The following is a 57671-nucleotide window of genomic DNA, read 5'->3' as shown; positions in this document are numbered from 1 at the left end:
CGGTTCGCGGTCCAACACCCAGTGTAACGACGTGAGTCTCAGCAATCTGGCGAGCTCCGTGGGTGTGGGTGTGACCTGGGTGACCGCGCTGGGCCCATTGAGCTTTGCTCTGGCCATGCCGATCAAGAAACCGGATAACGCTGAAACCCAGATTTTCCAATTCTCCCTTGGCCAGACGTTCTAAGCGTCTGACCTAAGATAACGACAACGGATTCTGTAGGAGTACATCGTGCGTAAGTTGACTCAATTGGTCCTGCTGGCCACTGTGCTGGTAACCACCCCGGCCTTCGCCGAAATGAAAATTGCCGTGCTGAACTATCAGATGGCCCTTCTGGAATCTGACGCGGCCAAGCGTTACGCCGTGGATGCTGAGAAGAAATTCGGTCCGCAACTGACCAAGCTCAAAACCCTGGAAAGCAGCGCCAAGGGCATCCAGGACCGTCTGGTTGCCGGTGGCGACAAGATGCAGCAAGGCGAGCGCGAACGTCTGGAGCTTGAGTTCAAGCAAAAGGCCCGTGACTACCAGTTCCAGTCCAAGGAGCTGAACGAAGCCAAGGCGGTTGCCGACCGCGAAATGCTCAAGCAGCTCAAGCCCAAGCTCGACAGCGCCGTGGAAGAAGTCATCAAGAAGGGTGCCTTTGACCTGGTGTTCGAACGTGGCGCCGTGATTGACGTCAAGCCTCAATACGACATCACCCGCCAGGTGATCGAGCGCATGAACCAGCTGAAGTAAACCATGACTGCGACTATCAAGCTCGGCGAGTTGGCCGAGTTCCTGGGGGCCACCTTGCGTGGCTCCAAGGAGAAGGAAATCACTGGGCTAGCCACCTTGCAGGAGGCTGGCCCAGCTCAGTTGAGCTTCCTGGCGAAGCCCCAATACCGTAAGTATCTGGTCGACTGCCAAGCCGGCGCCGTGTTGCTTACGGCCGTCGATGCCGAAGGGTTTACTGGGGACGCGCTGGTGGTGGCTGACCCTTACCTGGCTTTTGCCCGGGCGTCGCACCTGTTCGCTCCAAAATCCAAGGCCAGCGCTGGTATTCATCCGTCTGCGGTGATCGCCGATGATGCCCAGGTTGATCCCTCGGCCAGCATTGGTGCCTTTGCGGTGATCGAGAACGGCGCACGTATTGGCGCGGGTGTAACGGTCGGCGCTCATTGCTTTATCGGCGCGCGTTGTGAAATCGGTGTCGATGGCTGGCTTGCTCCTCGCGTGACCCTTTACCACGACGTGCGTATCGGTGAGCGGGTGGTTCTGCAGTCGGGCGCTGTGATCGGTGGTGAAGGTTTTGGTTTTGCCAATTCCAAAGGTATTTGGCACAAGGTTGCCCACGTCGGCGGCGTATTGATCGGCGATGACGTGGAAATCGGCGTGAATACTGCCGTTGATCGTGGGGCCTTGGCCGATACGGTCATAGGCAACGGCGTGAAGCTCGACAACCAGATCCATATCGCTCACAACGTGCAGATTGGCGACCACACCGCCATGGCGGCATGCGTGGGCATTTCCGGCAGTACCAAAATCGGCAAGCATTGCATGCTCGCCGGTGGCGTCGGGCTGGTGGGGCATATCGATATTTGCGACAACGTCTTCATCACCGGCATGACCATGGTCACCCACTCGATTACCGAGCCGGGTTCCTATTCTTCCGGTACCGCCATGCAGCCCTCGGCTGAATGGCGCAAGAGTGCAGCACGCTTGCGGCAGATCGACGACATGGCTCGACGTCTCAAACAGCTGGAAAAGCGTGTTGGGGACGTGACCCCTGGCGGTGATGCTTCATCAGAAGGCTGATACCATTTCCATATCAAGTGTGCACAGCCGATAGACTGCCTCCTTGATTTGCTAGCGGGGCGTGCTTTTAGTCCGCCCGCCCCCAATCTTTATTACAGGCTTCCCCCCGAAATGATGGACATCAACGAGATTCGCGAATACCTGCCTCACCGTTATCCGTTCCTGCTGGTGGATCGTGTAGTGGACCTCAATGTTGAGGAAAAGCGCATTCGTGCCTACAAGAATGTCAGCATCAACGAACCGTTTTTCAATGGTCACTTTCCTGCGCATCCCATCATGCCGGGCGTGTTGATCATCGAAGCAATGGCCCAGGCTGCCGGTATCCTTGGTTTCAAAATGCTTGACCTCAAGCCTGCCGACGGCACGCTTTACTATTTCGTGGGTTCCGACAAGTTGCGTTTCCGCAATCCGGTCACTCCGGGTGACCAGTTGATCCTGGAAGCCAAGTTCATCAGCTGCAAGCGCCAGATCTGGAAGTTCGAATGCCAGGCTTCGGTGGATGGCAAGCCGGTGTGCTCAGCCGAGATCATCTGTGCGGAACGCAAACTATGAGTTTGATTGACCCTCGCGCAATCATCGATCCGTCGGCCGTACTGGCCGCCGACGTTGAGGTCGGCCCCTGGTCGATCGTCGGCGCAGGTGTGGAAATCGGCGAGGGGACTGTCATCGGGCCACACGTGATCCTCAAGGGTCCGACCCGCATTGGCAAACACAATCGTATCTACCAGTTTTCCTCGGTAGGCGAAGACACCCCGGACATGAAGTACAAGGGTGAAGAAACACGGCTGGTCATCGGTGACCACAACATCATCCGTGAAGGCGTGACCATTCACCGTGGCACCGTGCAGGACCGCGCCGAGACCACGCTGGGTGATCACAACCTGGTGATGGCCTACGCGCATATCGGCCACGACAGCGTGATTGGCAACCACTGCATCCTGGTCAATAACACCGCGCTGGCCGGGCATGTGCATGTGGATGACTGGGCAATCCTGTCCGGTTTCACCCTGGTTCATCAATACTGCCATATCGGCGCCCACAGCTTTTCCGGCATGGGCACCGCCATCGGCAAGGATGTCCCTGCATTCGTCACGGTGTTCGGCAACCCTGCCGAAGCGCGCAGCATGAATTTTGAAGGCATGCGCCGTCGCGGTTTCAGCGACGACGCAATCCAGGCCCTGCGCCGTGCCTACAAGACGGTTTACCGTCAAGGGCTGACGGTTGAGCAGGCCCTGATCGAACTGGCCGAGCCGGCAGCGTCGTTCCCGGAAGTCGCGGTGTTTCGTGACTCGATCCAGGCGTCGACTCGCGGCATTACCCGCTGATCATGGCTAAGTTGCGTATCGCATTGGTCGCAGGGGAAGCTTCCGGCGATATTCTCGGCGCCGGCCTGATGCGGGCGCTGAAAGCCCGGCACCCGGCCATCGAGTTTATCGGCGTCGGCGGCCCCTTGATGCAGGCTGAAGGCCTTACCTCCTACTTTCCGATGGAGCGCCTGTCGGTCATGGGGTTGGTCGAAGTGCTGGGGCGCCTGCGTGAATTGCTCGCGCGGCGCAAGTTGCTGATCCAGACGCTGATCGACGAAAGACCCGACGTCTTTATCGGTATCGATGCCCCGGATTTCACCCTCAACATCGAACTCAAGCTGCGCCAGGCCGGGATCAAGACCGTGCACTATGTCAGCCCGTCCGTATGGGCGTGGCGGCAAAAGCGTGTGCTCAAGATTCGCGAAGGCTGCGACTTGATGCTGACCCTGCTGCCGTTCGAGGCCAGATTCTACGAAGAGAAGGGCGTGCCGGTGCGGTTCGTCGGCCATACCCTGGCCGATGCCATTCCTTTGCAGGCTGACCGTGACGCGGCGCGTACCGAACTGGGGCTGGTTGCCGGCCCGCTGGTCGCACTGATGCCGGGTAGCCGAGGGGGCGAGGTCGGACGACTGGGCAGCCTGTTTTTTGATGCCGCCGAACGTCTGCAGGCACTCAAGCCAGGCGTTCGTTTTGTGCTGCCGTGCGCCAGCCCGCAGCGCCGCGCGCAAATTGAAACACTGCTGCAAGGGCGCAACCTGCCGCTGACCCTGCTCGACGGTCAGTCCCATCTGGCCCTGGCCGCTTGCGACGCCGTATTGATCGCGTCGGGTACCGCGACCCTGGAAGCCCTGCTGTACAAGCGTCCGATGGTCGTGGCCTATCGCCTGGCGCCGCTGACTTTCTGGATTCTCAAGCGGATGGTCAAGAGCCCGTATATTTCATTGCCCAATCTGCTGGCCCAACGGTTGCTGGTGCCGGAGTTGTTGCAGGACGATGCTACGCCCGAAGCGCTGGCGCAAACTCTACTACCCTTGATTGACGACGGCGCCGAGCAGACCCGTGGTTTCGACGCTATTCACCGCACCTTGCGCCGTGATGCCTCGAACCAGGCGGCGGATGCCGTGCTGGAGCTGATCGGCCATAAACAGGAAGCCTTATGAGCACGCAGATGGGCCTGGATTTCAGCCTGGTTGCACAAGCCCACGAACTGGTGGCGGGTGTCGACGAAGTCGGACGCGGCCCGTTGTGCGGTGCGGTCGTAACGGCGGCAGTGATCCTCGACCCGAGCCGTCCGATCCTGGGCCTGAATGACTCGAAAAAACTCACTGAAGCCCGTCGTGAAAAACTCTATGACGAGATCTGTGAAAAGGCTTTGAGCTGGCATATCGCCCGGGCGGAAGTCGAGGAAATCGACGAGTTGAACATCCTGCACGCCACCATGCTTGCCATGCAGCGCGCGGTTGAAGGGCTGCATATCACGCCCAGGCTGGCGATGATTGACGGTAACCGTTGCCCCAAACTGGCGATGCGCGCCGAGGCCGTGGTCCAGGGCGACAGCAAGGTGCCGGCGATTGCGGCGGCGTCGATTCTGGCCAAGGTCAGCCGCGACCGCGAAATGGCGGCTTTCGATCTGGTTTACCCGGGCTACGGCATGGGCGGCCATAAAGGCTACCCAACGCCCGTTCATCTGGAAGCCCTGGCGCGACTCGGTCCTACGCCGATCCACCGCCGCTCGTTCGCCCCGGTGCGCCAGGCTTATGAGCTGCGCGAGAGCCTCAGCGAGGTGTAGTCGCGAGGCTGATGTTTTGCTCCAGGCCCGGTACAATCCCGGGCCTTGTCGTTTCCAAGTTATTGCACAGGATCACTATGCCGGCTTCATTCGTTCATCTACGCCTGCACACTGAATACTCCCTGGTCGACGGCCTGGTACGGATCAAGCCGCTGGTCAAGACCCTGGTGGGCATGAACATGCCGGCGGTGGCGGTTACCGACCAGAACAACATGTGCTCCCTGGTCAAGTTCTACAAAAACGCCATGGGCGCAGGTATCAAGCCGATCTGCGGCGCCGACCTGTGGTTGTCCAACAAGGACCCGGATAACCCGCTGAGCCGCATCAGCCTGCTGGCGATGAACGGCGTGGGTTATCGCAACCTGACCGAGCTGATTTCCCGTGGCTTTATCGATGGTCAGCGCAATGGCTCGATCATCATCGAGCGCGAGTGGGTGGCCGAAGCCAGCGAAGGCGTGATCATGCTCTCGGCCGCCAAGGAGGGCGAGATCGGTATCGCGCTGCTGGGTGGCAATCCGCAGGAAGCCGAAGTGCTGGCCCGCGAATGGATGCAGGTTTTCCCCGACCGCTTCTACCTCGAAGTGCAACGCACCAATCGTCCCAACGATGAAGAGCATCTGCACGCCGCCGTGGCCCTGGCCGACAAGCTGGGCGCGCCGCTGGTGGCGACCAACGATGTGCGCTTTATCAAGAAGGAAGATTTCGAAGCCCACGAAACGCGCGTGTGCATCGGCGAAGGCCGCGCCCTGGATGACCCGCGCCGCTCGAAGAACTACAGCGAAGAGCAGTACCTCAAAAGCGCCGAGGAAATGGCCGAACTGTTCAGCGACTTGCCCGAGGCCCTGGAAAACTCGGTCGAAATCGCCAAGCGCTGCAACATCGAAGTGAAGCTGGGCAAGCACTTTTTGCCCAACTTCCCGATTCCCGATGGCATGACCATTGATGAGTACTTCCGCAAGGTGTCGTTCGACGGCCTTGAGGATCGCCTGCGCGTCCTGTTGCCCAAAGACACTACTGAAGACTACGAAGCCAAACGCCAGGTCTACGTCGATCGGCTGAATTTCGAGCTGGATATCATTATCCAGATGGGGTTCCCCGGTTACTTCCTGATCGTGATGGACTTTATCCAGTGGGCCAAGAACAACGGCGTACCGGTAGGTCCGGGCCGGGGGTCAGGTGCGGGCTCGTTGGTGGCCTACGTGCAGAAGATCACCGACCTTGACCCGTTGGAATATGACCTGCTGTTCGAACGCTTCCTGAACCCGGAACGGGTATCCATGCCCGACTTCGACGTCGACTTCTGCATGGACGGTCGCGATCGGGTGATCGAATACGTGGCCGAGAAGTACGGCCGCAATGCGGTGAGCCAGATCATCACCTTCGGTTCCATGGCCGCCAAGGCGGTAATCCGCGACGTGGCCCGGGTGCAGGGCAAGTCCTACGGCCTGGCCGACCGCCTGTCGAAGATGATCCCGTTCGAAGTCGGCATGACCCTGGAAAAAGCCTACGAGCAGGAAGAAATCCTGCGCGACTTCATCAAGGTCGATGAAGAAGCCGCCGAAATCTGGGACATGGCGCGCAAGCTCGAAGGCGTGGTGCGTAACGTCGGTAAGCACGCCGGCGGCGTGGTGATCGCGCCGACCAAGCTGACTGACTTCTCGCCGATCTACTGCGACGAAGAAGGTGACGGCCTGGTTACCCAGTTCGACAAGGATGACGTGGAGGCGGCCGGCCTGGTGAAGTTCGACTTCCTCGGCCTGCGCACCCTGACGATCATCGACTGGGCGCTCAAGACCATCAACCGCGACCGCGCCAAGGTGGGCGAGGAGCCGCTGGATATCGCGTTCATCCCGCTGGATGACAAACCGACCTACAGCCTGCTGCAGAAAGCCGAAACCACGGCAGTGTTCCAGCTTGAATCACGGGGCATGAAGGAGCTGATCAAAAAGCTCAAGCCCGACTGCCTGGAAGACTTGATCGCACTGGTGGCCCTGTTCCGTCCGGGGCCGTTGCAGTCCGGCATGGTGGATGACTTCATCAACCGTAAGCACGGCCGCGCCGAACTGGCGTACCCGCATTCGGACTATCAGTACGAAGGCCTCAAGCCGGTACTGGCGCCGACCTACGGCATCATCCTGTATCAGGAACAGGTGATGCAGATTGCCCAGGTCATGGCGGGCTACACCCTCGGCGGTGCGGACATGTTGCGTCGCGCCATGGGTAAAAAGAAACCCGAGGAAATGGCCAAGCAGCGCGGCGGTTTCATTGAGGGCTGTGCCACCAACAATATTGACGCTGACCTCGCGGGTAACATCTTCGACCTGGTGGAGAAATTCGCCGGTTACGGCTTCAACAAATCCCACTCCGCCGCCTATGGCCTGGTGTCGTACCAGACCGCCTGGCTGAAAGCCCACTATCCGGCGCCGTTCATGGCGGCGGTACTCTCGGCGGATATGCACAACACCGACAAGGTCGTGACCTTGATCGAGGAAGTGCGCACCATGAAGCTGCGCCTCGACGCGCCGGACGTGAACGCCTCGGAGTTCAAGTTCACGGTGAACGACGAAGGCCGCATCATTTATGGCCTCGGCGCGATCAAGGGAGTCGGTGAAGGCCCGGTGGAAGCTATCACCGAAGCGCGCCAGGACGGGCCCTTCAAGGACCTGTTCGACTTCTGCGCGCGGGTCGACCTCAAGCGCATCAACAAGCGTACCCTCGACGGCCTGATCCGCAGCGGCGCGCTGGACCGTCTTGGCCCGTACTTCCATGACGAGCCGAAGGCCTACCAGGCCAATATCGACCGCAATCGCGCGGTGTTGCTCACCGCTATGGAAGAAGCGATCAAGGCTGCCGAACAGACCGCCCGTACCCATGACAGCGGCCACGCCGACCTGTTTGGCGGGTTGTTCGTCGAAGAAGACGCGGATGTGTATGCCAACCACCGCAAGGCCAAGGATCTGACCCTCAAGGAACGTCTCAAGGGCGAAAAAGACACCTTGGGCCTGTACCTCACCGGTCACCCGATTGACGAGTACGAAGGCGAGATTCGCCGTTTTGCCCGCCAGCGCATCATCGACCTGAAACCGGCGCGCGATACCCAGACCGTCGCCGGCATGATCATCGCCCTGCGCGTGATGAAAAATAAGAAGGGCGACAAGATGGGCTTCATCACCCTCGATGACCGCTCGGGCCGGATCGAAGCCTCGCTGTTTGCCGACGCGTTCCATTCCGCCCAGTCGCTGCTGCAGACCGACGCCATGGTGGTGGTGGAAGGGGAGGTCAGCAACGACGACTTCTCCGGTGGCCTGCGCCTGCGCATCAAGCGGGTGATGAGCATGGAAGATGCACGCACAAACCTGGCCGAAAGCCTGCGCCTGAAGGTCAAGACCGAGGCACTCAAGGGCGATCAGCTACGCTGGTTGGGTGACCTGCTCAAGCGTCACCGTGGCGCATGCCCGGTGACCATGGAGTACACCGGCAATGACGCCAAGGCCATGCTGCAGTTTGGCGAGACCTGGCGAATTGATCCGGCTGACGGCTTGATTCAAGCTTTGCGTGACCAGTTCGGGCGAGACAACGTCTTCCTCCAATACCGTTGACGGTCAGCACCCCTGACCTCGGCTGAACATTTAATCTCGACCTAACCGCGCCTCTCCCTTAAGGTAGGGCGCGAATAGACAACCGGCTGGCCAGGCACCCCTTGGCCGTCGACCCAAGACGGACGCTTATGAACCCGAATTTTCTTGATTTCGAACAGCCGATCGCTGACCTGCAAGCCAAGATCGAAGAGCTGCGCCTGGTCGGCAACGATAATTCGCTGAATATCGGCGATGAGATCGCCCGCCTGCAAGACAAGAGCAGCACGCTCACCGAAGACATCTTCGGCAAGCTGACCAGCTGGCAGATCGCGCGCCTGGCCCGCCACCCGCGCCGTCCGTACACCCTGGATTACATTCAGCACATCTTCACCGAATTCGACGAGCTGCATGGCGACCGCCACTTCTCGGACGACGCGGCCATCGTGGGCGGTATCGCTCGCCTGGACGACCAGCCGGTGATGGTGATCGGTCATCAGAAAGGCCGTGAAGTGCGCGAAAAAGTGCGTCGCAACTTCGGCATGCCGCGTCCGGAAGGCTACCGCAAGGCGTGCCGCCTGATGGAAATGGCCGAGCGCTTCAAGATGCCGATCCTGACGTTCATCGACACGCCGGGTGCCTACCCTGGGATCGACGCCGAAGAGCGCAACCAGAGCGAGGCGATTGCCTGGAACCTGCGCGTCATGGCGCGCCTGAAAACCCCGATCATCGCGACTGTGATCGGTGAAGGCGGTTCCGGCGGTGCACTGGCCATTGGCGTCTGCGACCAGTTGAACATGCTGCAATATTCGACCTACGCGGTGATTTCGCCGGAAGGTTGCGCCTCGATCCTGTGGAAAACCGCCGAAAAGGCGCCGGACGCTGCTGAAGCGATGGGCATCACTGCTGACCGCCTCAAAGGCCTGGGGATCGTGGACAAAGTGATCGCCGAGCCACTGGGCGGCGCACACCGTGACCCGGCTGCCGCTGCCGCCACCATCCGCGCCGAACTGGGCGCGCAACTGGCGATGCTCAAGAAGCTCGATAACGAAGCGCTGCTGGCCCGTCGTTATGAGCGCCTGATGAGCTACGGCCTCTAAGCCGACGCCGTCACTTAATGTGGGAGGAGGCTTGCTCCCGATTGCTGAGTGTCAGTCACAACATCTGTTGACTGGCCCACTGCTATCGGGGGCAAGCCCCCTCCCACATTTGCTTTGTGTATGCTTGACGGACGTATTTCAGATTTGCGGCGGTAACCTGTGATGAAATCAATCCTGCCGGCCCGACTTCTGAAAACCCTGGCCCCCTGGCGCAATGCCCCGGCCTGGCACATCGCGTTCTCTGGTGGGCTCGATTCCACCGTGCTGCTGCATCTTCTGGCCACCCTGGCAAAGTCCGAAACATTACCGCCCCTCTGCGCCGTGCATGTTCATCATGGCCTGCAAGCGGCCGCCGATGCGTGGCCCGCTCATTGCCAGTCGGTCTGCGACAGCCTGGGCGTGCGCTTGCGCATCCTGCGCGTGCAAGTACCACCCGGTGCCAGCCTTGAGCGCGCGGCTCGTGACGCACGTTATCTGGCCTTCGCCGGGGTGATCGGGGCAGGGGAGGTGTTGCTCACCGGCCAGCATCGCGACGATCAGGCCGAAACCCTGTTGTTCCGCCTGCTGCGCGGTGCGGGTGTGCGCGGGCTTGCCGCAATGCCTGCGCATCGTACGTTGGCGGCGGGGCATCTGGTGCGGCCGCTGCTGGAGGTGGCCCGTGGCGAGCTGCAAGCTTACGCCCACCAACATCACTTGAAGTGGATCGAAGACCCTTCGAACGCTGATCCACGCTTCTCCCGTAATTATCTGCGCCATCAAGTATTTCCATTGCTTACGCAGCGCTGGCCCCAGGCAGCCTCAAGTCTGGCCCGTACTGCCGAACACCTCAACGAAGCCCAGGGGCTGCTCGATGAGCTGGCGCACATGGACCTGAACGCCGCCGATCAGCCTTCAGCGTTTCCCTGGTTGCTTTTGCCATCCTTGGCCCTGGCGCCCTTGCGCGAGCTTTCCGACGCCCGCCAGCGCAACGCCCTGCGTCACTGGCTGAACCCACTGACCCGCCTGCCCGACAGCGATCACTGGGCCGGCTGGTGTTCCCTGCGCGATGCCAAGGGCGATGCACAGCCCGTATGGCGCCTGGCCGACGGCGAGTTACACCGTTGCGGCGAGCGCATCTGGTGGTTGCCTTCTATTTGGTCCGAATTCTCCGACGCATCGGTAAGCTGGCCCGATCCGCGAAACCCACTGGAGTTACCTGGCAATGGTCAGCTTCGATTTGTCGGCGAGGCACCTTCAGGTTCTTTGGTGATCCGTTATCGGCAGGGCGGCGAAGTCATCGACGTGCCGGGGCGAGGTCGTCGCGACCTCAAGCGCCTGCTCAACGAAAGTGGCGTGCCCGGCTTCGTCCGTGGCAGATTGCCGCTGGTCTACCGGGGTGAGCAATTGCTGGCTGTCCCAACCATCGCGGGGCCATGGGCCGGGTCGGCAGATCACGGGCAATTAGATTGGTTGCCGCAGACCTGCGATCAAGGTTTGAGCTGATAGCGCCTTTCCGGTAGACTACGCTCCCTTCTTGATACAACTTCTGTGGATTCGCCTGAATCGCAGCAGTTGCCGATTACCAAGCAGTCTTTGCTGGGCGATTCCAAAAAATGTGTAGCGATCAACGTACCGGTGTTCCATTGCTGGTCTGTCACAACGCGGCGGTTTTTTTGAAAGGTGCACTGTGATTAATGCAGGTGATCGGGGGCTTCGGCCTCTCTTCGCTTTCCCCGGCGGCTCGGACCGCTTTAACGCAGACTTCTAGGGTTTTTCATGACGCGCTACATATTCGTCACGGGCGGTGTTGTTTCTTCATTGGGGAAAGGCATTGCCTCCGCTTCATTGGCGGCCATCCTGGAGGCGCGGGGGCTTAAAGTCACCATGCTCAAGCTGGACCCGTACATCAACGTCGACCCGGGCACCATGAGCCCGTTCCAGCACGGTGAAGTGTTCGTCACGCATGACGGCGCCGAGACCGACCTGGACCTGGGCCACTACGAGCGGTTCATCCGCACGACCATGACCCAGAACAACAACTTCACCACCGGCCGCGTCTACGAGCACGTGCTGCGCAAGGAGCGCCGTGGTGACTACCTGGGTGCAACCATCCAGGTGATCCCGCACATCACCGACGAAATCAAGCGCCGCATCATCAAGGGTGCGGGCGATGCCGACGTGGCGATGGTCGAGATTGGTGGCACCGTGGGTGACATCGAATCCCAACCGTTCCTCGAAGCCATCCGCCAGTTGCGTTTCGAAGTCGGCGCCAAGCGCGCAATGCTGATGCACCTGACCTTGGTGCCCTACATCGCGACCGCCGGCGAAACCAAAACCAAGCCTACCCAGCACTCGGTCAAGGAACTGCGTTCCATCGGCCTGCAGCCGGACGTGCTGGTATGCCGCTCCGATCACCCGATCGACATTTCCTCGCGTCGCAAGATCGCGCAATTCACCAACGTTGAAGAACGTGCGGTGATTGCCCTGGAAGACGCCGACACCATCTACAAGATCCCGGGCATCCTGCATTCGCAAGGCCTGGACGATTTTGTGGTCGAGCGTTTCGGCCTGCAATGCAATGGCGCGGACCTGTCCGAGTGGGAAGCGGTGGTCGATGCCAAGCTCAACCCTGAGCACGAAGTCACCATCGCCATGGTCGGCAAGTACATGGAACTGCTGGATGCGTACAAGTCGCTGATCGAAGCGATGAGTCACGCCGGCATCAGCAACCGTACCAAGGTCAACCTGCGCTACATCGATTCCGAAGACATCGAGAACCAGGGCACCGCGCTGCTTGAAGGCGTGGATGCGATCCTGGTTCCCGGCGGTTTCGGCCTGCGTGGCGTGGAAGGCAAGATCACTGCCGTGCAATACGCTCGCGAGAACAAGGTGCCTTACCTGGGTATCTGCCTGGGCATGCAAGTGGCCGTTATCGAGTTCGCCCGTAACGTGATGGGCTGGAAAGACGCCAACTCCACCGAGTTCGATCACACCAGCGGCCATCCGGTCGTGGGCCTGATCACCGAGTGGGAAGACGCCACCGGCGCCGTCGAAACCCGTACCGAAAGCTCCGACCTGGGCGGCACCATGCGCCTTGGTGCGCAGGATTGCCTGCTGGAGCCGGGTTCGCTGGTTCACGATTGCTATGGCAAGGACGTGATCGTCGAGCGTCACCGTCATCGCTACGAAGTGAACAACAACCTGCTGCCGCAAATCAAAGAGGCCGGCCTGAAAATCTCCGGTCGCTCCGGCGATGGCGCGTTGGTTGAAGTGGTCGAGGCGCCGGATCACCCGTGGTTCGTGGCCTGCCAGTTCCACCCTGAGTTCACCTCGACGCCGCGCGACGGTCATCCGTTGTTCAGCGGTTTCGTCAAAGCTGCACTGACGCAACATCAGAAGAAGGCATAACCCTGATGGCCCAGAAGATCATTCGCGTAGGCGACATCGAAATTGCCAACGACAAGCCCATGGTGCTGTTCGGCGGCATGAACGTGCTGGAAAGCCGCGACATGGCGATGCAGGTCTGTGAAGAGTACGTGCGGGTTACCCAGAAACTGGGTATCCCTTATGTGTTCAAGGCCAGCTTCGACAAGGCCAACCGTTCGTCCGTGACCTCCTATCGCGGCCCGGGTCTCGAAGAAGGCATGCGGATCTTCCAGGACATCAAGCAAGCCTTCGGCGTGCCGATCATCACCGACGTCCACGAGCCTGAGCAGGCTGCCGTGGTTGCCGAGGTGTGCGACATCATCCAGCTGCCGGCCTTCCTGTCGCGCCAGACCGACCTCGTTGTCGCGATGGCCAGGACCGGCGCTGTGATCAATATCAAGAAAGCCCAGTTCCTCGCACCCCAGGAAATGAAGCATATCCTGAGCAAGTGCGTGGAAGCCGGTAACGACCAGTTGATCCTCTGCGAGCGTGGCTCGAGCTTCGGCTACAACAACCTCGTGGTGGACATGCTCGGTTTCGGCATCATGAAACAGTTCGAATACCCGGTGTTCTTCGACGTGACCCACGCGCTGCAAATGCCCGGTGGTCGCTCGGACTCCGCCGGTGGGCGTCGTGCCCAGGTCACCGACCTGGCCAAGGCGGGCATGAGCCAGTCCCTGGCCGGCCTGTTCCTGGAAGCCCACCCGGACCCGGACAACGCCAAGTGCGACGGCCCTTGTGCCCTGCGCCTGGACAAGCTGGAGCCGTTCCTGGCCCAGCTCAAGCAGTTGGACGAGCTGGTCAAGAGTTTTCCGACGGTAGAGACCGCGTAAGCGGCGTTTCTCCGGTAGAATTTCCCACGCTTTATGCTCAGGCCCCAGGCCTGGGCCTTGTCGTCTGCAAGCCTGCCCTGTTGTTCCACCCTTGCGGTCGGTCAAAAGATTTCCTTCAGCTGCGTCGTTTTCGTCAACTTTGGAGTGTTTACAACAATGGCAAAAATCGTCGACATCAAAGGTCGTGAAGTTCTCGACTCCCGTGGCAACCCCACCGTCGAAGCCGATGTGCTTCTCGATAACGGCATCATCGGCAGCGCCTGCGCGCCGTCCGGTGCTTCCACAGGTTCCCGTGAAGCGCTGGAACTGCGTGATGGCGACAAGAGCCGTTACCTGGGCAAGGGTGTACTCAAGGCAGTAGCCAACATCAACGGCCCGATCCGTGATCTGTTGCTGGGCAAGGACCCGCTGGACCAGAAAGCCCTGGACCACGCGATGATCAAGCTCGACGGCACCGAAAACAAAGGCAGCCTCGGCGCCAATGCGATCCTCGCCGTATCCCTGGCCGCTGCCAAGGCGGCTGCCCAGGATCAGGACCTGCCGTTGTACGCGCACATCGCCAACCTGAACGGCACTCCGGGTGTTTACTCGATGCCGGTCCCGATGATGAACATCATCAACGGTGGCGAGCACGCTGATAACAACGTCGACATCCAGGAATTCATGGTGCAGCCAGTGGGCGCCAAGACCTTCTCCGAAGGCCTGCGCATGGGCACCGAGATTTTCCATCACCTCAAGGCTGTACTGAAGGCCCGTGGCCTGAGCACTGCGGTGGGTGACGAAGGTGGTTTCGCGCCCAACCTGGCGTCCAACGAAGATGCACTGAAAGTGATCTCCGAAGCCGTGGCCAACGCCGGCTACAAGCTGGGCACCGACGTGACCCTGGCCCTGGACTGCGCCGCCAGCGAATTCTATGAAGACGGCCAATACAACCTGTCCGGCGAAGGCCAGGTGTTCAACTCCGAAGGTTTTGCCGACTACCTCAAGGGCCTGACCGAGCGCTACCCGATCATCTCGATCGAAGACGGCCTGGACGAGTCCGACTGGGACGGCTGGAAAATCCTCACCGACAAGATCGGCGAGAAAATCCAGTTGGTAGGCGACGACCTGTTCGTGACCAACACCAAGATCCTGAAAGAGGGCATCGACAAGAAGATCGCCAACTCGATCCTGATCAAGTTCAACCAGATCGGCACCCTGACCGAAACCCTGGAAGCCATCCAGATGGCCAAGGCTGCCGGCTACACTGCCGTGATCTCCCACCGCTCCGGCGAAACCGAAGATTCCACCATTGCCGACCTGGCCGTGGGTACCTCGGCGGGCCAGATCAAGACCGGTTCCCTGTGCCGTTCGGACCGTGTGTCCAAGTACAACCAATTGCTGCGCATCGAAGAGCAATTGGCGGGTAAAGCCAAGTACAACGGTCGCGGCGAGTTTCGCGGCTGAGCAGTAAATGGTAAAAAGTCGGCGGATTGCGTCGGAAATCTCACGACAGTGGGCATTTCGGCGCTAATCTGCTGACTGACAAGCACAAGCCTGGTTTTTCCAGGCTTCGTGCTATCAGTTGCTGCAAAAGGTTTGCATGACGGTCTTTTTTCACTGGATACCCGGATTTCGATGCGCAGTCCCAATTGGTTGTTCCTCGTCTTGCTCTTGTTGCTGGCTGGCCTGCAGTACCGCCTATGGGTCGGTAATGGCAGCTTTGCGCAGGTGGAAGAGCTGACCCAGCAAATTGCCGACCAGCACGCCGAAAACGAACGTCTGCTGGAGCGCAACCGCGTCCTCGATGCTGAAGTGCTGGAGCTGAAAAAAGGTACGGAGACCGTTGAAGAGCGGGCTCGCCATGAGTTGGGCATGGTCAAGGAGGGCGAGACCCTCTACCAGTTGGCCCAATGAACGCTGATTTACCGGCCTTCTGGGCCGTGATTCCTGCCGCGGGCGTCGGTGCCCGTATGGCCGCGGACCGTCCCAAGCAATACCTGCAACTGGGCGGGCGCACTATTCTCGAACACAGCCTCGGCTGTTTTCTCGACCATCCCTCGCTCAAGGGCCTGGTGGTCAGTCTGGCTGTCGATGATCCCTATTGGCCCACCCTGTCGTGCGCCACCGACCCGCGTATCCAGCGTGCGGACGGTGGCTCGGAACGCTCGGGCTCGGTGCTCAACGCGCTGCTGCATCTCAACGCCCTGGGCGCCAGTGATGACGACTGGGTGTTGGTGCACGATGCCGCGCGGCCCAATCTGAACCGTGACGACCTCGACAAGCTGTTGGCTGAACTGGCGGACGACCCAGTGGGCGGTCTGCTGGCGGTGCCCGCTCGCGACACCTTAAAGCGTGTCGACAAGCAAGGCCGCGTGGTCGAAACCGTCGACCGTCGCCTGATCTGGCAGGCGTACACGCCGCAGATGTTCCGCCTGGGCGCCTTGCACCGCGCCCTGGCCGACAGCCTGGTTGCCGATGCCATGATCACCGACGAAGCCTCGGCCATGGAATGGTCCGGCCAGGCGCCGCGGCTGGTCGAAGGGCGTGCGGACAACATCAAGGTCACCCGCCCCGAAGACCTCGAATGGCTGCGTCAGCGCCGGGGTTATCAAAGGTCCTGACCCTTAGCGGTAGACTTGCCGCATCCCGGGCTGGGTTTTCAGCTCGCTGACCAATGCCTCAATGCTGTCGAATGGCTTCTGATCGATAGACCAGCCGGACGCCTCGATGAAGTACCTACCCGCCTGGCTATTGATCCTGATATTGCGCAGTTCCCCACGTCGGGAGCGATAGTCAATGTGGCTGGCCTCGCGGAGCATGAATTGGCCCGGCTGCATCAGCAATGTCTCGGCCGACGACACCACGCGACTGTGCGAAGGGCCGGGCTGGGGTTCCATCGAGTGCTGCAGGGCGGCAGGGTCAACGCGCAACACCAGGTTGGCTTTGACTGTGCCTTCCCCTTTATTGAGGCCCAGGCTGGCAGTGCGCCCCGGGTCGACTTCGATGCCTAAAGGTTGGGCGCCCACTCTATCTTCTATCCGCAGGCCGATGCTGCCGGTGAGTTCTGCCAGCCCAGGGATACCCTTGAAGGTATTGGTATGGGTATCGCCCACCAGTGCGATCCATTTTCCTGGTCTGCGCTTGAAGGTCTGGACCCACTGAATCACCTCGGTGGCGTAATAGTTCATCATCCGCTGGCGCAGGGTGCCCGTGCTGTCGCGGATATCGCGAAGTATGTAGCTCACGATGCAGTCGATCGGCTGAACCTTGATCCCGGCGTCTCGGGCTGTGCTCACGACGTGTCTGAATGAGTAATAACGGTTTTGGGGCAATGGGTAGATCCCGTTCAGAAAATTTGTCAGCTCCTCGGCCATTGGTGCGTTCTTGGACCGGTAAAACGCCCTCAGCATCGGAATATGCACATCCGTCAGCAGATGTTCGAAGTAGAGGCGTTTGACGCCCTGGCTGGCGAGTAGCTGCATGTTATCGATCAGAAAGGCTTTGCTCGATTCGGCGCTGTGGCTTTCGCCGATCACGAGGCCATCACTGGCGCGCAGCAATTTCTCGATAATACTTTGCTGCGGCTCGTTCAAGCTCAAGCGCGGGAGTACCGGCTGCAGGGGTGAATAGGGCAGGCGGTTAAAGAAGATCGCCGAATCGCGGTTTAATTGGCTTCTTTTCTCGAAAAACAGTTTCCGGGTGCTGTTGATCGATTGTGCAGCCGTGCCGACGGGTTCGAAGTCTTCCGAAAACAAGCTGGTGTCAGTGAGCATTTCCACGAGCGTCTCGCGAACGTGCGCAGGCATCTCGTAGAGGCTGAAGAAGCTTGCGTTCTCGGCGCCGCCGAACAGTGTGTAAACCCGTTGCCAGGCATTGCGAAATGCCCCGCCTCCGGCCAGCCCGGCACGTCGCCATTGCAGGTCGGCGCTTTGAATCGCGTAGAGACCGGTGGATTGGATCTTTTCCGGGGCTTCTGGATTGTTTACGAATAACTCGAAAAGGCCCCCGGCATTCGGTTTTTTGTAGGTCAGGAAGGTCTCGCCCTGAATCCTGACGCTCTGCAAGCCACTGGGGGCGGTCGTAGCGATCAGGGGGCGAGTCTCGGTTTCGGCCGACGCGGGGGCTTCAGTCATAACCCGGACACTGATCTGGCCTTCCTCTGCCCGCGTGGCCTGGCCAAGCCCAGGTCGCAACGTCTCAAAATTGCTCACCCCTTTACCGATGCCGTGGATAACCACCGGGAGCGCGTTCAAGGCGCCGAACACAATGCGCTCGACGGCGTGGGTTTTGTCTTTGATCACGTCATCGGCGCCGATGGCCATTGCAGTCAAGCCCGATGTCACGAAGCAAAACTCCGCCAGCAACGCCGTGCCCATGGTCAGCGCCACGGGGATCGCCAGCATGCAGGCCTTTTCCAGAACGTCGAGGGTATCGGCCTTGAACGTGTCCAGAGGCGAGACAATGGTTTTTGCCGCCAGCTTGGCAATGCGAGTGCGGATCTGGCGTGCGATGAACGCAAATGGGTCACTTCTGAGCGCCGGATACAGCGGGTTATTGATGTATTGCTCCGGGTCCCAATAGCCGTTGTGCAACAAACTGTTGAAAAAACCGGGAGGGCTGGAGGATTTCGGGTACATCGCCATGCCGATCAATGCTTCCTCGACACCCCTGTAGAGCAGGCCGGAGTCAACCGAGTCGGGTTCAAAGTGGTTGGTCAGGGCTTTGCGCAGGGTCGGATCCCCGGCCAGTTTCACCAGCGCACTGCGCATGTCTTTCGGGGTATTGAAACCATGGATGGGCGAGGAGTTTCCCGGGATGTACGCCAGCGTGATCTGGCTCTGGTTGTCGGTAATCGTGAGGATGTCGGTGGCTTCGAATTGATGGATGCGCAGCACCCGTACGGTCAGGTTTGCATCCGGTGAGTAAGGCGCCTGGAAGTCTTCGAGGGTCAGGTTGCCGGCGTCCTTGTCGACGCCGATACCTGCCGCTCGGGCGGCGAGCTGCCGTTCTGCCAGGGTGAGGGTGAATTCTGCGTACTGATGGAGGTAGGCCTTGGTAAATGCGATGCGCATCAGGGTGGTGTAGTTGTCCCGATGCTCGTCCCAGAACAGTGTGACGGCCTTGTCGTAGGTGTGTTCGAAGTGGCTTGAATCGATGACCCTCCTGAGAACGGCAGGCGCAATCGCCAATTGGGTAGTCGGATCGTAGACCTGAGGGTCGCTTTGCCGGTAGAGCGCTTCATAACGCCTGGGCGGTATCCAGCCGGACGTAATGAACTCTTCGTTGAACATTTGCGGTATGCGGTTATCCATCAGGCGCGGCAGTTCGGTCACGATCTTGAAGTAAGGCGCGGTGGTGGAAAAACCCGTGGTGTTGATCATGCCGCCTGGGGCATGGGGGGCATTGCAGATCATGGCCTCGGTCAGGCTCATGGATTGGATGATCTGTGCGTTGTACGCCGCGTCGGGGTGGTCGGTGTTGTATTCAAGCGTGGTCAGGAATGTGGTGTCCGGATCCAGTGTTTCCTGGCTGAACGGTTGCAGATGCTCACACAGCAATTGAGCGGCAATGGCGCTGGGCACTGGAAAGTCCGCCAGGACCTTGCGGACAAAGTGATTGATATGCTGGAGCTGTTGGGCGTTGGACGTCATCGGCTTGCCTGGTTTGTGCAGTCAAAGCGGCTATTGACCGCTAACCAGGCAATACACGGGCGGTAATTGTTTATGCTCGATAAACCGGATGGTCACCCAAGCCTTCCTTGAGAAAATCCACCAGCTTCCTGACTTTCGGCGACAAATGCCGTTGCTGCGGGTACAGCGCCCACACCGCGGTATTTGGCGGTTGGTGGGCCTCGAGCAACGACACCAGCGTCCCGTGTTGCAAATGCTCCAGCACGTAATAGTCCGGCAACTGGCATAACCCCACACCTTGCAGCGCTGCATCCAGCACCGCCTGCCCACTGTTGCAGCGCCAGTTGCCCTGCACCCGCTGGGAAAATTCGCGTCCGTCCTGGGCCAGTTGCCAGATATCCGAACTGCCGATCAGGCAGTTGTGCCGACTCAGTTCCGACAAGCTATGTGGCCGACCATACCGTTCGAGGTAGGAAGGTGACGCGCACAGGTACATGCGCCGAGGGGCCAGGCGACTGGCCACCATGCGCGAGTCTTGCAGGCGCCCGAGGCGAATCGCCAGGTCGAGGCCTTCGTGCACCAGGTCCAGCGGGCGGTTGCTCAGCTCGATATCGACCCGCAACTGCGGATAGAGCGCCATGAACCTTGTGACGAGGGGCACGATAAAACGTTCGCCATAGGCCACCGCGCAGGTCATGCGCAACATGCCCTTGGGTTCGCTGGTCAGGTCGCCCACTGCGCGCAGGGCTTCTTCGCGACCGTCCTGCAAACGTTGGCAGTGGTGCAGGAAGGTCTGGCCCGCTTCGGTCAGCGTCACCTTGCGCGTACTGCGATACAGCAGGCGCGTTTGCAGGCGTTCTTCCAGGCGCGCCACCTGGCGGCTGATATGGGACGACGACACCCCAAGGCGCTCGGCCGCTGCCGTGAATTGGCTGCATTCGGCCACGGCGACGAACTCATCGATGCCTTCCCAGCGGTTTTCCGACACGTTGATTGTCCCTGTATGGCAATAATGTTTTGCTTTTGCCTGGATTATTAATCAATAAGCCATGGTTTACACTCATTCCATCAATGTTCAACTCCATGGAGAAACCCGGATGATCAAGTCCCGCGCCGCCGTAGCCTTCGAAGCCAATAAACCCCTCGAGATCGTGGAAGTCGATGTCGCCATGCCCAAGGCGGGTGAAGTGCTGTTGCGCGTGGTCGCCTCCGGCGTGTGTCACACCGACGCCTATACGCTGTCGGGCGCGGACCCGGAAGGCATCTTCCCGTCGATTCTGGGTCATGAAGGTGGCGCAGTGGTCGAGGCCATTGGTGAAGGCGTGACCTCGGTTGCCGTTGGCGACCATGTGATCCCGCTGTACACCCCGGAATGCGGCAAGTGCAAATTCTGTCTGTCAGGCAAGACCAACCTCTGCCAGGCCATCCGTGCCACCCAGGGCAAAGGCCTGATGCCTGACGGCACCACGCGTTTCTCCTACAAGGGCGAGTCGATTTTCCACTACATGGGCACCTCGACGTTTTCCGAGTACACCGTGCTGCCGGAAATTTCGGTGGCCAAGATTTCTAAAGAAGCGCCGCTGGAAAAAGTCTGCCTGCTCGGTTGCGGCGTCACCACCGGTATCGGTGCGGTGCTCAACACCGCCAAGGTCAAGCCGGGCGACACCGTGGCCATCTTCGGTCTGGGCGGTATCGGCCTGTCGGCGGTGATTGGCGCGGTGAAAGCCAAGGCGGGTCGCATCATTGCCATCGACATCAACCCGGCCAAATTCGAAATCGCCAAGCAGCTGGGTGCTACCGACTGCATCAACCCGAAAGACTACGACCGCCCGATCCAGGACGTGATTGTCGATTTGACCGATGGCGGCGTGGACTTTTCCTTCGAATGCATCGGCAATGTTCAACTGATGCGTGCGGCCCTGGAGTGCTGCCACAAAGGCTGGGGTGAGTCGGTGATCATCGGCGTGGCCGGCGCCGGCCAGGAAATTTCCACCCGTCCTTTCCAGCTGGTGACCGGTCGCGTCTGGCGCGGGTCGGCATTCGGCGGCGTACGCGGACGCAGCGAATTGCCAAGCTACGTGGACATGGCCCAGACCGGCGAGATCCCGCTGGACACCTTCATCACCCACACCATGGGCCTGGAAGACATCAACAAAGCGTTTGACCTGATGCATGAAGGCAAGAGCATTCGTACCGTCATTCATTTTTGAAGCAGCGGTAAGTGACAAGCTACAAGCTGCAAGTGACTGTACGCGTTCTTGCCGCTTGAAGCTTGCAACTTGCAGCTGGGAGAATTCCCATGCCCCTGGAAAATATTTCCTGCCAGAAAAGCTTCGGCGGCTGGCACAAACGCTATAAGCATCACTCCGATGTGCTCGATTGCGACATGACCTTCGCGGTTTACCTGCCGCCGCAAGCGGAGCAGGGCGGCAAGCTGCCGGTGCTGTATTGGCTGTCCGGCCTGACCTGCACCGACGAGAACTTCATGCAGAAGGCCGGCGCCCAGCGCATGGCCGCCGAGCTGGGCTTGATCATCGTGGCACCGGATACCAGCCCGCGCGGCCCCGGTGTTGCCGATGACCCGGACAATGCCTGGGACTTCGGCCTCGGCGCGGGTTTTTACCTCAATGCCACCCAGCAACCCTGGGCCAGGCATTATCGGATGCATGACTACGTGGTGCAGGAATTGCCGGCGCTGGTGGAAGCGCACTTCCCGGCTTCGGACAAGCGCGGCATCAGCGGTCACTCGATGGGCGGCCACGGTGCGTTGGTCTGTGCGCTGCGCAATCCCGGACGTTACCAGTCAGTGTCGGCGTTTTCGCCGATCAGCAATCCGATGGATTGTCCCTGGGGCCAGAAAGCCTTTTCCCATTACCTGGGAGAGGAGCGCTCGAAGTGGCGTGAATGGGATGCCTGCGTACTGATCAGCGAAGCCTCGGAACGGTTGCCGCTGTTGGTGGACCAGGGCGATCGCGACGATTTCCTCGCCGTGCAGCTCAAGCCCGAGGCCCTGCAGCAAGCGGCCAAGGCCGCCGGCCATCCGCTGGAACTGCGCCTGCAACCTGGCTATGACCACAGCTACTTCTTTATCGCCAGCTTCATCGATGACCATTTGCGCCATCATGGTCGTGCTTTGCTCGGTTAATGTGAGGCAAAAGTAGGTAGAATCACGCCCTGAATTAAATCGGGGCGTTTTTTTATGCGTATTGGCCACGGCTACGATGTGCACCGTTTCGCTGAAGGCGATTTCATCACGTTGGGCGGCGTGCGTATCGCGCATCATCATGGGCTGCTGGCTCATTCCGACGGCGACGTTGTCCTGCACGCCTTGAGCGATGCATTGCTCGGCGCAGCGGCGTTGGGTGATATCGGCAAGCATTTTCCGGACACCGATCCAACCTTCAAGGGTGCGGACAGTCGTGTCCTGCTGCGCCATGTCGTGGGTTTGATCCATGCCAGGGGCTGGAAAGTCGGTAACGTTGATAACACCATCGTGGCCCAGGCGCCAAAAATGGCCCCGCACATCGAATCCATGCGTGCCCTGATTGCCGCAGACCTGCAAATAGAATTGGACCAAGTCAACGTGAAAGCCACCACCACCGAAAAGCTCGGGTTCACCGGTCGTGAAGAGGGCATCGCCGTGCACTCCGTCGCCTTGTTGCTGCGCGCATGAACGAATTTGAATTACTCGGCCCGCGTGCCTATGGCGAGGCCTTGGGCAGCGCGGTGCTGAAGGCCACTGCCGAAGATTTCCAGGTAGACGAAGTGCTCGACATCCCGCTGACCGGCGAGGGCGAACACTTGTGGTTGTGGGTGGAGAAGCGCGGCCTGAATACCGAGGAAGCGGCGCGGCGTATCGCCAAGGCGGCGGGCGTGCCGTTGCGCACCGTCAGCTATGCCGGGCTCAAGGATCGCCAGGCGTTGACCCGCCAGTGGTTCAGCGTGCAACTGCCCGGCAAGGCCGACCCGGACATGAGTGCCGCCGAGAACGACACCCTCAGGATCCTGAAAACCGCCCGGCACAAACGCAAGCTGCAGCGCGGCGCCCATGCAGCCAACGGCTTCACCTTGCGCCTGACCCAGTTGGCCGGTGATACCGCCGCCCTCGATGTGCGCCTGCAATTGATTGCCCGGCACGGCATTCCCAACTATTTCGGCGCCCAGCGCTTTGGCCACAACGGCGGCAATGTCGTCGATGCCCGTGACTGGGCTGCGCGCAAGGCCTTGCCGGAACAGCGCAATGTGCGTTCGCGGCTGCTGTCCACCGCCCGAAGCTTTCTGTTCAACAAAGTGTTGGCGGCACGCGTCGCTGACGGCTCGTGGCAACGCGCCCAGGTCGGCGACCTGCTCGCCTTCACCGACAGCCGCAGCTTTTTCCCGGCCGGGGAGGCTGAATGCAGCGATCCGCGCCTGGCGATCCTGGACCTGCACCCCACCGGCCCGCAGTGGGGCGAGGGTGAGTCGCCGGCGAAGGGTCCTACGTACGAACTGGAACAATCTGTCGCCGCCGCAGAAGCTGACCTGCGTGATTGGCTAGTGAATGCGGGCATGAGCCAAGAACGTCGCATTCTGCGACTGCCCATTGGCGGGTTGACGTGGCATTATCCCGGGCCTGACATTCTGCAATTGGAATTCGTCCTGCCGGCCGGATGCTTTGCCACTGTATTGGTGCGCGAGCTTGTTGATCTGGTGCCGGTGGGGCCGACGGACAACCCATGCGTATTCTGATATCAAACGATGACGGTGCCACCGCACCCGGTCTCGCCGCGCTTCATGCTGCGCTGGCGGATTACGCCGAGTGCGTGGTGGTTGCCCCCGACCAGGACAAGAGCGGCGCCAGCAGTTCGCTGACGCTCGACCGTCCGTTGCACCCCAAGGTCCTGGCCAATGGCTTTATCAGCGTGAACGGCACGCCCACCGACTGTGTGCACCTGGCGATCAACAGCCTGCTGGAGCACGCGCCGGACCTGGTGGTGTCGGGCATCAACCTGGGTGCGAACCTGGGCGACGATGTGCTGTATTCCGGCACCGTGGCGGCAGCCCTCGAAGGGCGCTTTCTGGGTGGGATCGGGTTCGCGTTTTCCTTCGCCTCCCGGCAACTGGATAACTTGGCCACGGCGGCGTATTACGCGCGCAAGCTGGTAGAGGCGCACGGTTCCCTGGACCTGCCGCCGCGCACCGTGCTCAACGTCAATATTCCCAACCTGCCTCTGGACCATATTCGCGGCATCCAGCTGACGCGGCTGGGGCACCGTGCCCGTGCGGCGGCCCCCTTGAAGGTGGTCGACCCGCGTGGCAGGGAAGGCTATTGGATCGCGGCGGCCGGCGACGCCGAGGATGGTGGCGAGGGCACGGACTTTCATGCGGTGATGCAAGGTTATGTATCGATTACCCCGTTGCAATTCGATCGCACCTTCAGTGATGCCTTCAGTGGTCTGGATGGCTGGCTGGAGGGACTGCGCTGATGGCTCGTGAACAGGACGACCTGCTGCGCCGTGGCATCGGGATGACCTCCCAGCGCACCCGCGAGCGTTTGATTCAGCGTCTGTACGAAGAAGGCCTGTCCAATGCGCAGGTGCTGGAAGTGATCCGGCGCACGCCTCGGCACCTGTTTGTCGACGAAGCCCTGGCGCACCGCGCCTATGAAGACACCGCGCTGCCTATTGGCCACAACCAGACCATCTCCCAGCCCTATATGGTCGCGCGCATGAGCGAGCTGTTGCTGGCCGCGGGCCCGTTGGACAAGGTGCTGGAAATCGGCACCGGCTCCGGCTACCAGACCGCCGTGTTGTCCCAGTTGGTCGAGCGGGTGTTCTCGGTTGAGCGCATCAAGGTGCTGCAGGACCGCGCCAAGGAGCGCCTGGTGGAGCTGAACCTGCGTAACGTGGTGTTTCGTTGGGGAGATGGCTGGGAAGGCTGGCCTGCATTGGCGCCCTACAACGGCATCATCGTGACTGCAGTGGCCACCGATGTGCCGCAAGCGTTGCTGGACCAGTTGGCGCCTGGCGGTCGACTGGTCATCCCGGTGGGCTCTGGCGAAGTGCAACAATTGATGCTCATCATTCGCGAGGACGACGGCTTTTCCCGGCATGTGCTTGGCGCCGTGCGGTTCGTGCCGTTGCTCAACGGCCCGCTGGCCTGACATTTATTCCCTGATAGTGAATTCCATAGACGCGGATGTGTCTTACAGCGGGGTTTATAGATTCAACAACGGTGAGAGCCGGCATTAAACACGATGAATTTTTCGTTTCAGCCGTGTGCCGGTAATAAGCCAATGCCCAGTTATACTTGCGTCATATTTCAAGCCTGATACGGGCGTTAATGTTCAGCCACCACAAAGGGAGCGGCGGGTGAGTCTCACAGGTCCTGCGCAGCGAATGAGTAAAACAAGCTTTCAGCGACTGGTGCTTGGCCTTGTCTTGAGTTCCTTACTGGCCGCCTGCTCGAGCACGCCATCCGGTGGTGCGCGGGTGGTCGACCGCACGAATGCGGCACCGCAAAAGCCGATGGTGACCACGGGCCAGTACGTTGTACGCAAGGGCGACACGTTGTTCTCGATTGCCTTCCGTTACGGTTGGGATTACAAGGCGCTTGCAGCTCGTAACAACATTCCCCTGCCTTATACGATACATCCGGGGCAGACGATTCGTTTCGATGGTCGCACCGGTTCGGCGCCTACGGCCGTTGTGACAAAGTCCGGTTCTTCGTCTTCCTCTTCGAGCAAAACCACGGTCTTCACACGGCCGGCAGGCACCGCCTCGCCTTCGGTCGCGACCAAGCCGGCACCCGCGCCATTGCCTCCTGCGGGGCCTGCGCCGACCGGTTGGGGATGGCCCTCAAACGGTGTGCTGATTGGAAAATTCTCTTCAAACGGCAGTTTGAATAAAGGCATTGATATCGCCGGGGATTTGGGACAGCCTGTTTTGGCTGCGTCTGATGGGACAGTGGTGTACGCCGGGAGTGGTCTACGGGGCTACGGCGAGCTGGTCATCATCAAACACAGCGATACCTACGTCAGTGCCTACGGTCATAACCGCAGGTTGTTGGTTCGGGAGGGGCAGCAGGTCAAGGTCGGACAGACGATTGCCGAAATGGGTTCAACGGGGACAGACCGGGTGAAACTGCACTTTGAGATTCGCCGTCAGGGCAAACCTGTAGATCCACTGCAATTCCTACCCCGTCGTTGATGTGTTGCCAGCCTGTTCCCTCACGTAGAAGGAACAGGCTCCAGCGTTGCCAAGGATAAAGGCGTCGCTTGAGCTTGAGGTCGAACTCACCAAAGGACTATAACAATGGCTCTCAGTAAAGAAGCGCCGGAGTTTGACATCGACGATGAGGTTCTCCTTATGGAGACCGGCATCGCTACGGAAACGATGTCAGATAATGAGAGGGCTTCACCCCCCTCGGTTCGCACCAAATCCAAGAACTCCTCCGCGTTAAAGCAACACAAGTACATCGACTACACCCGGGCGCTCGATGCGACCCAGTTGTACCTCAATGAAATCGGCTTTTCCCCTCTGCTTACCCCCGAAGAAGAAGTCCATTTTGCGCGTCTGTCGCAGAAGGGTGATCCGGCTGGGCGCAAACGCATGATTGAAAGCAACCTGCGCCTGGTGGTTAAAATCGCCCGACGCTACGTCAATCGCGGATTGTCGCTGCTGGACTTGATCGAGGAGGGCAACCTGGGCTTGATCCGGGCGGTGGAGAAGTTCGACCCTGAGCGGGGCTTTCGCTTCTCGACCTACGCCACCTGGTGGATTCGCCAGACCATCGAACGGGCGATCATGAATCAGACCCGCACGATCCGGTTGCCGATCCATGTGGTCAAGGAGCTCAACGTCTACCTGCGGGCAGCACGGGAGCTGACACAGAAACTCGATCATGAACCTTCGCCCGAAGAAATCGCCAACCTGCTGGAAAAACCGGTAGGGGAGGTCAAGCGCATGCTCGGCCTGAACGAGCGCGTGTCTTCGGTTGACGTCTCGCTGGGTCCGGATTCGGATAAAACCCTGCTGGACACCCTGACGGATGATCGTCCGACGGATCCTTGCGAACTGTTGCAGGACGACGATTTGTCCCAAAGCATCGACCAGTGGCTGTCGGAACTCACGGACAAGCAGCGTGAGGTGGTGATTCGCCGCTTCGGCCTGCGCGGCCATGAGAGCAGTACCCTGGAGGACGTAGGCCTGGAGATCGGCCTGACCCGTGAGCGGGTTCGGCAGATTCAGGTAGAAGGTCTCAAGCGCTTGCGCGAGATCCTGGAGAAGAACGGCTTGTCGAGTGAGTCGTTGTTTCAATAACGACCCTGCTTGAAGGCTTGAATGTGGGAGGGGGCTTGCCCCCGATGGCGGCGCTTCAGTCGATATAGGCTTCGACTGACACACCGCTATCGGGGGCAAGCCCCCTCCTACATTTTCCCAGGCATAAAAAAACCCCGCTTTTGAGGGCGGGGTCTTTTCGACTAAGTCAGTACAAGTTAGATAACTTGAACTTCTTCAGCTTGCATGCCTTTCTGACCGCGGGTAGCGATGAAAGAAACCTGTTGGCCTTCTTTCAGGCTTTTGAAGCCGTCGGATTGGATAGCTTTGAAGTGAACGAACAGGTCGTCACCGGATTGTGGAGTGATGAAGCCGAAGCCTTTTTCATCGTTGAACCACTTAACGGTACCAGTTTGGCGATTAGACATGGTGTAACTCCTTGAACAAAGTTAACTGCGACTCAGGAAAAGCCCTGGCCGAGACTGAGTGCAAAGAGCAGGAAAAATTCTTGGAGATGGTTGGATCGAAATTCAACATATCGTGTAGAGATTCTCAGTGACACAAGCAACACAGTGACGCCACCTTAACCCTTTTTCCGGAACGTGCCAATGGTATTTCCGCAGGTTTCTCTAATTTCGTCACTGGCGGTGGTATTTATTGTCCCGTAAAACTGCGCCAGGAGCCCCGGCCCCGTTGGCTGGGGGTTATGGACACCGGTGCATTCGTCATTAAAAGCGGTGCGCCCTTTGAACCCCACCGCCGGCCCCGGTAAGATGCCCCACAGAATTTTTCCACCTCGCTATTCAGGACACCGCCATGAGCATCAAATCGGACAAGTGGATTCGCCGCATGGCGCAGGAAAACGGCATGATCGAACCGTTCGTCGAGCGCCAGATTCGTGGCGAAGGTGACGAACGCGTGATTTCGTACGGGGTTTCCAGCTATGGCTACGACGTGCGTTGCGCCGATGAATTCAAGGTGTTCACCAATATCAACTCGGCGATCGTCGATCCGAAGAACTTCGACGAAAAAAGCTTCGTCGACGTCAAGAGCGACGTATGCATCATCCCGCCAAACTCCTTCGCCCTGGCCCGAACCGTGGAATTCTTCCGTATTCCACGCGACGTCTTGACCATCTGCCTGGGTAAAAGCACTTATGCCCGTTGCGGCATCATCGTCAACGTCACGCCGCTGGAACCCGAGTGGGAAGGCCACGTGACCCTGGAGTTCTCCAACACCACCACCTTGCCGGCGAAAATCTACGCCAACGAAGGCGTGGCACAGATGCTGTTCCTGCAGTCCGACGAGGCATGTGAAGTGTCCTATAAGGACCGTGCGGGCAAGTACCAGGGCCAGCGCGGCGTTACTCTCCCACGCGCTTGATAGAAAGCTCCTACGCTTAAAGGGAATTAGTCTGCAGAAAGTGACTCTATCTAGGTGTACTGCCTCGGCGCGTGTGAAACGCGTCGAGCCACGCTTGAGGAGTGCCTTATGAAGATCAACCCGCGAATCAGCGCAGAACTTGCCCGGCTTGAACCCAACCAGATTGGTGTTCTGGCCTGGTCCTTGATGGCCGACCCTGCTTATGCGGGCGGCATCCCCGGCCAACCTGAGCCGGACTATCCGCAACCTACCGAACCTGGTGAGCCGACCCTGCCGGATGAGCCACCACCCGCGCCCGTGGCCTGATCCACGCACGCCCAACCGGCGTTCACTGAACGGGCCATACCTGGTGATCGCCGATCACGAAGATTCGGCGCTCACTGTCCTGTTCCACTGCATACCCTCCGGTAAATGCGCCAAACGCCGGCAGCAGGCTGACGCGATCGCCTATCTGGAAGCACGGCAGGCGCAGGCTCTGCCGACCTCTGCCGCGCAAGCGATACACCGGATGGACATGCCCGGCCAGCACATGATGGCTGGGGTGGGCGTCCGGTTCGTGCTGCAGCGCGAACGGGCCCATTAAGAGAGGCTCGGAAACGACCTCAATGCCCAAGTCGGCAGGCGGATCGCCAGCGCGTTGATCGTGGTTGCCGCGAATCAACGTGATGGGCAACTCGGCATGCCGCGCTCGCCAGGCCCTCAGCGCGCCCAGGGTGCCGCTGGCGTGGGAGCCGGGGCCGTGGAGGAAGTCGCCGAGAAAGATCACCTCATTGCAGGGAAACGCCGCCAGCAGCCGGTCCAGGCGCTGCAGGTTTTCGCTGGTGGTGCCCTGGGGGACCGGTTGCCCGAGGCTGCGGTAGGCCGAAGCCTTGCCAAAGTGAGCGTCGGCGATCAACAGGCTGTGGCGCGCCGGCCAGTACACCGCTTTGTCCGCCAGCAACCACAACTGCTCACCCTCAAGCGTTATCGAACAAGCCATTAACCTTTTCCTTTGTCCGCAATTTTTTCCAGGTCCTTGACCATCCGCGCAATGCGCTCCGAGAGTTTTTCCGAACTCAGGCTTTCACGCATCCGCTCCACCAGCAGGGGGAAGGCCAGCGGCGTAGGTCGTTGGATCACATGCAGGTCCAGTTGCAGCCCCGACAGGCGCAGCAACGTCTCCTCCAGGCGCTGAATGTCGAGTTCGTTGCGCAGGACTTCTTCCCCCGCCTGGGCCAGTAACAGGTTCTGCGGGTCGTATTGCTTGAACACTTCGAAGAACAACCCGCTGGAAGCCTGCACCTGGCGAGTACTTTTCGGCGCACCGGGATAGCCGGCGAACACCAGCCCGGCAATGCGCGCGATTTCGCGAAAGCGGCGCAACGCCAGTTCACCGGCATTGAGGCTTTCTGCCACATCCGTCAGCAGCTCCTGCGGGCTGAGCAGTGCCTCGTTGAAGATATCCGGCCAGTGCACCTCGGTGGCGCTCAGCAGCTCCAGCCCGTAATCATTGACCGCGATGGAAAAAGTCACGGGTTGCCGCCGGCTGACGCGCCACGCCAGCAAACTTGCCAGCCCCAGATGCACCTGACGCCCCGCGAAGGGGTAGAGAAACAGGTGCCAGCCCTCGCGTGACTTGAGAAACTCCGCCAGCAAGTGGTCGCGGGTCGGCAGGCCGGACCAGCGCAATTGCGTCTGCAACAGCGGCTGCACCGCACGCATTTCCGGCCCCTCGAAGCGACCCTGAGCCGCCGCGTCAAAGCGCTCGATCACCGCCTGCGCCAGTTCATTGGAAAGGGGCATGCGCCCGCCATTCCAGCGCGGCACGGCGGCTTTTTTTGCGGTGCTGCGGCGGACATAGGCAGTCATGTTTTCCACGCGCACCAGCTCCAGCAGGCGCCCGGCGAACAGAAAGCCATCCCCCGGCTTGAGCCGTGCAATAAAGCCTTCCTCGACACTGCCGAGGTTCTTGCCGCCGCCGCCCTTGCTCCAGTACTTCAGATGAATACTCGCATCGCTGACGATGGTGCCCACGCTCATGCGATGGCGGCGTGCCAGGCGCGCATCGGGGACGCGCCAGATGCCCTGTTCGTCGGGCTCGACGCGGCGGTAATCCGGATAGGCGGTGAGCGACAGCCCGCCATGGCGCACAAAGGCGAGGGCCCAGGCCCAATCGGCGTCGGTCAGGTCGCGGTAGGCCCAGGCACCGCGTACCTCCGCCAGCAGCGCGTCGGGAGTAAACCCACCGCCCAGGGCCATGCTGACCAGATGCTGCACCAGCACATCCAAGGGTTTGTGCGGCGATTCGCGGGCTTCAATGCGCCGCTGGGCAATCGCATCCTGGGCGGCGGCGGCTTCCACCAGCTCCAGGCTGTGGGTCGGTACCAATGTCACCCGTGACGGCCGCCCCGGTGCATGCCCCGAGCGGCCGGCGCGTTGCATCAGGCGCGCCACACCCTTGGCCGAACCGATCTGCAGCACTCGTTCCACCGGCAGAAAGTCCACGCCCAGGTCCAGGCTTGAGGTACACACCACCGCCTTGAGTTGGCCTTCTTTCAACGCACGCTCCACCCAGTCACGGGTTTCCCGCGACAGCGAACCGTGATGCAGCGCAATCAGGCCGGCCCAGTCCGGCCTGGCCTCGAGCAACGCCTGATACCAGATTTCCGATTGCGCGCGGGTGTTGGTGAATACCAGGCAACTGCTGCTCGAGTCCACTTGCGCCACGACTTGCGGCAGCATCTTCAAACCGATATGTCCGGCCCAGGGAAAGCGTTCGGCAGTGGGCGGCAGCAGTGTGTCCACTTGCAGCTGTTTGGCGGTCTGCCCCTGCACATTTATCCCGCCACCCTGTGGGACCAACACCTCCAGCGCGTGCGCCTGATTACCCAAGGTTGCGGAAATACCCCACACCAGCAAATCCGGGTGCCAGCGCCGCAGACGCGCCAACGCCAATTGCAGTTGCACGCCGCGTTTATTGCCGATCAGTTCGTGCCACTCATCCACCACCACCATGCGCAGATGCCCCAGGCTGACCTCGCTGTCGGCGCGCGCGAGCATCAGTGTCAGGCTTTCCGGCGTAGTGATCAGCGTGGTGGGCTGGCGGCGGGTCTGGCGCGCACGTTCGCTGCTGCTGGTGTCGCCCGTGCGCAGGCCGACGCTCCAGGGAATCTGCAATGCCGCCAACGGCGCCTCGAGGGCGCGCGCGGTGTCGGCGGCCAACGCACGCATGGGTGTGATCCACAGCACGGTCAGGGGTTCGGCCGCAGGCTTGCGCTTGCCGGTAGCGGGTGGGCGCGTTACGGCGAAACGATTGAGGGCTGCGAACCACAGCGCGTAGGTTTTACCCGCGCCGGTACTGGCATGCAATAAGCCTGACTGACCCTCCTTGACGGCCTTCCACACGTCTTTCTGAAAGGCGAACGGGCGCCAGCCGCGGGTGGCAAACCATTGTTTGGCGAAGTCGACGGGTTTTGCCATGCGGCAGCGGACGCTCTGGAGGCTCTAATGCACAGACCCCCCAGGCGCCCCAAAGGTTTACTTCAAGTTGCCGCTCAGAAATTGCTGCAGACGCTCGCTCTTCGGATTGCCCAGTACGTCCGCCGGCGCGCCTTGCTCTTCCACGCGGCCCTGGTGCAGGAACAGCACCTGGCTTGAGACTTTGCGCGCGAAGCTCATTTCATGGGTCACCATGATCATGGTGCGGCCTTCTTCGGCCAGGCCCTGGATCACTTTCAACACTTCACCCACCAACTCCGGGTCCAGCGCCGAGGTGGGTTCATCGAACAGCATCACCTCGGGCTCCATCGCCAAGGCGCGGGCAATCGCGACCCGTTGCTGCTGGCCGCCGGAGAGGAACGCCGGGTATTGATCAGCCACCCGCGCGGGCAGGCCGACTTTATCCAGGTAGCGGCGGGCGCGGTCTTCGGCGTCTTTCCTGCTGCACCCCAGCACGCGGCGCGGGGCCATAGTGATGTTTTCCAGCACGCTCATGTGGCTCCACAGGTTGAAGTGCTGGAATACCATGGCCAACCGCGTGCGCAAACGTTGCAACTCGGCATCGTCGGCCACGCGCATGCCGTGGCGGTCGCTGATCATGCGGATCACTTGACCATCCAGGGTCATGGCGCCGTCATTGGGGGTTTCCAGGAAGTTGATGCAGCGCAGGAACGTGCTCTTGCCCGAGCCGCTGGCGCCGATCAGGCTGATCACGTCGCCGGTTTTGGCCTTGAGCGAGACACCTTTGAGCACTTCATTGTCGCCATAGCTTTTATGCAGGCCTTCAACGGTCAATTTGTACATGGGGCGTGCATCCTCAAGGCGAAAGTAGGTAGCCGCTGCGGTAGGCCTCTGCGCCGGCGACATGGCTGATCACCATCCCGGCGGTGGCCATGCGTCGCAGCGAACGCGCGTAAAGCAGGCCGGCATTGCGGCAATGCACGGGCGTTACGCGGTCGGTGATAGGGTCGATGATTTCGGCGATAAGCTGCCCGGCCTCCAGGTATTCCCCCGGCAAGGCGTGGAACACCAGCAAGCCGCCCACCGCTGTGGTCACAGGCTCCACGCCCGCCAGGGGCGTGGCCGGGTAGGGCAGTGCGGGCTGTGCTGGCGCGTCCCCTTCAATCGCGCCGAGGTGGGTCAGGTAATTGATGATCGCCTGGCAGTCCAGGGCCGCCAGGCCGTGGTTGACATCGCCTTGGCCGCGCAATTCGACGGTCACGGAAAAGCTGCCCATGGGGATCGGGAAGCGCGTGCCGAAGCGTTGCTGCAACTGCCACCACACCAGGGTGAAACATTCATCAAAGGACTGCCCGCCGGAATCGGTGGCCAGCAGGTTGGCCTCCGACCCCAGGTAACGCGCCAGCGGCTCCACCTGCGGCCAGGCCTCGGGCGTGGTGTAGAGGTGCGCCACGGCTTCGAAGTCACAGTGCAGGTCCAGCACCACGTCGGCATCGCACGCCAGGCGCTGCAGCACCAGGCGCTGGGATTGCAGTTGAGTCGACGCGGTTTGCGCGGCCAGGGCGGCGGATAACGCGGTGCGGATCAACCGCGCGTTGTGTTGGGGATCACTGCCCAGCAAGTCTTCAACCTGATCGCCGACCGCGTCGCTGAGGTCGACAAACAGACGATTGAAGTTCTGTCCGCTTTCCAGCTCGTAGCGGCCCAGGGGGACGTCCATCAGCACCTGTTCCAGCCCCACTGGGTTGGCGACCGGCACCAGGACGATTTCGCTGCGCACGCGCCCGGTCGCCGCCAACTGTGCCAGGCGCGCCTTCAAGTGCCAGGCCACCAGCATGCCCGGCAGTTCATCGGCGTGCAGTGATGATTGGATGTAGACCTTGCTTTGCGCCTGCTCCGGGCCGAAGTGGAAACTGTGAATCTGTCGCGCCGTGCCGGGCACCGGCGCAATCAGGTCATGTTGCTGATGACGCATGAGCGCTCCTTAATGGCTCGGCCCGAGAAAGGCCAGCCAGCGGCGTTCCGCCAGTCGAAACAGGCCGACCAGGGCAAAGGTCACCGCCAGGTAGATCAATGCCGCGATGCCGAATGATTGAAAGGTCATGAAGGTGGCCGAGTTGGCGTCCCTGGCGACTTTGAGGATATCCGGAATGGTCGCGGTAAACGCCACCGTGGTCGAATGCAGCATCAGGATCACCTCGTTGCTGTAGTAGGGCAACGAACGGCGCAGTGCCGACGGCATGATCACATAGGCGTACAGCTTCCAGCCGCTGAGGCCGTAGGCCTTGGCCGCTTCGACTTCGCCGTGGGCCATGCTGCGGATCGCCCCGGCGAAAATTTCCGTGGTGTAGGCGCAGGTGTTGAGGGCGAAGGCCAGGATGGTGCAGTTCATCGCATCGCGAAAGAACCCATCGAGTACCGGTTGCGCACGCACGGCGGCAAGGCTGTAGATGCCGGTGTAGCAAATCAGCAACTGGATATACAGCGGCGTGCCGCGAAACAGGTAGGTGTAGAACTGCACCGGCCAGCGCACCAGGCGCCTGCGCGATACCCGGGCGATAGACAGTGGAATCGACACCAGGAAGCCGATCACCAATGCCGCGCTGAGCAGCCACAGGGTCATGGCCAGGCCGGTGATGTGCTGGCCGTCGCTATAAAGGAACGGGCGCCAGTATTCCTGCAAAAGCTCGATCATCGCACGGCCTCCCGTGAACCTGCGGCGTAGCGACGTTCAAGACGGCGCAAGACAAAATTGGAGGCGCTGGTGATCAACAGGTAGATCAGCGCGGCCAGTACCAGGAAGTAGAACAGTTGATAGGTGCTCTTGCCGGCATCCTGGGCTGCTTTCACCAGATCGGCCAGGCCGATGATCGACACCAGCGCGGTGGCCTTGAGCATCACCATCCAGTTATTGCCGATGCCCGGCAGGGCAAACCGCATCATTTGCGGGAAGGTCACGTAGCGAAACCGTTGCCCGCGCTTGAGCCCGTAGGCGGTGGCGGCTTCCAGCTGGCCACGGGGCACGGCCAGGATCGCGCCTCGAAAGGTCTCGGTGAAATAAGCACCGTAGATAAAGCCCAGGGTGATGACCCCGGCGCTGAATGGGTCGATCTCGATGTATTCCCATTCCATGAAGTCGGTGAGGCCGGTCAGCCAGGTTTGCAGGCTGTAGAAAATCAGCAGCATCAGCACCAGGTCGGGGACGCCGCGAATCAACGTGGTGTAGAGCTGGGCCGGGATACGCAGCACGGGCAGGCTGGACAGTTTGGCGCTGGCGCCGAGCAGGCCCAGCAACACGCTGACGGCCAGGGACAGCACCGACAACTTGATAGTCATCCAGGTGCCTTGCAGCAACAGCGGGCCGAAACCCTTCAAGCTGAACGCGCTCAGCCCGAGGGTTTGCAACAGATCTTCGAACATAAATCAGGACCTATGGCGATAAAAAAGCGCCCCTTGAAAAAGGGGCGCCCCAGGCATTATTTGCCGCTGTACAGGTTCAGATCGCCAAAGTGTTTTTTCTGGATGGTGGCGTAGGTGCCATCATCGTGTAACGCTTTGATACCTTTATCCAAAAGCGCCTTGAGCTCAGTGTTACCTTTTTTGATACCGATCGCGGTTTTCGAAGGCAGCAGTGGGTCGTCGATGGCGGCGCTGACCTCGTAACCGGCACCGGCCGGCGACTTGAGGAAGCCCAGTTCGGCTTGCAGCATGTCCTGCACGGAAGCGTCGAGGCGCCCGGACGTCAAGTCGGCATACACCTGGTCCTGGTTGGCGTAGGCCTTGGTGGTCACACCGGCCTTGTCCAGCACGGCCTTGGCGTAGGCTTCCTGGATGGTGCCTTGCTCATAGCCCACGGATTTGCCCTTGAGCGATTCAGGCGTCGAATACCCTGCACCTTTTTTGAACACCAGCGAAGTAGGGCCCGAGAACAGCTCGTTGGAGAAGTCGATTGCCTTCTCGCGCACCGGGGTCACGGTCATGGAAGAAATCACACCGTCGAACTTGTTGGCTTTGAGGCCCGGAATCATGCCGTCAAAGTCGCTTTCAACCCATTTGCACTTGACCTTCAGCTCCGCGCAAATGGCATTGCCCAGGTCAATATCGAAGCCCACCAGGCTGCCGTCGGCGGCCTTGGATTCGAACGGTGCGTATGAAGGATCGACACCGAAACGCAATTCCTTGTATTCCTTGGCGGTTGCAACACCTGCAGCCATGCACAGAGCCAGTGCAGAAAGGGTCAGCAATGCTTTTTTCATTATGTGTTCCCTGGAAACCAAGATAAGCGCTTGTGGCGCGTTTAGGACTGTTACTGAACGGTGTCAGACGCAGCACAAGTAGCAATTTCTGCACCATAGTTCCGAATGATCGTTTTAAAAGGTGGGATAAGGGATTTATAAGTGTAGGAAATGCCCACTAGTGTGCATTGAAAGAGTAGCGCACCATTTCAGGTCGAGCGTAAATCCAAATGTGGGAGGGGGCTTGCCCCCGATGGCGGTGTGTCAGTCAGAGCATCTGTGTCTGACCCTCCGCTATCGGGGGCAAGCCCCCTCCCACAGGAGTCCGGTGTCAGGCCAACAAGTCCTGCAGCGTGGCGAGACTGTCGGCTTCCTCCACCGGCTTATCCTGGCGCCAGCGCAACATCCGCGGAAAGCGCACCGCAATGCCGCTCTTGTGCCGCTTTGACAGGGCGATCCCTTCAAAGCCCAACTCAAACACCATGCTCGGCGTGACGCTGCTGACCGGGCCGAATTTTTCCACGGTGGTCTTGCGCACGATCGCATCGACCTTGCGCATTTCTTCGTCAGTCAGCCCCGAATAGGCCTTGGCGAACGGCACCAGGGTGCGCTCGCTGCCCGGCGGGCCATCCCAGACCGCGAAGGTGTAATCGCTGTACAGGCTCGCGCGCCGGCCATGGCCGCGCTGGGCGTAGATCAGCACGGCGTCGATGCTGAACGGGTCCACCTTCCACTTCCACCACAGGCCCATGTCCTTGGTGCGGCCCACGCCGTAAAGGCCTTTGCGATCCTTGATCATCATGCCTTCGACGCCGAGGCTGCGGGAGGCTTCGCGTTGCACGGCCAACGCTTCCCAGGTTTGCCCCTCGAGCAGTGGCGAGGGCAGCAGCGCGGGTTGGTTGCACTGCGCGATCACGCGTTCCAGCTGCGTACGGCGTTCAGCCAAGGTGTGGTTGCGCCAGTCGTCGCCCTGGTATTCGAGCAGGTCGTAGGCGAGCACCGCCACCGGTGCATCCTCCAGCACTTTTTTACTCAATGTCTTGCGGCCGATCCGCTGCTGCAGCAGGGCGAAGGGTTGCACCGCCTCTTTCCAGACCACAATTTCACCGTCGATCACCGTGCCGTCGGGCAAGCCGCTGACCAGGCTGTGAAGCTCGGGGAACCGCTCGGTCACCAGTTCTTCACCGCGCGACCAGACCCACAAGCGGCCCTCACGCTTGACCAACTGCGCGCGAATGCCATCAAACTTCCATTCCACTTGCCAGTCGGCGGGAGAGCCGAGCAGGGCGTCAAACTGCTCCACTGGTTGCGCCAGGCCATGGGCGAGAAAAAACGGATACGGCTGCCCGCCGCGTTGCGCATGCTCGTCGGATGATTCGGCGGCAATCAGCTTGAGATAGCCTGCGGCCGTAGGGCGATTGGACAGGTCGGTGTAGCCCACCAGCCGTTGGGCCACGCGCTTGCTGTCGAGCCCGGCCATGGCGGCAAGCGCACGGGTCACCAGCAGTTTGGACACGCCCACGCGAAAGCTGCCGGTGATCAACTTGATGCACACCATCAGGCTCGGTTGATCCAGTTGCACCCACAGCGCCGGCAAGCGCTCGGCCAGTTCAAGCGGCGCAAGGCCACGCAGCGGTAACAGTTTGTCTTCCAGCCACACCGCCAGGCCATCTTCAGAGGTGTAGGTGGATTCGGGTAACAGCAAGGAAATGGTCTCGGCCAGATCGCCGACGGACTGGTAGCTTTCTTCGAACAACCACGGCTCGATGTTCGCCGCTTGCGTCGCCATGTCCCTGAGCAGGCGGGTCGGCACCAATTGCCGCGGGCGCCCGCCGGAGAGGAAGTACACCGCCCAGGCCGCATCCTCTGGCGGTGCCTGTCGGAAATACGCTTGCAGTGCCGCCAGCTTGGCGTTGCTGGAGGTCGTGGCATCGAGGTTGGCGTACAGCTCGGCGAAGGCTTTCATGCGCTGGCCTCTTCTTCGTCGTCGCCGTATTCGGTGCTGAAACCTTGGGCATCCAGGCCTTTCTCGCGCAGATGGCGCACCAGCACGCCGACCGAACCGTGGGTGACCATCACCCGCTCGGCGCCGGTCTGCTCAATCGCCCACAACAGCCCGGGCCAATCGGCATGGTCCGACAGCACAAAGCCGCGATCGACCCCGCGCCGCCGCCGCGTGCCGCGCAGGCGCATCCAGCCGCTGGCGAAGGCGTCGCTGTAGTCGCCAAAGCGACGTATCCAGGTGCTGCCACCGGTGGAGGGCGGGGCGATGATCAGGGCCTGGCGCAGCAGCGGGTCGTTTTTTTTGAAGTCGCCGGCGTATAGCGTCTCGGGGATGTAGATACCCGCTTCGCGGTAGACCCGGTTCAATGGCTCGACGGCGCCATGGCTGAGGATCGGACCGATGCTGGCATCGATACCGTGCAGAATGCGTTGTGCCTTGCCGAAGGAATAGCAGAACAACACGCTGGCTTTGCCGGCGGCGATATTGGCCTGCCACCAGTCGTTGATACCGGAAAAAATCTGCGCCTGCGGCTGCCAGCGGTAGATCGGCAGGCCAAAGGTGGATTCGGTGATAAAGGTGTGGCAGCGCACCGGTTCGAAAGGCGCGCAGGTGCCATCGGGCTCGACCTTGTAATCGCCGGACGCGACCCACACCTCGCCCTGGTATTCCAGACGCACCTGGGCCGAACCGAGCACATGCCCGGCCGGGTGGAAACTCAATGTGACGCCGTGGTGCACGAGTTTTTCGCCGTAGGCCAGCGTCTGCAAGTTGATGTCCTGGCCCAGGCGCGAGCGCAGGATGCCTTCGCCGGGCGCGGCGGCCAGGTAATGCTCGTTGCCGGTGCGGGCGTGGTCGCCGTGGGCGTGGGTGATGACGGAGCGTTCCACCGGGCGCCAGGGATCAATGTAGAAATCCCCGGCGGGGCAATAGAGGCCTTCGGGTCGGGCGATGACGAGGTCCATGGGGTGACCGGGGAGATGGGCTTGTTACTTATGAGGCGGGGGGCTGTGCAGAAGTTCTATCAGAATGCATGGGGTCCAAATGTGGGAGGGGGCTTGCCCCCTCCCACAGTTGAAAACCGGGTTATTTGCCAGGTGTGAGGGTTAGCCGGCTTTTGCCATACACCTTGTCAAAGTTCTGCGGCTGCATCGGGAAGCTCAGGTATTGCGCCTTGAGCGACGGATCGATGCCGTTGGCATAGTTAGGGCTGGCCGGGTTGCCGGACTGGCCGGTGCCGCCCTGGCCCATCATCGGTTCGGGCTGGCCGAAGTCGACAATCATGCGCAGCGCTGACGTCTGGGCCACATTGAAATCCTGCCCCCAGTTGTACGGTGCCGGGTTCAGGGTGTTGTGGTCGCCACCGCTGGCGAAAGGCCCGCGAATAACCTGGCCGCCGGCGTTTTCCCAGGCGGTGGTGTGCAGCTTGCCCCATTGCCAGGCCTTGTGATCGGCGCCCAGCAGGCTGTCGCCGCTGCTGATCGCAGCGGCCAGGGTGCGTGCGAGAATCGCCGGCTTGTCTTCTTTTTGCGGTGTGCGCGTGTCATCCCAGAGCGGGCTGTCTTCACGGCCCAGCAAATGGTCTGCGATGGCGGAGTAGGACAGGCTGGCGTTGCTGACAAAGGCTTTCCAGCTGGCGCTGTGTTCCGGGCCGAGTTTGTCGAGGAAGATCTGCCTGGCGCTTTCCTGCAGGAACAGTTCGTAGACCGCCGCGTCGGCGGACGTCGGTGCAAGGCGACCATCAAAGGCCATCAAGCGGCCCAGTGCTTCGCGCGCCTTGGCCTGTTCGGCGGCGGGCAGCGCGTCGATTGCCTGTTTCAGCGGCTGGGCCATGCCCGGAGCCTGGAACATACCCTTGAGTTTGGCGGCAAACAGGGTGGTCTGGTCGTATTGCATGGCGATCAGGCTGCGGCTGTCGTGCTTGCCGGCGTTGGCCAGTTGCGCCAGGCGCTCGCTGCGCTCCGGTGCGTCCCAGGAATTGGACAGTTGCATGCCATAGCCACGCGGGGCTGTGCGCTGGTTGGCGGTGCCGATCCAGCCTTGAGCCGGGTCCTGGTCATAGGGGTGCAGCATGGCGTCGGCGTAACCGTCCCAGTCAAAGCGCGTGTCCCAGCCCGGCGACGGCAGCAGGCCTTGGCCTTCGCGGCGGTTGGGGAAGCGGCCGGTGACTTGCCAGCCAATGTTACTGGCGTCGGCGAAGATCATGTTCAGCGCAATGGCGCGAATTTCGCGGGTAGCGTCCGAGGCCTTGCCGGCGTTCTGCGCGCGGGACAGGTCGAAGAACGCATCCAGGCTCTTGTCGTCCTTCAAATCGGCGGTTTGCAGGGCCAGGCCAAAACCGCTGGTGAGCGCCTGGCTGCTGTTGAGCAAGGCGCCGTGGCGGGTTTCGTACACCACGTCGCGAATCGAGCGTTGGCCTTTGATGAAGAAGGTCTCGTTACGCACGCCGGCCGGTAGCCATTTGCCGTTGTTCTCGTAGTACAGCGCGCTGCCCTGGCGTTTGACCTTTTCCAGGAACAGGTCCTGGGTATCGCCCTTGACCGCGCTCATGCTCCACGCCACCTTGCCGTTGAAACCCGACAGCAGGGTCGGCAGGCCGGCGATCGACGCTCCGACCGCCTGATATTTCGGCGCACGGATCTGCACGTAGCTCCAGGGCGTTGGTGCTTGCGGCTGGGCGGCGATGTCGTTGGCCAGCAGGCTTTTGCCGCTGCGGCTGCGTTGCGGCCCGATGGCCCAGTTGCTCGACGTGGTCACGCCCAGGGCATTGAGGCTGTTGAGTTGCTGGCTGACGGTGTCCAACCCGGCAAGACCGTTGATCTGGCTCAGGTTCACGCCCTTGAGCTTGTCGGCCTCGGCCAGTGGGATCGCTTCGTCCGGCGCGCTGGGGATAAGCCAGGCGAGCTTGTCGACGCCGACTTTTTGCGCCAGCACCAGCGATGAGATTTCTTCCTGCAGGTTGCTCGACTCACTGAAGTTCAGCAGGCAGAACAGTAGCGCCGAATCTTCCGGTTTCCAGTATTCGGGTTTGTAGCCGGTCTGGGCCAGGTCGGTCGGCAGCTTGTCGCGGTAGCGGAACAGGTAGGCGTTGACGCCCCGCGCGTAGACTTCAAAGAAACGCTTGAGCCTCGGCGACGAAGCGTTGTACAGCTCGCCGGCGCTCTTTTTCAGGTTGACTGCGCGCATGAAGCGGTCGACATCAAGGACCTCGGGACCGGACATTTCCGCCAGGCGGCCCTGGGCCAGCAGCCGCAGGGTGACCATCTGGGTGATCCGGTCGCTGGCATGCACATAGCCGAGGCTGAACAACGCGTCGTGGAAGGTGTTGCTTTCGATCAGCGGCATGCCCTGGGCATTGCGGCGTATCGACACGTTTTGCGCCAGGCCCTTGATCGGCTCTACGCCGGCTGCGGGGGGCAGGGTGTCCTGGGTGTTCTGGAGCTGGCAGCCGGACAGGCTCAACGCACTGACCACTGCCGCGGCAACGCCGAACCGGGGAAGAAAATGTGTAAGGGCTGGCGAGGCCATGGCAAAGCTCCTGCGGGGGGGTAGCGTCATTAAAGGCGCTACGTTAGTGAGCGCGGCGAAACGACGCAAGCGGGAGTTGTGTAATTGCATGAGTACTCATGTGGGAGGGGGCTTGCCCCCGATAGCGGTGGGTCAGTAACAGATAGGCTGACTGACGCACCGTATCGGGAGCAAGCCCCCTCCCGCATTGAGTGTCGAGTGGCTTAAGCGCCGTGGCACTTCTTGAATTTCTTCGCGCTGCCGCATGGGCAAGGATCGTTGCGACCCACGTCTTTCAACGCATTGCGCACCGGCTCCTGGTGAGCGTGGCCGCAGTTCGGGCCGTGGACATGGCCGTGGTCGTGATCCTGGTGATCGTGATCGTGGTTGCAGTCGGGACCATGGACATGGGGTTGCTGAGTCATCGATGTCGCTCCGGAATAAAATCGCCGGGGATTATCTCGCCATTGTGAGCCACCTGCACGTCATTACCGATGAATAATCCGGTTTTCAACTCGCCTTCAAGACGATAGGGCACGGGGCGCTCGGGGTTTTTCAGCATTTGCACCACATCGCGTATTCGCGGCCACAGGTTGGTTCGTACCGACACCCGGAAGTATTTATGGCCGCGCGGCGGTACGGTCAGCCATTCGTTGGACTCGCCTTCGGTCAGCACCAGGTCGCCGAGGGTGACCTTGTAGATCAGGCCGCGCACGGTCAGGTCGGCGTCGTCGCGGTTATCCACGCGAAAGTAGAGCTTGAACTTCTGCTCCAGCAACTTGGCACGCACCACTTCGACCTTCACCAGTGATACATGGGGCGGCGGCGAATCGTCCTCGAACCAGGAGGCGCAGCCGCTCAGGCCCAGGGTTAACGCCAGCATCAGGCTGAATGTGCGAAGCATTGGCGTTATCCCTGTCAGGTCGTTAAAAATAGCCGGAACAGCACTTCTTGAACTTCTGCCCGCTGCCGCACAGGCATGGGTCATTGCGCCCGGCCTTCACGTCCACCGTCGGGTCGATGAAGTACCAGCGCCCCTCATTCTGTACGAAAGAAGACCGCTCGCGGTGGCTATGTTCACCACTGCTGTCGTGCCAGCGCGCCGTGAAGGTCACGAAGGCATGTTCCGGTTGGCCGCCGAAGACCTCGGAATTTTCCACCTCCAGCCCAAGCCAGGTGCTCTGCGCACTCCAGGCGGTAATGGCCTCGCGGTCCAGGCCGGCCTGCTGCGCCGGCAAGGTGGTTGCCACCAGATAGTCGACCAGGCCCAGCACATAGGCGCTGTAGCGCGAGCGCATCAATGCGCTGGCACACGGCGCGGGATGGCCGGCGTGGTAATGGCCGCAGCAGGCATCCAGCAGATTGCCACTGCCGCAGGGGCAAATGGATGTACTCATTGTGTTACCACCAATACTTGCCAAAATTTTCCGGGTTGGCCCAGAAGCGGGCGTTGAGCCAGTCGGGTACTTGTTTATAGTCAAGCAGATCATAGGTAAACAGCGTCAGCACCTGCTCATCGCGCTGGAAACGCTCACCGGCCTGCAGGGCCAGGGAGAAAAAATCGGTGTCCTTCCAGTCGCAGGCGTCCAGGTCCACCAGCACCGCGATGCGGCTGGCATTGAGGTTGCGAATGCCGCCCAGCAACGTCAGACCCTGGGATTTGGGCAGGTGTTCAAGGCAATCGACCACCAGCGCCAGGTCAAAACGCTGCGCCGCCAGTTCGGCGGGCAGCGGTCCGGGTGGGGCAACGCTGACACGCACATCGGGATGCGCCGTTTTAAACGCATCCAGTGCGGGAAACTGGCTGGCGCCCAACAGCAACAGGCGTTTGGGGGCGTGCAGGTCCAGCAACGCGGCCAGCGCTTGCTGGGGTGTACGGGAAGAAAATCCAGCGGTCATTTAAGATCCTCACATCAGGACCCTAGAGACTAGCGCGGCTGGGCGTGCTGGCCTAGCGCATCAGTGCCGATAGCGCCGGTGCCTGAGCCGGGCCTTCTGAAGTTTTTTGATCCTTCACTGGCAAATCGCCTGTAGAAGTCGTTACTGTGCGTCCAAAGAAAAATTCGGAAACACTCGGGAGCCCCATGATGCGTAAGGTTTTTCTGCTGGCCCTGTTGGTCAGCCCCATTGCCCTGGCCCAGAGTGTCAGCGTCGAAACCCATTCGTTGATGCGCCTGCCCAGCAGTACCAGCGTGTTGCAGCTCGAGCGACTGGACGTGGCGGACTACGGCACCCTGTTGATTCCGGCCACCATCAGTCAGATCGCGGTGGAGGAACTGCATTTGGGGCGTGAAGCACGTATCGCCATCGTCCCCGGCACTACCGCGCTGCAGTTGCAGGTGCGCCAGGCTCAACTGGATCAGGGCAGCCAGATCACCTCTCGCGGCGCGCCCGGCACCCATGAAAGGCCAGCCAAGCCGGGGCGCGACTTGACCTTGCGTATCGAGTCACTGACTGCAGAAGCACTGTCGGTGGATGCCCGCGGTGGCGCCGGTGCCCAGGGTTATGCCGGCCTGGATGGCGCCAATGGCGTCGATCCGGGTTGCACCTGGGGTTCTGCCGGGCGTGGATTCAATGGCGATAACGGCGGCGATGGGTTGCCGGGTGCGTCGGGTGCGCTAGTGCGCGTGGAGTTGCCGCAGAGTTTCCCGGCTGATCAGATCAAGGTCTTGGTGGACGGCGGGCCTGGGGGCTTGGCCGGTGTCGCGGGTAAACCCGGCAAGGGCGGTCAGTCCAAGGGCTGCCTGGTGTACCGCGCCGATGGCGGTGAAAAAGGCCGCTCGGGGTTGGAAGGGCAACCGGGGCAGGCGGGGCCTGCGGGGGCGGTGACCATTCAGCGGCTTTGAGTCGCTTGTTCTGACGCCATCGGGGGCAAGTCGAATCGTCGCACCGCCCCTCCCACATTGGAATGCGATCAAAGGTGGGAGGGGGCTTGCCCCCGATAGCGATGTAAGAGTCGCCTTACAACATCGGCCGAGCCGACGCCACGGCCACCACCACCAACCCGACAATCAAGTTAATCCCTACCAACTTACGAATCTGCCCCAGTGTAGCCGCGCCTGCCGGCCAATCCTCAGCCGCCACCGCCGCCACCGCCGCCTTCAACGCCGGAAACTTCAACGCCTGGATGCGGATAAACAGCGCCGTCATCACCAGATACAAACCCATCATCACCTGCACATAGCGCGGCGCCGTTTCAAAACCGTTGAAGCGCAGGTGCAGCAGGCCTACGCCGCTGATCGGCAAAATCAACACCGCCACCCACACCCATACAAAAAAACGTTGAAACACATTTGCCCACAACTTGAGCCGGGCAGGGCCCTCAAGGGCCGCCATGGCGGCGGGGCGCAGGATCATCCAGGCGAAAAACATGCCGCCGACCCAGATCAGGGCGGCCAATACATGCAGGGTGTAAGCGAGGCTAAACGCGGTCATTGTGGTACTCCGTTCTGCGCGGGATTAATTAGCGGGGTATGATAGCGGCCGATCCGAACCACTGAAAATTTATCCAGCGTTTTTTGCGCCCGACTATCCATGATCAGCACTGAACTCAAAACCACGATCCAGGGCGCCTACTCGCGTTTTCTCGAAGCCAAGAGCTTGAAACCGCGTTACGGCCAACGCCTGATGATCGCCGAAGTGGCCAAGGTCCTCGGGGATATCGACACCGACGACGAAGGGCGGCGCAGCGGCGACCCTGCGGTCGTGGCCGTCGAAGCCGGCACCGGTACCGGCAAGACCGTGGCCTACAGCCTGGCGGCGATCCCCACCGCCAAGGCCGCCGGCAAACGCCTGGTGATTGCCACCGCTACCGTCGCCCTGCAGGAGCAGATTGTCTACAAGGACCTGCCTGACCTGATGCGCAACAGCGGGCTGAACTTCACGTTCGCGCTGGCCAAGGGCCGTGGCCGTTACATGTGCCTGTCCAAGCTTGACGTGCTGCTGCAGGAAGGCCACGCGCAGACCGCCACGGCTTCGTTGTTCGAAGAGGAAGGCTTCAAGATCGAAGTCGACGAAGTCAGCCAGAAACTGTTTACCAGTATGATCGAAAAACTGGCCGGTAATAAATGGGACGGCGACCGCGACAGCTGGCCCACCGCCCTGGAAGACTCCGACTGGGCGCGCCTGACCACCGACCACAGTCAATGCACCAACCGCCATTGCCCCAACTTCGGTCAGTGCGCCTTCTACAAGGCCCGCGAAGGCATGGGCAAGGTCGACGTGATCGTCACCAACCACGACATGGTGCTGGCCGACCTGGCCCTGGGCGGCGGCGCCGTACTGCCGGATCCGCGCGACACCCTGTATGTGTTCGACGAAGGTCACCACCTGCCGGACAAGGCCATCGGCCACTTCGCCCATTACACGCGCTTGCGCTCTACCGCCGATTGGCTGGAAACCACCGCCAAGAACCTCACCAAGCTGCTGGCCCAGCATCCGCTGCCCGGTGACCTGGGTAAGCTGATCGAACAGGTGCCTGAGCTGGCGCGGGAGATCAAGACCCAGCAGCAGTTCATGTTCAGCGCCTGCGAGCAGGTGGCCGACTTCAAGCCCGGCGAAGACGTGGAAGGCCGTGAGCGGCCGCGTCACCGTTTTGTCGGTGGGATGATTCCCGAGCATATGCGCGAAATGGGCATTGAACTGAAGAAGGGCTTTTCTCGCCTAACCGACCTGTTCACCCGTCTCACCGACTTGCTCAAGGAAGGCATGGATGGCGAGGTCAATATCGGCATCGCCAGTAACCAGGCCGAAGAATGGTACCCGCTGTTCGGCAGCCTGCTGTCCCGCGCCCAGGGCAACTGGGAGTTGTGGACGGCCTTTACCGTCGAAGACCCGGAAGACAACCCGCCGATGGCGCGCTGGTTGACCTTGGCGGAAAGCGGTGCGCTGTTCGATATCGAGGTCAATGCCAGCCCGATCCTCGCCGCCGAGATGCTGCGCCGCAACCTGTGGAACGTGGCCTACGGCTGCCTGGTGACTTCGGCCACGCTGACGGCGCTGGGCACCTTCGACCGCTTCCGCATGCGCGCCGGCCTACCGAAAAAGGCCGTCACTGCAGTGGTGCCAAGCCCGTTTCATCACGCCGATGCCGGCGTACTGCGGGTGCCCGACCTCAAGGCCGACCCAAGGGACGCGGCGGCGCACACGGCGGCGATCATCCGCGACCTGCCCGAACTGGTGGAAGGCTCGCGAGGCACCCTGGTGCTGTTTTCGTCGCGTAAACAGATGCAGGATGTGTTTGATGGCCTTGACCGCGACTGGCGTAAACAGGTGTTCATCCAGGGCAACCTGTCCAAGCAGGAAACCTTGAACAAACACAAGGCGCGGGTCGATGGCGGTGATTCCAGCGTGCTGTTCGGCCTGGCGAGCTTTGCCGAGGGCGTGGACTTGCCCGGCGCCTACTGCGAGCACGTGGTCATCGCCAAGATCCCGTTCTCGGTGCCGGATGATCCGGTCGAAGCGGCGCTGGCCGAATGGATCGAAGCCCGCGGCGGCAATCCTTTCATGGAAATCTCGGTACCCGATGCGTCGCTCAAGCTGGTGCAGGCCTGCGGACGCTTGCTGCGCACCGAGCAGGACCGGGGCACCATCACGTTGCTCGATCGCCGCCTGGTCACCCAGCGCTATGGCAAGGCAATCCTGAATGCCTTGCCGCCGTTCAGGCGCGAAATTTCTTAAGCCACCGTGGGCGAACTCGCCCACTTCGTGGTCTATCTCATGTATGTCATCAGGCCATTCACCGGCCGTCTGGGAGAACCTTGTTCGTATGATTCGCACGCTGCCCGCTCTTTTTGCCCTGCTGTTCGCCGCGCCCTTGATGGCCGCGCCGGCCGGGCAACAAACGCTGTTCAACTTCGTCCGGCCCGCCGATGTGGTCAAGGTGGCGACCCAGGACGCCAGCCTGCCGCAATACAACGCCGAACAAACCCCGGAGGGCGAAGTGCTGCGCCGCATCACCTTCAGCCCGGCGGCCGAGCCGAGCCTGGTGCTCAGCCCGCAAACCGGCGTGTGGGACTGGTCGCAATCGGGCGCCATGAGCCTGCGCATCCAGAGCGCGATGAGTTGGGCGTTGACCCTCTACGTGAAAGTACAAAGTGCCGACGGCAAGACCCTGGTCAGTCGCATCGACCTGCCGGCCGGCCCGGCCCAGACCTTGCTGGTGCCACTGCAAGCCAACTCGCCGCTGAGCCAGGGCATGAAGGCCGGCCCGCCGATGCCGATGACCGTGGACGGCCAGCGTGTGTTGCTGGCCGCCAGCACCGGGGAAGTCGACCGCAGCCAGGTGGTGTCGGTGACGCTGTCGATGATCAAACCCGATGCCGCCCAAAGCATCCTGCTGGAGCGCTTTGGCGTGCAGGACAGCGAGCCGGTGATGAAGGCCGCCTACAACGAGCTGGTGGACGCTTACGGTCAGTCCACCCGTGCACGCTGGCCGGAAAAAGTCAGCAGCGACGAGCAGCTCAAGGCCGCAGCCGCCAAGGAGCAGCAACAACTGAAGGGGTGGCTTGCCGAGCGTGACAAATCCGCCCTGGATCAATACGGCGGCTGGAACAAAGGCCCGGCGTTCGACGCCAGCGGCTTCTTCCGCACTGAAAAGCGCGACGGTCGCTGGTACTTGGTCACGCCGCAAGGCCATCCGTTCTACTCGCTGGGTGTCAACACAGTGGCGGCGGACAACAGCCAGACCTACGTGGCGGGGCGAGAGTGGATGTTTGCGGCGCTGCCCAAGGCCGGTGAAGCCTTCGACAAGTATTACGGCAGTGGCGACAACCGTACCGGCAACGGCGCGGGCGAAGGTCGCGGTTTCGGTTCGGGACGCTGGTATGATTTTTATGGCGCCAACCTGCAGCGCACCTATGGCGGTGACGGCTTCGATCAGAAGCGCTGGGTGACCCATACCCTCGACCGCCTGCAAGCCTGGGGCTTCAACACCGTGGGCAACTGGAGCGATCCGGACCTGGCCACGGCTGACCGTGTGCCTTACACCTTGCCGCTGTCGATTGTGGGTGACTACGCCAGCATCAGCACCGGCACCGACTGGTGGGGCGGCATGCCTGACCCGTTCGACCCACGCTTTGCCATGGCCACTGAGCGCGCCGTGGCCATTGCCGCTCGCGATCATCGCGACGACCCGTGGCTGATCGGCTTCTTCGCCGACAACGAACTGGCCTGGGCCGGCCCTGGCGACGATGCAAAATCGCGCTATGCCCTGGCCTACGGCACCTTACGCATGACCACCGACGTACCGGCCAAGCGTGCTTTCCTCAAGCAACTGCGCGACAAGTACCGCAATGAAGACGGTCTGTCGAAAGCCTGGGGCATCCACCTGGCCGGCTGGGAGCTGATGGAAGACCCCGGCTTCGAGCCGCCGATGCCCAGCCCGGAACACCCGGAAATCGAGGCCGACTTCAAGTATTTCCAGAAGACCTTCGCCGATGCCTACTTCAAGACCATCTCCGACTCGCTGAAATGGCACGCGCCCAACCAACTGCTGCTGGGCGGACGTTACGCCGTGAGCACCCCTGAAGCCGTGGCGTCCTGTGCGCAGTATTGCGATGTGCTGAGCTTCAATATGTATACCCTCAAGCCCCAGGACGGTTATGACTTCGCCGCCCTGCGCGCACTCGACAAACCCGTATTGATCACCGAGTTCAACTTCGGCTCGAGCGACCGTGGCCCATTCTGGGGCGGCGTGACGCAGTTGGCCCGTGAAGAAGAGCGGGGCGCGGCCTATGCCGCCTTCCTCAAGCAAGCCATGGCGGAGCCTTCGATTGTCGGCGTGCACTGGTTCCAGTACCTGGACCAGCCCGTGACCGGACGCCTGCTGGACGGTGAAAACGGCCATTTCGGCCTGGTTGGCATCACTGACGTGCCCTTTCAGGGCTTTGTCGAGAGCGTGCGTAAAAGCAATCTCGCGGCGGTCGACCAACTGGGTAAGGAGGCTGAAAAAGCCAGGGCCGCCGGTGCGTCCCGCGAGAGTGAAGGCGGCCGCTCGGGCCAGGCCGGCAAAGGTGCGGGCCAGGGCGCCGGGCATGCTGGCGGGCACTCCGGAAATGGGCATTGATTCGCCGTTGACGGGTTCACAAATCCCTCAATGACTGGAACAATGTCGGCCACTTTTCATGCGGTTTTCTCGAGGTCGCTCCGGTGCAGATTCAGGGTCATTACACGCTCCAGTTCGAAGCGGTACGTGAAGCGTTTGCCGCATTGTTCGATGACCCTCAGGAGCGCGGTGCCGGGCTTTGCATCCAGGTCGGCGGCGAGACGGTTGTCGACCTGTGGGCCGGCACCGCCGATAAGGACGGCGCCGAGGCCTGGCACAGTGACACGATCGTCAATCTGTTCTCCTGCACCAAGACCTTCACTGCCGTCACCGCCCTGCAGCTGGTAGCCGAAGGCAAGCTGAAGCTGGATGCGCCCGTGGCCGATTACTGGCCGGAATTTGCCGCAGCGGGCAAAGCGTCCATTACCTTGCGCCAGTTGCTCTGCCATCAGGCCGGGCTGCCGGCGATCCGCGAGATGCTGCCCATCGAAGCCCTGTACGACTGGCAACTGATGGTCGATACCCTCGCGGCCGAAGCGCCGTGGTGGACACCCGGCCAGGGCCATGGCTACGAGGCGATCACCTATGGCTGGCTGGTCGGTGAACTGTTGCGCCGTGCCGATGGGCGCGGGCCTGGAGAGTCTATCGTGGCGCGGGTGGCGCGGCCGTTGGGGCTGGATTTTCACGTGGGCCTGGCGGACGAAGAGTTTTACCGTGTCGCCCATATAGCCCGCAGCAAGGGCAATATGGGCGATGCTGCGGCACAACGGTTACTTCAAGTAATGATGCGTGAACCCACGGCAATGACTACACGTGCATTTGCCAATCCGCCGTCTATTCTGACCAGCACTAATAAACCCGAATGGCGGCGTATGCAGCAACCCGCGGCAAATGGTCACGGTAATGCACGCAGCCTGGCCGGCTTTTATAGTGGTTTATTGGACGGTAGTTTGCTGGAAAGCGACATGCTCGAACAATTGACCCGCGAACACAGTATCGGGCCGGATAAAACCTTATTGACCCAAACCCGTTTCGGCCTGGGCTGCATGTTGGATCAACCGGAGTTGCCCAATGCTACGTTCGGCCTTGGTCCGCGCGCATTCGGGCATCCGGGGGCAGGGGGCTCGGTAGGGTTTGCCGACCCTGAGCATGATGTAGCCTTCGGTTTTGTGACTAATACCCTGGGGCCCTATGTACTTATGGACCCACGGGCTCAGAAGTTGGTCGGAATATTGGCCGGTTGTCTATAAACCCCTTGCTGTTTCACAATTTTTTGTTACAAAGGCACGTATAAGAAGACGCTGAACGCAATGATGTAACTTCAATGTTCTTTAAGCGTCTGGTTAACGGGGCATGTGGCCCCTTGGTTTTTTCTCATTTTGTGGATATCTCATGTTATCGAACAAGTCCTTGGCACTGGCGCTGTGCCTCACTATTACCGGCTGTGCACAAACTCCACAAAATGATGCCGAAGGTGGGCACTGGTGGTCATTTGGATCAGATAAGGCTGCTACCAAGGACGCAGTGACCCAGACCGACGCCAAGCCCGCTGCCGACGCCAAGCCTGTCGCGCCTGTCGCCGCAGCGCCTGCTCCGGCAGCCAAGAGCGACACTGGCTTCAACTGGTGGCCATTCTCCGCCAAGAGCGCCGACGACAAGGCCGCCGAGGCCAAGGCCGACCTGAAAGCCGACCTCAAGGCCGCCACTCCTGCACCGGACACTGCGCCTGTCGTGGCCAAGACCGACACCGAAGCCCATTGGTGGTGGCCGTTCGATACCAAGCCCAAGCCACTGGCCAAGGTCGATGTGACCAACGTGCCGATGCCCGATCCAAAAATCACCCAGGCCTGGCTGGACGATTACGAGCCGCGCCTGCGCGCCGCGATCAAGGACAGCAACCTGCAATTGGAACGTCGCGACAACGTACTGGTGGTGATTGCCCCGGTAGACGGTTCATACAACCCGAAACGCCCGGCGATGCTGCTGCCGGTGACCCTGGGTCCGTTCACGCGCGTCGCCAAGGCTGTTGAAGCCGATCCAAAGACCGCCGTACTGGTTCTGGGCCACGTTGATGCCACCGGCAGCGCTCCGGCCAGCCAGGCGCTGAGCAAGGAACGTGCGCAGTCGATCGCTTCGATTTTCAGCCTCAGCGGTTTGAAGCAGGACCGCCTGATGCTGCGTGGCATGGGCGACCTGATGCCGCGTGCCGCCAATGACAGTTCCCAGGGCCGTGCGCTGAATCGTCGCATGGAAATCATGTTCACTCAGCGTACAACTATGTTGGCGCTGCTGAGCCAGTACAACTCGGGCAAGACTCCGCCTGTGGCTGAAATGGTCGCTGTGCAGGATGTTCCCGCACCGGCCCCAGCGGCAAAAGCCCCGGCCAAGAAAGCGCCGGCCAAGAAAGCCGCCGCCAAGCCGGCTGCCAAGTCAGCCGCTAAAAAGGCCCCGGCCAAGCCGGCTGCGAAGAAACCGGCTGCGACCAAAGCCAAGGCTGCTGCACCGGCGAGTAACGACCAGGCGAAAAACTGATCCGTTGAACCACAAGGATAAAGCCGCATGACCCAGGCACTGGCCGATATGCGCCGTGACTACACACGGGACGGTTTGAGCGAGGCCCAGGCCCCGGACGAGCCGTTTGCCTTGTTCCACCAATGGTTCGCCGATGCGGTGAAAACCGAGCAGGCACCGGTGGAGGCCAATGCCATGACCCTGGCGACGGTCGACCAGGACGGTCGGCCGCACTGTCGCATCCTGTTGCTCAAGGGCCTGGATGCACAGGGCTTTACCTTCTTTACCAATTATCAGAGCGCCAAGGGTGAGCAACTGGCGGCGCGGCCGTTCGCGGCCATGACCTTTTTCTGGCCGACCCTCGAGCGCCAGGTGCGTATTGAAGGGCGCGTGGTCAAGGTCACGCCTGAGGAGTCGGATGCTTATTTTCAGGTGCGCCCCCTGGGCAGCCGCCTGGGTGCGTGGGCATCGCCGCAGAGCAAGGTCATTGGTGATCGCGAAGAACTGCAGCAACTGCTCAAGGCGACTGAACAACGTTTCAGCGACACCCAGCCCGATTGCCCCGAGCATTGGGGAGGCTATCGTTTGTTGCCGGAGCGCATCGAGTTCTGGCAAGGCCGCGCCAGCCGCCTGCATGATCGCCTCAACTATCGGCTGCAAGCGGGCCAATGGACGCGCGAGCGTCTTGCGCCTTGAGCGTCGCCTTTCGTCATCTCATCTGAATCATGTCCTGTGCGCCGAAGTCTTTATGTACGAGATTTCGGCGTTTTCGGCTGTATGACTACACTGATCAACCAGGCTATGGCATGGTGCGGCTTAGCTACCGTTCGTCGAATCCTGTGGTACCGACAGTCTGTACTCAGGCTGAATGAAAGCACTTTTTTGCCTGGCTTGCCGTGACAGGCGCCAAGCCGCAGCGTTTAATGAATACCTGTCCTTTGGAGTTGATGCTATGCGTAAGTCTGTTTTACTAGTTGCCTGCTTTACTACCCTGTCCTTGCTGTTGGGTGGCTGCGCCTCGAGTCTGACCGGCGACTCCTACTCCCGTGACGAGGCGCGTCGTGTACAGACCGTTCGCATGGGCACCATCGAATCCCTGCGTCCGGTGAAAATCGAAGGCACCAAAACCCCAATCGGCGGCGCTGCGGGTGCAGTCATCGGCGGCGTTGGCGGCAGCGCCATCGGCGGCGGCCGTGGCAGTATCGTCACCGCTGTGATCGGCGCGGTGGCCGGCGGCCTGCTGGGTTCGGCCACCGAAGAAGGCCTGACCCGCACCCAGGGCGTGGAAATCACCGTTCGCGAAGACGACGGCAGCATGCGCTCCTACGTACAAGCCGTACAGGAAAATGAAATTTTCCGCATTGGCGACCGCGTACGCATCATGACGGTTGACGGTACCAGCCGCGTTACCCGCTAAGCGGTCAGCGAAAGGCAAAGAAAAACCCCAACCGGGTGACTGGTTGGGGTTTTTTGTTTAATGGGCCGTGATCTTACCGTCTAAAAAATCCTAATTGCGCATAAAAAAAACCGCCTTAGTAGGGCGGTTTTTTATCGCAAGGCCATATCAAGCTAGCCTTGCAGGCTCACAGAACGCAATGACATGGTCGGAATATTACTGCCGGCTGCGGTATCTGGCAAGAAGCCGTTGTAAAGCAGCACTAGCGCTTCTGATACTTTTTTTGTCAGAAAGAAATTGAAAATAAATAACAAAATTCGCCGTGCGCTTGGTCACACCTTCGGCGGGCAGCTCAGTTAGTATCGACGCCGTTCTACGTTCGTCATCCTGTGAGTAGGCCGGGTCAATGAGCAAGTTTTTGGACCCGCCGCCACGGGCTAGTAATCCGTGCCGGATTGATGCGGAGGGCCCGTCAACCCTGCCGCCTCATAGAACGCAATGACAGCATTCGAAGGCCCACGTGTTCCGGTAAGTGCGCTGGAGGTAAGGCCCAACGCTTGGAGGGCCGAGTATGGCTAAGTTTGCACGACGTACGTGGAACCTCGTAGTGAATGCCCTGCGTGTTTATCACGTATGGGTATTCCTGCGGGACAGCTTCGATGACCTGTAAGGTCTGAGAAGTGGAGCCGCCTCGATTCAGTTCGAGGCGGCTTTTTGCTGTTTGGATATCACCCGACTAGGCGGTGACGGCTTTCTTGCGACTCGCCATCGCCGTCACCGCATAACCGATACACGCCGCCAATATCGAACCGGTCAGAATCCCCATGCGATCCTCGCCGGCAAACTCGCTGACGCCCGGTACGAACGCCAGTGAGCCGACAAACAGGCTCATGGTAAAGCCGATACCACACAGTATCGCTACCCCCAGCACCTGGCCCCAGTTAGCGCCGCTGGGCAGTGAGGCGATGCCGGTCTTGATGGCCAGCCAGGTCAGGCCGAACACACCGATGGTCTTGCCGATCAACAGGCCGGCGGCAATGCCCATGGGCACGTGGTGGGTAAAGCTCTCGAGGCTGACGCCGGTGAGGGACACCCCGGCGTTGGCAAACGCGAACAGCGGCAGGATGGCGTAGGCCACCCACGGGTGCAGGGCATGCTCCAGGGTCAGCAGGGGCGAGGTTTCGGCATTACGGGTGCGCAGTGGAATGCAGAACGCCAGGGTCACCCCGGCCAACGTGGCGTGCACGCCGCTCTTGAGTACGCACACCCACAGGATCAGGCCGATGATCAGGTACGGCCCAAGCTTGACCACACCCAGGCGGTTCATCGCGATCAAGGCGATCAGGCAGGCCGCTGCGCCTGCCAGGGAAGCCCCGGACAGGTCGGCGGAATAGAACAGCGCAATGACGACAATGGCGCCCAGGTCGTCAATGATTGCCAGGGTCATCAGGAACAGTTTCAGCGACACCGGCACACGCTTGCCCAGCAGTGCCAGGACGCCCAGCGCAAAGGCGATATCCGTGGCCATCGGTATCGCCCATCCGGCGAGGGCCGCAGGGTTGTCCTTGTTCAATGCCCAGTAGATGAGCGCGGGTACGACCATGCCGCCGATCGCCGCCGCACCCGGAAGCACCACCTGCGACGGTTTGGACAGGTGACCGTCGAGCAGCTCGCGTTTGACCTCCAGACCGATCAGCAGGAAGAACAACGCCATCAGGCCATCATTGATCCACAACAAGGCGGGCTTGGCGATTTGCAGCGCGCCAACCTGGGCCACCACGGGCGTGTCGAGAAAGGCGCCGTACAGGTGCGACAAAGGTGAGTTGTTGATAATCAGCGCCAGGGCAGCGGCAGCGATCAGCAACAGACCGCTGGCGGCCTCCAGCTGGAAGAAACGGGTGAAAGTGCTACGCAGAGGCAAGGGATGCTCTCCAATCCAGGTTCAATAGGTGCGTACCCTAACCCGTACCGTTAGTTGTTAAAACAAAAATTATATTCTTATTTGTTATAAGCATTCGGTAGAGCTGGCGTTGCGTCTAAGCCTAGCAATTGTGTGTCCAATTGAGTCGTTACTGTATCTGTGTGCAGTGTAGGAAACCCCCTAATATCAGGCCCAAATCCTTAGAGAAGTCTCGTCATGAGCGACCACCGTCCCTGGGCCCGCGAAGCCATTCGTATCATTGAAGCGGATTTTCAGCGCAGCGCCGACACCCACCTGATCCCGTTGCCATTGCCGGGCTTGCCGGGTATCGAGCTGTACTTCAAGGATGAGTCCAGCCACCCGACCGGCAGCCTGAAGCACCGGCTGGCGCGTTCGCTGTTCCTGTACGCGTTGTGCAACGGCTGGCTGAAGCCGGGTGCACCGGTGATCGAGGCTTCCAGCGGTTCGACGGCCATTTCCGAAGCCTATTTCGCGCGCCTGCTCGGCCTGCCGTTCATTGCCGTGATGCCCGCCACCACCTCCCAGGAAAAGATCGCCCAGATTGCCTTTTATGGCGGCAAGAGCCACCTGGTGCAGGACCCTACGCAGATCTATGCCGAGTCCGAACGCCTGGCGCAGGAAAGCGGCGGGCACTTCATGGACCAGTTCACCTACGCCGAGCGCGCCACCGACTGGCGCGCGAACAACAACATCGCCGAGTCGATCTTCCAGCAGTTGCGTTTCGAGCAACACCCGGAGCCCAGTTGGCTGATTTCCAGCCCCGGCACCGGCGGTACTACCGCGACCCTGGGACGCTATGTGCGCTATCGCCAGCATTGCACCCGCGTGCTGTGTGCCGATGCCGAACGTTCGGTGTTTTTCGATTATTACCTGAGCGGCGACGCCAGTCTGCGCCTGGACTGTGGCTCGCGGATCGAAGGCATTGGCCGGCCACGGGTCGAGGCCTCATTTTTGCCTGCAGTGATCGATGCGATGGTCAAGGTGCCGGATGCGCTGTCCCTGGCAGCCATGCATTACCTGGCCGAGCGGTTGGGGCGGCGAGTGGGGGGCTCCAGCGGGACGAACCTGATCGGTGCACTGGTGGCTGCGCAACAGATGAAAGCGGCGGGGGAGTCGGGGTCGATCGTGGCGATTCTATGTGATGGGGGAGAGCGCTATGCCACCACTTACTACGATCAGGCGTGGCTGGCGGGGCAGGGCTATGACTTGCAAGGGTTGATCGCGGCCGTTGCGGCAAGTGTCGAGCAGGGAGAGTCACTGCCCGACAGCATCCTGCGCGCCAATATCTGAAACACCGCAAACCAAATGTGGGAGGGGGCTTGCCCCCGATTGCGGTGTGTCAGTCAAAGAGGCTCCGACGGAACCACTGCTATCGGGGCATAGGTATCTACACAATTGTGGTGCGAAACCGCACCTGTGGCGAGGGAGCGGACGCGTATCTACCTGACGCTCCGAGGTCCAAATGTGGGAGGGGCGGTGCGACGATTCGACTTGCCCCCGATGGCGGCCTCTGGGCCGACCAGGATGTTGGATCAGATCGAG

The 57671-nt window shown here is 60.8% G+C and carries 52 protein-coding genes (1 of these 52 running past the window's edge); 33 read left to right on the top strand and 19 right to left on the bottom strand.

Annotated features, from left to right (window positions below; all coding sequences use genetic code 11):
* The 15 genes from bamA to ispD all read left to right on the top strand — a co-directional run.
* Positions 1-184, top strand: the 3' portion of a protein-coding gene (bamA, locus tag J1G34_RS14795; RefSeq protein ID WP_065893371.1) for an outer membrane protein assembly factor BamA. It extends 2204 nt beyond the left edge of the window; the window shows 184 of its 2388 coding nt (coding positions 2205-2388); its start codon lies beyond the left edge, outside the window; it ends in the stop codon at positions 182-184.
* 45 nt (positions 185-229) lie between these two features.
* Entirely contained in the window at positions 230-733 is a 504-nt protein-coding gene (locus J1G34_RS14790) for an OmpH/Skp family outer membrane protein (protein WP_003189173.1), read from the top strand.
* Between the two features lie 3 nt (positions 734-736).
* On the top strand, positions 737-1792 hold the full coding sequence (gene lpxD, locus J1G34_RS14785; protein ID WP_065893372.1) for a UDP-3-O-(3-hydroxymyristoyl)glucosamine N-acyltransferase: 1056 nt from the start codon (positions 737-739) through the stop codon (positions 1790-1792).
* Between the two features lie 111 nt (positions 1793-1903).
* Positions 1904-2344 (top strand): 3-hydroxyacyl-ACP dehydratase FabZ, encoded by a 441-nt coding sequence (fabZ, locus tag J1G34_RS14780; RefSeq protein WP_003172281.1) that lies wholly within the window; start codon positions 1904-1906, stop codon positions 2342-2344.
* Positions 2341-3117 (top strand): acyl-ACP--UDP-N-acetylglucosamine O-acyltransferase, encoded by a 777-nt coding sequence (gene lpxA, locus J1G34_RS14775; protein ID WP_057723196.1) that lies wholly within the window; start codon positions 2341-2343, stop codon positions 3115-3117. The genes fabZ and lpxA overlap by 4 nt, the downstream gene beginning before the upstream one ends.
* 2 nt (positions 3118-3119) lie before the next feature.
* The gene (gene lpxB / locus J1G34_RS14770) at positions 3120-4259 is read left to right on the top strand and encodes a lipid-A-disaccharide synthase (protein WP_065896978.1); all 1140 of its coding nucleotides are present in this window, start codon (positions 3120-3122) and stop codon (positions 4257-4259) included.
* On the top strand, positions 4256-4888 hold the full coding sequence (rnhB, locus tag J1G34_RS14765; protein WP_065893374.1) for a ribonuclease HII: 633 nt from the start codon (positions 4256-4258) through the stop codon (positions 4886-4888). The genes lpxB and rnhB overlap by 4 nt, the downstream gene beginning before the upstream one ends.
* A gap of 77 nt (positions 4889-4965) precedes the next feature.
* Positions 4966-8487 (top strand): DNA polymerase III subunit alpha, encoded by a 3522-nt coding sequence (gene dnaE / locus J1G34_RS14760; RefSeq protein WP_065893375.1) that lies wholly within the window; start codon positions 4966-4968, stop codon positions 8485-8487.
* A 128-nt stretch (positions 8488-8615) separates the two neighbouring features.
* The gene (locus J1G34_RS14755; RefSeq protein ID WP_057723192.1) at positions 8616-9563 is read left to right on the top strand and encodes an acetyl-CoA carboxylase carboxyltransferase subunit alpha; all 948 of its coding nucleotides are present in this window, start codon (positions 8616-8618) and stop codon (positions 9561-9563) included.
* A gap of 162 nt (positions 9564-9725) precedes the next feature.
* Complete coding sequence (tilS, locus tag J1G34_RS14750) at positions 9726-11045, top strand: tRNA lysidine(34) synthetase TilS (RefSeq protein WP_065896983.1); 1320 nt, start codon at positions 9726-9728, stop codon at positions 11043-11045.
* 273 nt (positions 11046-11318) lie between these two features.
* Positions 11319-12950: a CTP synthase gene (locus J1G34_RS14745; protein ID WP_065886100.1), complete on the top strand. Its 1632-nt coding sequence runs from the start codon at positions 11319-11321 to the stop codon at positions 12948-12950.
* Between the two features lie 5 nt (positions 12951-12955).
* Positions 12956-13801: a 3-deoxy-8-phosphooctulonate synthase gene (gene kdsA / locus J1G34_RS14740; RefSeq protein ID WP_065886101.1), complete on the top strand. Its 846-nt coding sequence runs from the start codon at positions 12956-12958 to the stop codon at positions 13799-13801.
* 156 nt (positions 13802-13957) lie between these two features.
* The gene (eno, locus tag J1G34_RS14735) at positions 13958-15247 is read left to right on the top strand and encodes a phosphopyruvate hydratase (RefSeq protein WP_065893378.1); all 1290 of its coding nucleotides are present in this window, start codon (positions 13958-13960) and stop codon (positions 15245-15247) included.
* A 171-nt stretch (positions 15248-15418) separates the two neighbouring features.
* Complete coding sequence (gene ftsB / locus J1G34_RS14730; protein WP_057723188.1) at positions 15419-15697, top strand: cell division protein FtsB; 279 nt, start codon at positions 15419-15421, stop codon at positions 15695-15697.
* A complete protein-coding gene (ispD, locus tag J1G34_RS14725; RefSeq protein WP_122560358.1) occupies positions 15694-16404 on the top strand; it encodes a 2-C-methyl-D-erythritol 4-phosphate cytidylyltransferase in 711 nt (236 codons plus the stop codon). The genes ftsB and ispD overlap by 4 nt, the downstream gene beginning before the upstream one ends.
* A gap of 3 nt (positions 16405-16407) precedes the next feature.
* Here ispD and J1G34_RS14720 read toward each other — a convergent pair whose 3' ends face one another.
* Positions 16408-19434 (bottom strand): dermonecrotic toxin domain-containing protein, encoded by a 3027-nt coding sequence (locus tag J1G34_RS14720; protein ID WP_222994267.1) that lies wholly within the window; start codon positions 19432-19434, stop codon positions 16408-16410.
* 70 nt (positions 19435-19504) lie between these two features.
* Positions 19505-20401 carry a LysR substrate-binding domain-containing protein gene (locus J1G34_RS14715; RefSeq protein WP_122461560.1) on the bottom strand — a complete coding sequence of 299 codons (897 nt, stop codon included), beginning with the start codon at positions 20399-20401 and terminating at the stop codon, positions 19505-19507.
* 109 nt (positions 20402-20510) lie between these two features.
* On the opposite strand from J1G34_RS14715, the gene J1G34_RS14710 reads away from it, so the two are divergent.
* From J1G34_RS14710 to rpoS, 8 genes are all read left to right on the top strand, one after another.
* Positions 20511-21623, top strand: a complete 1113-nt coding sequence (locus J1G34_RS14710; protein ID WP_122461562.1) for an S-(hydroxymethyl)glutathione dehydrogenase/class III alcohol dehydrogenase — start codon at positions 20511-20513, stop codon at positions 21621-21623.
* 89 nt (positions 21624-21712) lie between these two features.
* Complete coding sequence (gene fghA, locus J1G34_RS14705; RefSeq protein ID WP_262411809.1) at positions 21713-22558, top strand: S-formylglutathione hydrolase; 846 nt, start codon at positions 21713-21715, stop codon at positions 22556-22558.
* 54 nt (positions 22559-22612) lie between these two features.
* Positions 22613-23086, top strand: coding sequence for a 2-C-methyl-D-erythritol 2,4-cyclodiphosphate synthase (gene ispF, locus J1G34_RS14700; protein ID WP_057723182.1), 474 nt, complete (start codon positions 22613-22615; stop codon positions 23084-23086).
* A complete protein-coding gene (gene truD, locus J1G34_RS14695) occupies positions 23083-24141 on the top strand; it encodes a tRNA pseudouridine(13) synthase TruD (RefSeq protein WP_222994266.1) in 1059 nt (352 codons plus the stop codon). The genes ispF and truD overlap by 4 nt, the downstream gene beginning before the upstream one ends.
* Positions 24129-24878: a 5'/3'-nucleotidase SurE gene (gene surE / locus J1G34_RS14690; protein ID WP_065886108.1), complete on the top strand. Its 750-nt coding sequence runs from the start codon at positions 24129-24131 to the stop codon at positions 24876-24878. Before truD ends, surE begins: the two co-directional genes overlap by 13 nt.
* Before the next feature lie 41 nt (positions 24879-24919).
* The gene (locus J1G34_RS14685; protein ID WP_170827533.1) at positions 24920-25555 is read left to right on the top strand and encodes a protein-L-isoaspartate(D-aspartate) O-methyltransferase; all 636 of its coding nucleotides are present in this window, start codon (positions 24920-24922) and stop codon (positions 25553-25555) included.
* 208 nt (positions 25556-25763) lie between these two features.
* Positions 25764-26600 carry a peptidoglycan DD-metalloendopeptidase family protein gene (locus tag J1G34_RS14680; RefSeq protein WP_122461567.1) on the top strand — a complete coding sequence of 279 codons (837 nt, stop codon included), beginning with the start codon at positions 25764-25766 and terminating at the stop codon, positions 26598-26600.
* Positions 26601-26705: 105 nt separating this feature from the next.
* Positions 26706-27713: an RNA polymerase sigma factor RpoS gene (gene rpoS, locus J1G34_RS14675; RefSeq protein WP_065886111.1), complete on the top strand. Its 1008-nt coding sequence runs from the start codon at positions 26706-26708 to the stop codon at positions 27711-27713.
* 176 nt (positions 27714-27889) lie between these two features.
* Here the strand turns inward: rpoS and J1G34_RS14670 are convergent, their stop codons facing one another.
* A complete protein-coding gene (locus J1G34_RS14670) occupies positions 27890-28099 on the bottom strand; it encodes a cold-shock protein (RefSeq protein ID WP_002554837.1) in 210 nt (69 codons plus the stop codon).
* A 388-nt stretch (positions 28100-28487) separates the two neighbouring features.
* Here J1G34_RS14670 and dcd point away from each other — a divergent pair, with 388 nt between their 5' ends.
* Entirely contained in the window at positions 28488-29054 is a 567-nt protein-coding gene (gene dcd, locus J1G34_RS14665) for a dCTP deaminase (protein ID WP_222994265.1), read from the top strand.
* Positions 29055-29162: 108 nt separating this feature from the next.
* Positions 29163-29360: a hypothetical protein gene (locus J1G34_RS14660; protein WP_065886112.1), complete on the top strand. Its 198-nt coding sequence runs from the start codon at positions 29163-29165 to the stop codon at positions 29358-29360.
* A 22-nt stretch (positions 29361-29382) separates the two neighbouring features.
* Here the strand turns inward: J1G34_RS14660 and pdeM are convergent, their stop codons facing one another.
* From pdeM to J1G34_RS14590, 14 genes are all read right to left on the bottom strand, one after another.
* Entirely contained in the window at positions 29383-30033 is a 651-nt protein-coding gene (pdeM, locus tag J1G34_RS14655) for a ligase-associated DNA damage response endonuclease PdeM (protein ID WP_122483339.1), read from the bottom strand.
* Positions 30033-32513: a ligase-associated DNA damage response DEXH box helicase gene (locus J1G34_RS14650; protein ID WP_222994264.1), complete on the bottom strand. Its 2481-nt coding sequence runs from the start codon at positions 32511-32513 to the stop codon at positions 30033-30035. The genes pdeM and J1G34_RS14650 overlap by 1 nt, the downstream gene beginning before the upstream one ends.
* 57 nt (positions 32514-32570) lie before the next feature.
* Positions 32571-33335: an ABC transporter ATP-binding protein gene (locus J1G34_RS14645; protein WP_065893385.1), complete on the bottom strand. Its 765-nt coding sequence runs from the start codon at positions 33333-33335 to the stop codon at positions 32571-32573.
* Between the two features lie 13 nt (positions 33336-33348).
* Positions 33349-34467, bottom strand: coding sequence for a succinylglutamate desuccinylase/aspartoacylase family protein (locus J1G34_RS14640; protein WP_065936418.1), 1119 nt, complete (start codon positions 34465-34467; stop codon positions 33349-33351).
* 9 nt (positions 34468-34476) lie between these two features.
* Positions 34477-35187, bottom strand: coding sequence for an ABC transporter permease (locus J1G34_RS14635; RefSeq protein WP_065893387.1), 711 nt, complete (start codon positions 35185-35187; stop codon positions 34477-34479).
* Entirely contained in the window at positions 35184-35912 is a 729-nt protein-coding gene (locus J1G34_RS14630; RefSeq protein ID WP_065893388.1) for an ABC transporter permease, read from the bottom strand. Before J1G34_RS14630 ends, J1G34_RS14635 begins: the two co-directional genes overlap by 4 nt.
* 56 nt (positions 35913-35968) lie before the next feature.
* The gene (locus J1G34_RS14625; protein ID WP_057723170.1) at positions 35969-36748 is read right to left on the bottom strand and encodes a transporter substrate-binding domain-containing protein; all 780 of its coding nucleotides are present in this window, start codon (positions 36746-36748) and stop codon (positions 35969-35971) included.
* 310 nt (positions 36749-37058) lie between these two features.
* The gene (locus J1G34_RS14620) at positions 37059-38693 is read right to left on the bottom strand and encodes an ATP-dependent DNA ligase (RefSeq protein ID WP_065893389.1); all 1635 of its coding nucleotides are present in this window, start codon (positions 38691-38693) and stop codon (positions 37059-37061) included.
* Positions 38690-39694 (bottom strand): ligase-associated DNA damage response exonuclease, encoded by a 1005-nt coding sequence (locus tag J1G34_RS14615; protein ID WP_065893390.1) that lies wholly within the window; start codon positions 39692-39694, stop codon positions 38690-38692. Before J1G34_RS14615 ends, J1G34_RS14620 begins: the two co-directional genes overlap by 4 nt.
* Before the next feature lie 121 nt (positions 39695-39815).
* A complete protein-coding gene (locus J1G34_RS14610) occupies positions 39816-42257 on the bottom strand; it encodes a penicillin acylase family protein (protein ID WP_222994263.1) in 2442 nt (813 codons plus the stop codon).
* 203 nt (positions 42258-42460) lie between these two features.
* Positions 42461-42661 carry an SEC-C metal-binding domain-containing protein gene (locus J1G34_RS14605; protein ID WP_065886122.1) on the bottom strand — a complete coding sequence of 67 codons (201 nt, stop codon included), beginning with the start codon at positions 42659-42661 and terminating at the stop codon, positions 42461-42463.
* Complete coding sequence (locus J1G34_RS14600) at positions 42658-43140, bottom strand: LEA/WHy family protein (RefSeq protein ID WP_065886123.1); 483 nt, start codon at positions 43138-43140, stop codon at positions 42658-42660. Before J1G34_RS14600 ends, J1G34_RS14605 begins: the two co-directional genes overlap by 4 nt.
* 22 nt (positions 43141-43162) lie before the next feature.
* On the bottom strand, positions 43163-43633 hold the full coding sequence (locus J1G34_RS14595; RefSeq protein ID WP_122461577.1) for a YchJ family protein: 471 nt from the start codon (positions 43631-43633) through the stop codon (positions 43163-43165).
* Between the two features lie 4 nt (positions 43634-43637).
* Entirely contained in the window at positions 43638-44135 is a 498-nt protein-coding gene (locus J1G34_RS14590; RefSeq protein WP_122461579.1) for a DUF6231 family protein, read from the bottom strand.
* A gap of 188 nt (positions 44136-44323) precedes the next feature.
* Between J1G34_RS14590 and J1G34_RS14585 the strand changes: the two genes are divergently transcribed.
* Entirely contained in the window at positions 44324-45082 is a 759-nt protein-coding gene (locus J1G34_RS14585; protein ID WP_222994262.1) for a collagen-like protein, read from the top strand.
* A 115-nt stretch (positions 45083-45197) separates the two neighbouring features.
* On the opposite strand, the gene J1G34_RS14580 is transcribed toward J1G34_RS14585, so the two are convergent.
* Entirely contained in the window at positions 45198-45671 is a 474-nt protein-coding gene (locus tag J1G34_RS14580; protein ID WP_222994261.1) for a CopD family protein, read from the bottom strand.
* Positions 45672-45770: 99 nt separating this feature from the next.
* On the opposite strand from J1G34_RS14580, the gene dinG reads away from it, so the two are divergent.
* The 6 genes from dinG to J1G34_RS14550 all read left to right on the top strand — a co-directional run bounded on the left by dinG (position 45771) and on the right by J1G34_RS14550 (position 54208).
* Complete coding sequence (gene dinG / locus J1G34_RS14575; protein ID WP_057723161.1) at positions 45771-47915, top strand: ATP-dependent DNA helicase DinG; 2145 nt, start codon at positions 45771-45773, stop codon at positions 47913-47915.
* A gap of 88 nt (positions 47916-48003) precedes the next feature.
* Entirely contained in the window at positions 48004-50301 is a 2298-nt protein-coding gene (locus J1G34_RS14570; protein ID WP_222994260.1) for a beta-galactosidase, read from the top strand.
* An 83-nt stretch (positions 50302-50384) separates the two neighbouring features.
* Entirely contained in the window at positions 50385-51530 is a 1146-nt protein-coding gene (locus J1G34_RS14565; protein ID WP_065897006.1) for a serine hydrolase domain-containing protein, read from the top strand.
* A gap of 142 nt (positions 51531-51672) precedes the next feature.
* Positions 51673-52812 (top strand): OmpA family protein, encoded by a 1140-nt coding sequence (locus J1G34_RS14560; protein ID WP_122461583.1) that lies wholly within the window; start codon positions 51673-51675, stop codon positions 52810-52812.
* 27 nt (positions 52813-52839) lie between these two features.
* Positions 52840-53487 (top strand): pyridoxamine 5'-phosphate oxidase, encoded by a 648-nt coding sequence (gene pdxH / locus J1G34_RS14555; RefSeq protein ID WP_122561308.1) that lies wholly within the window; start codon positions 52840-52842, stop codon positions 53485-53487.
* Between the two features lie 256 nt (positions 53488-53743).
* Positions 53744-54208, top strand: coding sequence for an outer membrane lipoprotein (locus J1G34_RS14550; RefSeq protein ID WP_065886131.1), 465 nt, complete (start codon positions 53744-53746; stop codon positions 54206-54208).
* Positions 54209-54923: 715 nt separating this feature from the next.
* Here the strand turns inward: J1G34_RS14550 and nhaA are convergent.
* Positions 54924-56108 (bottom strand): Na+/H+ antiporter NhaA, encoded by a 1185-nt coding sequence (nhaA, locus tag J1G34_RS14545; RefSeq protein ID WP_065893401.1) that lies wholly within the window; start codon positions 56106-56108, stop codon positions 54924-54926.
* Positions 56109-56324: 216 nt separating this feature from the next.
* Here nhaA and J1G34_RS14540 point away from each other — a divergent pair, with 216 nt between their 5' ends.
* Complete coding sequence (locus J1G34_RS14540; RefSeq protein WP_065893402.1) at positions 56325-57419, top strand: PLP-dependent cysteine synthase family protein; 1095 nt, start codon at positions 56325-56327, stop codon at positions 57417-57419.
* The last annotated feature ends 252 nt before the right edge of the window (positions 57420-57671 follow it).

Origin of the sequence: Pseudomonas sp. Wu6, from assembly GCF_019891515.1 — a bacterium.
GTDB lineage: Bacteria > Pseudomonadota > Gammaproteobacteria > Pseudomonadales > Pseudomonadaceae > Aquipseudomonas > Aquipseudomonas orientalis_A.
This window is presented reverse-complemented; position numbering and strand designations above follow the sequence as displayed.

Coding starts and splice junctions, on each gene's coding strand:
- rpoS (WP_065886111.1), top strand. CDS start 26,706: ATGGCTCTCAGTAAAGAAGCGCCGGAGTTTGACATCGACGATGAGGTT.
- J1G34_RS14550 (WP_065886131.1), top strand. CDS start 53,744: ATGCGTAAGTCTGTTTTACTAGTTGCCTGCTTTACTACCCTGTCCTTG.
- J1G34_RS14585 (WP_222994262.1), top strand. CDS start 44,324: ATGCGTAAGGTTTTTCTGCTGGCCCTGTTGGTCAGCCCCATTGCCCTG.
- tilS (WP_065896983.1), top strand. CDS start 9,726: ATGAAATCAATCCTGCCGGCCCGACTTCTGAAAACCCTGGCCCCCTGG.
- J1G34_RS14600 (WP_065886123.1), bottom strand. CDS start 43,140: ATGCTTCGCACATTCAGCCTGATGCTGGCGTTAACCCTGGGCCTGAGC.
- lpxA (WP_057723196.1), top strand. CDS start 2,341: ATGAGTTTGATTGACCCTCGCGCAATCATCGATCCGTCGGCCGTACTG.
- ispF (WP_057723182.1), top strand. CDS start 22,613: ATGCGTATTGGCCACGGCTACGATGTGCACCGTTTCGCTGAAGGCGAT.
- lpxB (WP_065896978.1), top strand. CDS start 3,120: ATGGCTAAGTTGCGTATCGCATTGGTCGCAGGGGAAGCTTCCGGCGAT.
- J1G34_RS14625 (WP_057723170.1), bottom strand. CDS start 36,748: ATGAAAAAAGCATTGCTGACCCTTTCTGCACTGGCTCTGTGCATGGCT.
- fabZ (WP_003172281.1), top strand. CDS start 1,904: ATGATGGACATCAACGAGATTCGCGAATACCTGCCTCACCGTTATCCG.
- J1G34_RS14755 (WP_057723192.1), top strand. CDS start 8,616: ATGAACCCGAATTTTCTTGATTTCGAACAGCCGATCGCTGACCTGCAA.
- J1G34_RS14685 (WP_170827533.1), top strand. CDS start 24,920: ATGACCTCCCAGCGCACCCGCGAGCGTTTGATTCAGCGTCTGTACGAA.
- dcd (WP_222994265.1), top strand. CDS start 28,488: ATGAGCATCAAATCGGACAAGTGGATTCGCCGCATGGCGCAGGAAAAC.
- fghA (WP_262411809.1), top strand. CDS start 21,713: ATGCCCCTGGAAAATATTTCCTGCCAGAAAAGCTTCGGCGGCTGGCAC.
- J1G34_RS14540 (WP_065893402.1), top strand. CDS start 56,325: ATGAGCGACCACCGTCCCTGGGCCCGCGAAGCCATTCGTATCATTGAA.
- surE (WP_065886108.1), top strand. CDS start 24,129: ATGCGTATTCTGATATCAAACGATGACGGTGCCACCGCACCCGGTCTC.
- J1G34_RS14670 (WP_002554837.1), bottom strand. CDS start 28,099: ATGTCTAATCGCCAAACTGGTACCGTTAAGTGGTTCAACGATGAAAAA.
- pdxH (WP_122561308.1), top strand. CDS start 52,840: ATGACCCAGGCACTGGCCGATATGCGCCGTGACTACACACGGGACGGT.
- J1G34_RS14630 (WP_065893388.1), bottom strand. CDS start 35,912: ATGTTCGAAGATCTGTTGCAAACCCTCGGGCTGAGCGCGTTCAGCTTG.
- J1G34_RS14745 (WP_065886100.1), top strand. CDS start 11,319: ATGACGCGCTACATATTCGTCACGGGCGGTGTTGTTTCTTCATTGGGG.
- J1G34_RS14595 (WP_122461577.1), bottom strand. CDS start 43,633: ATGAGTACATCCATTTGCCCCTGCGGCAGTGGCAATCTGCTGGATGCC.
- J1G34_RS14645 (WP_065893385.1), bottom strand. CDS start 33,335: ATGTACAAATTGACCGTTGAAGGCCTGCATAAAAGCTATGGCGACAAT.
- J1G34_RS14650 (WP_222994264.1), bottom strand. CDS start 32,513: ATGGCAAAACCCGTCGACTTCGCCAAACAATGGTTTGCCACCCGCGGC.
- eno (WP_065893378.1), top strand. CDS start 13,958: ATGGCAAAAATCGTCGACATCAAAGGTCGTGAAGTTCTCGACTCCCGT.
- truD (WP_222994266.1), top strand. CDS start 23,083: ATGAACGAATTTGAATTACTCGGCCCGCGTGCCTATGGCGAGGCCTTG.
- J1G34_RS14610 (WP_222994263.1), bottom strand. CDS start 42,257: ATGGCCTCGCCAGCCCTTACACATTTTCTTCCCCGGTTCGGCGTTGCC.
- pdeM (WP_122483339.1), bottom strand. CDS start 30,033: ATGGCTTGTTCGATAACGCTTGAGGGTGAGCAGTTGTGGTTGCTGGCG.
- J1G34_RS14710 (WP_122461562.1), top strand. CDS start 20,511: ATGATCAAGTCCCGCGCCGCCGTAGCCTTCGAAGCCAATAAACCCCTC.
- dinG (WP_057723161.1), top strand. CDS start 45,771: ATGATCAGCACTGAACTCAAAACCACGATCCAGGGCGCCTACTCGCGT.
- J1G34_RS14605 (WP_065886122.1), bottom strand. CDS start 42,661: ATGACTCAGCAACCCCATGTCCATGGTCCCGACTGCAACCACGATCAC.
- J1G34_RS14560 (WP_122461583.1), top strand. CDS start 51,673: ATGTTATCGAACAAGTCCTTGGCACTGGCGCTGTGCCTCACTATTACC.
- kdsA (WP_065886101.1), top strand. CDS start 12,956: ATGGCCCAGAAGATCATTCGCGTAGGCGACATCGAAATTGCCAACGAC.
- rnhB (WP_065893374.1), top strand. CDS start 4,256: ATGAGCACGCAGATGGGCCTGGATTTCAGCCTGGTTGCACAAGCCCAC.
- J1G34_RS14590 (WP_122461579.1), bottom strand. CDS start 44,135: ATGACCGCTGGATTTTCTTCCCGTACACCCCAGCAAGCGCTGGCCGCG.
- J1G34_RS14615 (WP_065893390.1), bottom strand. CDS start 39,694: ATGGACCTCGTCATCGCCCGACCCGAAGGCCTCTATTGCCCCGCCGGG.
- J1G34_RS14720 (WP_222994267.1), bottom strand. CDS start 19,434: ATGACGTCCAACGCCCAACAGCTCCAGCATATCAATCACTTTGTCCGC.
- J1G34_RS14580 (WP_222994261.1), bottom strand. CDS start 45,671: ATGACCGCGTTTAGCCTCGCTTACACCCTGCATGTATTGGCCGCCCTG.
- J1G34_RS14660 (WP_065886112.1), top strand. CDS start 29,163: ATGAAGATCAACCCGCGAATCAGCGCAGAACTTGCCCGGCTTGAACCC.
- dnaE (WP_065893375.1), top strand. CDS start 4,966: ATGCCGGCTTCATTCGTTCATCTACGCCTGCACACTGAATACTCCCTG.
- ftsB (WP_057723188.1), top strand. CDS start 15,419: ATGCGCAGTCCCAATTGGTTGTTCCTCGTCTTGCTCTTGTTGCTGGCT.
- lpxD (WP_065893372.1), top strand. CDS start 737: ATGACTGCGACTATCAAGCTCGGCGAGTTGGCCGAGTTCCTGGGGGCC.
- J1G34_RS14640 (WP_065936418.1), bottom strand. CDS start 34,467: ATGCGTCATCAGCAACATGACCTGATTGCGCCGGTGCCCGGCACGGCG.
- J1G34_RS14620 (WP_065893389.1), bottom strand. CDS start 38,693: ATGAAAGCCTTCGCCGAGCTGTACGCCAACCTCGATGCCACGACCTCC.
- ispD (WP_122560358.1), top strand. CDS start 15,694: ATGAACGCTGATTTACCGGCCTTCTGGGCCGTGATTCCTGCCGCGGGC.
- J1G34_RS14635 (WP_065893387.1), bottom strand. CDS start 35,187: ATGATCGAGCTTTTGCAGGAATACTGGCGCCCGTTCCTTTATAGCGAC.
- J1G34_RS14570 (WP_222994260.1), top strand. CDS start 48,004: ATGATTCGCACGCTGCCCGCTCTTTTTGCCCTGCTGTTCGCCGCGCCC.